60 protein-coding genes (2 of these 60 cut by a window edge) are annotated in these 57,671 nt (G+C 48.0%); 50 read left to right on the forward strand and 10 right to left on the reverse strand.

The genetic code is table 11. The features are described 5' to 3' along the window. The 10 genes from BQ7367_RS14250 to BQ7367_RS08555 all read left to right on the forward strand — a co-directional run. Positions 1-190 carry the 3' end of a phage tail tape measure protein gene (locus BQ7367_RS14250; protein ID WP_083588908.1) on the forward strand. The gene continues 2,969 nt to the left of window position 1, outside the view, so only the last 190 of its 3,159 coding nucleotides appear in the window; its start codon lies off the left edge, out of view; the stop codon is at positions 188-190. A 3-nt stretch (positions 191-193) separates the two neighbouring features. Further along, a complete protein-coding gene (locus tag BQ7367_RS08515; protein ID WP_072525049.1) occupies positions 194-556 on the forward strand; it encodes a hypothetical protein in 363 nt (120 codons plus the stop codon). 60 nt (positions 557-616) lie between these two features. Further along, positions 617-967 carry an SdpI family protein gene (locus BQ7367_RS08520; protein WP_159431645.1) on the forward strand — a complete coding sequence of 117 codons (351 nt, stop codon included), beginning with the start codon at positions 617-619 and terminating at the stop codon, positions 965-967. A 147-nt stretch (positions 968-1,114) separates the two neighbouring features. Next, positions 1,115-3,013: a hypothetical protein gene (locus tag BQ7367_RS08525; RefSeq protein ID WP_072525051.1), complete on the forward strand. Its 1,899-nt coding sequence runs from the start codon at positions 1,115-1,117 to the stop codon at positions 3,011-3,013. A gap of 15 nt (positions 3,014-3,028) precedes the next feature. Next, positions 3,029-4,435, forward strand: coding sequence for a hypothetical protein (locus BQ7367_RS08530; RefSeq protein ID WP_072525052.1), 1,407 nt, complete (start codon positions 3,029-3,031; stop codon positions 4,433-4,435). A 108-nt stretch (positions 4,436-4,543) separates the two neighbouring features. Then, complete coding sequence (locus BQ7367_RS08535; protein WP_072525053.1) at positions 4,544-4,966, forward strand: phage holin family protein; 423 nt, start codon at positions 4,544-4,546, stop codon at positions 4,964-4,966. Between the two features lies 1 nt (position 4,967). Next, a complete protein-coding gene (locus BQ7367_RS08540; protein ID WP_072525054.1) occupies positions 4,968-5,939 on the forward strand; it encodes an N-acetylmuramoyl-L-alanine amidase in 972 nt (323 codons plus the stop codon). Between the two features lie 163 nt (positions 5,940-6,102). Beyond that, a complete protein-coding gene (locus BQ7367_RS08545; protein ID WP_072525055.1) occupies positions 6,103-6,288 on the forward strand; it encodes a hypothetical protein in 186 nt (61 codons plus the stop codon). Between the two features lie 145 nt (positions 6,289-6,433). Continuing rightward, positions 6,434-8,350: a recombinase family protein gene (locus tag BQ7367_RS08550; protein ID WP_072525056.1), complete on the forward strand. Its 1,917-nt coding sequence runs from the start codon at positions 6,434-6,436 to the stop codon at positions 8,348-8,350. Then, positions 8,347-10,038 (forward strand): recombinase family protein, encoded by a 1,692-nt coding sequence (locus BQ7367_RS08555; RefSeq protein WP_072525057.1) that lies wholly within the window; start codon positions 8,347-8,349, stop codon positions 10,036-10,038. The genes BQ7367_RS08550 and BQ7367_RS08555 overlap by 4 nt, the downstream gene beginning before the upstream one ends. Positions 10,039-10,155: 117 nt before the next feature. On the opposite strand, the gene BQ7367_RS08560 is transcribed toward BQ7367_RS08555, so the two are convergent. Both BQ7367_RS08560 and BQ7367_RS08565 read right to left on the reverse strand, forming a co-directional pair. Continuing rightward, entirely contained in the window at positions 10,156-10,683 is a 528-nt protein-coding gene (locus BQ7367_RS08560) for a flavodoxin domain-containing protein (protein ID WP_072525058.1), read from the reverse strand. Beyond that, on the reverse strand, positions 10,680-11,039 hold the full coding sequence (locus BQ7367_RS08565; protein ID WP_072525059.1) for a molecular chaperone Hsp90: 360 nt from the start codon (positions 11,037-11,039) through the stop codon (positions 10,680-10,682). Before BQ7367_RS08565 ends, BQ7367_RS08560 begins: the two co-directional genes overlap by 4 nt. Before the next feature lie 196 nt (positions 11,040-11,235). On the opposite strand from BQ7367_RS08565, the gene BQ7367_RS08570 reads away from it, so the two are divergent. The 3 genes from BQ7367_RS08570 to BQ7367_RS08580 are packed head-to-tail and all read left to right on the forward strand — an operon-like array spanning position 11,236 to position 14,032. Next, positions 11,236-11,463: a FeoA family protein gene (locus tag BQ7367_RS08570; RefSeq protein ID WP_072525060.1), complete on the forward strand. Its 228-nt coding sequence runs from the start codon at positions 11,236-11,238 to the stop codon at positions 11,461-11,463. Further along, entirely contained in the window at positions 11,460-13,517 is a 2,058-nt protein-coding gene (gene feoB / locus BQ7367_RS08575) for a ferrous iron transport protein B (protein WP_072525061.1), read from the forward strand. Before BQ7367_RS08570 ends, feoB begins: the two co-directional genes overlap by 4 nt. 38 nt (positions 13,518-13,555) lie before the next feature. Continuing rightward, positions 13,556-14,032 (forward strand): acyl-CoA thioesterase, encoded by a 477-nt coding sequence (locus BQ7367_RS08580; RefSeq protein WP_072526150.1) that lies wholly within the window; start codon positions 13,556-13,558, stop codon positions 14,030-14,032. Between the two features lie 13 nt (positions 14,033-14,045). On the opposite strand, the gene BQ7367_RS08585 is transcribed toward BQ7367_RS08580, so the two are convergent. Next, on the reverse strand, positions 14,046-14,429 hold the full coding sequence (locus BQ7367_RS08585) for a helix-turn-helix domain-containing protein (RefSeq protein ID WP_072525062.1): 384 nt from the start codon (positions 14,427-14,429) through the stop codon (positions 14,046-14,048). A gap of 196 nt (positions 14,430-14,625) precedes the next feature. Next, complete coding sequence (locus tag BQ7367_RS08590; RefSeq protein ID WP_072525063.1) at positions 14,626-15,081, reverse strand: CYTH domain-containing protein; 456 nt, start codon at positions 15,079-15,081, stop codon at positions 14,626-14,628. Positions 15,082-15,262: 181 nt separating this feature from the next. Here BQ7367_RS08590 and BQ7367_RS08595 point away from each other — a divergent pair, with 181 nt between their 5' ends. The 7 genes from BQ7367_RS08595 (at position 15,263) to ytvI (ending at position 23,473) form a co-directional block, all read left to right on the forward strand. Beyond that, positions 15,263-15,832 carry a DJ-1 family glyoxalase III gene (locus tag BQ7367_RS08595; protein WP_083588910.1) on the forward strand — a complete coding sequence of 190 codons (570 nt, stop codon included), beginning with the start codon at positions 15,263-15,265 and terminating at the stop codon, positions 15,830-15,832. Positions 15,833-15,980: 148 nt separating this feature from the next. Continuing rightward, on the forward strand, positions 15,981-17,270 hold the full coding sequence (gene tig, locus BQ7367_RS08600; protein WP_072525065.1) for a trigger factor: 1,290 nt from the start codon (positions 15,981-15,983) through the stop codon (positions 17,268-17,270). 109 nt (positions 17,271-17,379) lie between these two features. Then, entirely contained in the window at positions 17,380-17,961 is a 582-nt protein-coding gene (clpP, locus tag BQ7367_RS08605; protein ID WP_072525066.1) for an ATP-dependent Clp endopeptidase proteolytic subunit ClpP, read from the forward strand. Between the two features lie 25 nt (positions 17,962-17,986). Then, positions 17,987-19,258: an ATP-dependent Clp protease ATP-binding subunit ClpX gene (clpX, locus tag BQ7367_RS08610; protein WP_072525067.1), complete on the forward strand. Its 1,272-nt coding sequence runs from the start codon at positions 17,987-17,989 to the stop codon at positions 19,256-19,258. A gap of 136 nt (positions 19,259-19,394) precedes the next feature. Then, positions 19,395-21,713 (forward strand): endopeptidase La, encoded by a 2,319-nt coding sequence (lon, locus tag BQ7367_RS08615; RefSeq protein ID WP_072525068.1) that lies wholly within the window; start codon positions 19,395-19,397, stop codon positions 21,711-21,713. 10 nt (positions 21,714-21,723) lie between these two features. Then, positions 21,724-22,338: a ribosome biogenesis GTP-binding protein YihA/YsxC gene (yihA, locus tag BQ7367_RS08620; RefSeq protein ID WP_072525069.1), complete on the forward strand. Its 615-nt coding sequence runs from the start codon at positions 21,724-21,726 to the stop codon at positions 22,336-22,338. Further along, on the forward strand, positions 22,328-23,473 hold the full coding sequence (gene ytvI, locus BQ7367_RS08625) for a sporulation integral membrane protein YtvI (protein ID WP_072525070.1): 1,146 nt from the start codon (positions 22,328-22,330) through the stop codon (positions 23,471-23,473). The genes yihA and ytvI overlap by 11 nt, the downstream gene beginning before the upstream one ends. 177 nt (positions 23,474-23,650) lie before the next feature. Here ytvI and BQ7367_RS08630 read toward each other — a convergent pair whose 3' ends face one another. Then, positions 23,651-24,796 carry a transposase gene (locus BQ7367_RS08630; protein ID WP_235837530.1) on the reverse strand — a complete coding sequence of 382 codons (1,146 nt, stop codon included), beginning with the start codon at positions 24,794-24,796 and terminating at the stop codon, positions 23,651-23,653. A 387-nt stretch (positions 24,797-25,183) separates the two neighbouring features. Between BQ7367_RS08630 and rd the strand changes: the two genes are divergently transcribed. The 3 genes from rd (at position 25,184) to BQ7367_RS08645 (ending at position 27,674) form a co-directional block, all read left to right on the forward strand. Continuing rightward, on the forward strand, positions 25,184-25,345 hold the full coding sequence (gene rd, locus BQ7367_RS08635) for a rubredoxin (RefSeq protein WP_072525071.1): 162 nt from the start codon (positions 25,184-25,186) through the stop codon (positions 25,343-25,345). 98 nt (positions 25,346-25,443) lie between these two features. Next, positions 25,444-26,832, forward strand: coding sequence for an NAD(P)/FAD-dependent oxidoreductase (locus tag BQ7367_RS08640; RefSeq protein ID WP_072525072.1), 1,389 nt, complete (start codon positions 25,444-25,446; stop codon positions 26,830-26,832). Continuing rightward, positions 26,829-27,674 carry an HAD hydrolase family protein gene (locus BQ7367_RS08645; protein WP_072525073.1) on the forward strand — a complete coding sequence of 282 codons (846 nt, stop codon included), beginning with the start codon at positions 26,829-26,831 and terminating at the stop codon, positions 27,672-27,674. The genes BQ7367_RS08640 and BQ7367_RS08645 overlap by 4 nt, the downstream gene beginning before the upstream one ends. Positions 27,675-27,754: 80 nt before the next feature. Here BQ7367_RS08645 and BQ7367_RS08650 read toward each other — a convergent pair whose 3' ends face one another. From BQ7367_RS08650 to BQ7367_RS08660, 3 genes are all read right to left on the reverse strand, one after another. After that, positions 27,755-28,003: a spore coat protein gene (locus BQ7367_RS08650; RefSeq protein WP_072525074.1), complete on the reverse strand. Its 249-nt coding sequence runs from the start codon at positions 28,001-28,003 to the stop codon at positions 27,755-27,757. 108 nt (positions 28,004-28,111) lie between these two features. Then, entirely contained in the window at positions 28,112-28,294 is a 183-nt protein-coding gene (locus BQ7367_RS08655) for a hypothetical protein (RefSeq protein WP_072525075.1), read from the reverse strand. 28 nt (positions 28,295-28,322) lie between these two features. Further along, on the reverse strand, positions 28,323-29,054 hold the full coding sequence (locus BQ7367_RS08660) for a gamma-glutamyl-gamma-aminobutyrate hydrolase family protein (RefSeq protein ID WP_072525076.1): 732 nt from the start codon (positions 29,052-29,054) through the stop codon (positions 28,323-28,325). A gap of 140 nt (positions 29,055-29,194) precedes the next feature. Between BQ7367_RS08660 and BQ7367_RS08665 the strand changes: the two genes are divergently transcribed. The 25 genes from BQ7367_RS08665 (at position 29,195) to BQ7367_RS08790 (ending at position 53,455) form a co-directional block, all read left to right on the forward strand. Then, positions 29,195-30,157: a dipeptidase gene (locus BQ7367_RS08665; protein WP_072525077.1), complete on the forward strand. Its 963-nt coding sequence runs from the start codon at positions 29,195-29,197 to the stop codon at positions 30,155-30,157. A gap of 425 nt (positions 30,158-30,582) precedes the next feature. Then, complete coding sequence (locus tag BQ7367_RS08675) at positions 30,583-30,900, forward strand: TIGR04197 family type VII secretion effector (RefSeq protein ID WP_072525079.1); 318 nt, start codon at positions 30,583-30,585, stop codon at positions 30,898-30,900. A 13-nt stretch (positions 30,901-30,913) separates the two neighbouring features. Next, positions 30,914-31,348 (forward strand): hypothetical protein, encoded by a 435-nt coding sequence (locus BQ7367_RS08680; RefSeq protein WP_072525080.1) that lies wholly within the window; start codon positions 30,914-30,916, stop codon positions 31,346-31,348. Further along, positions 31,339-33,450, forward strand: coding sequence for a hypothetical protein (locus tag BQ7367_RS08685; protein WP_072525081.1), 2,112 nt, complete (start codon positions 31,339-31,341; stop codon positions 33,448-33,450). Before BQ7367_RS08680 ends, BQ7367_RS08685 begins: the two co-directional genes overlap by 10 nt. Continuing rightward, positions 33,447-34,520 (forward strand): hypothetical protein, encoded by a 1,074-nt coding sequence (locus BQ7367_RS08690; RefSeq protein ID WP_143142976.1) that lies wholly within the window; start codon positions 33,447-33,449, stop codon positions 34,518-34,520. The genes BQ7367_RS08685 and BQ7367_RS08690 overlap by 4 nt, the downstream gene beginning before the upstream one ends. An 87-nt stretch (positions 34,521-34,607) precedes the next feature. Beyond that, entirely contained in the window at positions 34,608-35,549 is a 942-nt protein-coding gene (locus BQ7367_RS08695; protein WP_072525083.1) for a hypothetical protein, read from the forward strand. 108 nt (positions 35,550-35,657) lie between these two features. Continuing rightward, positions 35,658-36,638: a hypothetical protein gene (locus BQ7367_RS08700; RefSeq protein ID WP_072525084.1), complete on the forward strand. Its 981-nt coding sequence runs from the start codon at positions 35,658-35,660 to the stop codon at positions 36,636-36,638. A 396-nt stretch (positions 36,639-37,034) separates the two neighbouring features. Then, on the forward strand, positions 37,035-37,691 hold the full coding sequence (locus tag BQ7367_RS08705; protein ID WP_159431646.1) for a hypothetical protein: 657 nt from the start codon (positions 37,035-37,037) through the stop codon (positions 37,689-37,691). Positions 37,692-37,766: 75 nt separating this feature from the next. After that, a complete protein-coding gene (locus tag BQ7367_RS08710; RefSeq protein ID WP_072525086.1) occupies positions 37,767-38,792 on the forward strand; it encodes a hypothetical protein in 1,026 nt (341 codons plus the stop codon). Positions 38,793-39,031: 239 nt separating this feature from the next. After that, entirely contained in the window at positions 39,032-39,964 is a 933-nt protein-coding gene (locus BQ7367_RS08715) for a hypothetical protein (protein WP_072525087.1), read from the forward strand. Between the two features lie 260 nt (positions 39,965-40,224). Beyond that, positions 40,225-41,304, forward strand: coding sequence for a hypothetical protein (locus tag BQ7367_RS08720; protein ID WP_072525088.1), 1,080 nt, complete (start codon positions 40,225-40,227; stop codon positions 41,302-41,304). A gap of 94 nt (positions 41,305-41,398) precedes the next feature. Then, positions 41,399-41,623, forward strand: coding sequence for a hypothetical protein (locus BQ7367_RS14495; protein WP_072525089.1), 225 nt, complete (start codon positions 41,399-41,401; stop codon positions 41,621-41,623). 177 nt (positions 41,624-41,800) lie between these two features. Further along, on the forward strand, positions 41,801-42,748 hold the full coding sequence (locus BQ7367_RS08730; protein WP_072525090.1) for an L-lactate dehydrogenase: 948 nt from the start codon (positions 41,801-41,803) through the stop codon (positions 42,746-42,748). Positions 42,749-42,834: 86 nt separating this feature from the next. Next, positions 42,835-43,632: a CoB--CoM heterodisulfide reductase iron-sulfur subunit B family protein gene (locus BQ7367_RS08735; RefSeq protein WP_072525091.1), complete on the forward strand. Its 798-nt coding sequence runs from the start codon at positions 42,835-42,837 to the stop codon at positions 43,630-43,632. Then, a complete protein-coding gene (locus BQ7367_RS08740; protein ID WP_072525092.1) occupies positions 43,629-44,018 on the forward strand; it encodes a 4Fe-4S dicluster domain-containing protein in 390 nt (129 codons plus the stop codon). Before BQ7367_RS08735 ends, BQ7367_RS08740 begins: the two co-directional genes overlap by 4 nt. 6 nt (positions 44,019-44,024) lie before the next feature. After that, positions 44,025-46,013 carry a CoB--CoM heterodisulfide reductase iron-sulfur subunit A family protein gene (locus BQ7367_RS08745; RefSeq protein WP_072525093.1) on the forward strand — a complete coding sequence of 663 codons (1,989 nt, stop codon included), beginning with the start codon at positions 44,025-44,027 and terminating at the stop codon, positions 46,011-46,013. Then, a complete protein-coding gene (locus BQ7367_RS08750) occupies positions 46,004-46,447 on the forward strand; it encodes a hydrogenase iron-sulfur subunit (protein WP_072525094.1) in 444 nt (147 codons plus the stop codon). The genes BQ7367_RS08745 and BQ7367_RS08750 overlap by 10 nt, the downstream gene beginning before the upstream one ends. Then, a complete protein-coding gene (locus BQ7367_RS08755) occupies positions 46,435-47,409 on the forward strand; it encodes a 4Fe-4S dicluster domain-containing protein (RefSeq protein WP_072525095.1) in 975 nt (324 codons plus the stop codon). Before BQ7367_RS08750 ends, BQ7367_RS08755 begins: the two co-directional genes overlap by 13 nt. 3 nt (positions 47,410-47,412) lie before the next feature. Beyond that, positions 47,413-48,456 carry a 4Fe-4S dicluster domain-containing protein gene (locus BQ7367_RS08760; RefSeq protein ID WP_072525096.1) on the forward strand — a complete coding sequence of 348 codons (1,044 nt, stop codon included), beginning with the start codon at positions 47,413-47,415 and terminating at the stop codon, positions 48,454-48,456. Then, complete coding sequence (locus BQ7367_RS08765) at positions 48,456-49,310, forward strand: FAD/NAD(P)-binding protein (protein WP_072525097.1); 855 nt, start codon at positions 48,456-48,458, stop codon at positions 49,308-49,310. The genes BQ7367_RS08760 and BQ7367_RS08765 overlap by 1 nt, the downstream gene beginning before the upstream one ends. A 17-nt stretch (positions 49,311-49,327) precedes the next feature. After that, on the forward strand, positions 49,328-50,002 hold the full coding sequence (locus BQ7367_RS08770) for a 2Fe-2S iron-sulfur cluster binding domain-containing protein (protein WP_072525098.1): 675 nt from the start codon (positions 49,328-49,330) through the stop codon (positions 50,000-50,002). Positions 50,003-50,014: 12 nt separating this feature from the next. Further along, positions 50,015-51,616, forward strand: coding sequence for an FAD-dependent oxidoreductase (locus tag BQ7367_RS08775; RefSeq protein WP_072525099.1), 1,602 nt, complete (start codon positions 50,015-50,017; stop codon positions 51,614-51,616). Positions 51,617-51,638: 22 nt separating this feature from the next. After that, positions 51,639-52,481 (forward strand): fumarate hydratase, encoded by an 843-nt coding sequence (locus BQ7367_RS08780; RefSeq protein WP_072525100.1) that lies wholly within the window; start codon positions 51,639-51,641, stop codon positions 52,479-52,481. Further along, the gene (locus BQ7367_RS08785) at positions 52,482-53,042 is read left to right on the forward strand and encodes a Fe-S-containing hydro-lyase (RefSeq protein WP_072525101.1); all 561 of its coding nucleotides are present in this window, start codon (positions 52,482-52,484) and stop codon (positions 53,040-53,042) included. Between the two features lie 101 nt (positions 53,043-53,143). Continuing rightward, positions 53,144-53,455, forward strand: coding sequence for a hypothetical protein (locus tag BQ7367_RS08790; RefSeq protein ID WP_072525102.1), 312 nt, complete (start codon positions 53,144-53,146; stop codon positions 53,453-53,455). 75 nt (positions 53,456-53,530) lie between these two features. On the opposite strand, the gene BQ7367_RS08795 is transcribed toward BQ7367_RS08790, so the two are convergent. Beyond that, positions 53,531-54,760 (reverse strand): argininosuccinate synthase, encoded by a 1,230-nt coding sequence (locus BQ7367_RS08795; protein WP_072525103.1) that lies wholly within the window; start codon positions 54,758-54,760, stop codon positions 53,531-53,533. 288 nt (positions 54,761-55,048) lie between these two features. Here BQ7367_RS08795 and BQ7367_RS08800 point away from each other — a divergent pair, with 288 nt between their 5' ends. Continuing rightward, positions 55,049-56,125 carry a tetratricopeptide repeat-containing glycosyltransferase family 2 protein gene (locus tag BQ7367_RS08800; protein WP_072525104.1) on the forward strand — a complete coding sequence of 359 codons (1,077 nt, stop codon included), beginning with the start codon at positions 55,049-55,051 and terminating at the stop codon, positions 56,123-56,125. 88 nt (positions 56,126-56,213) lie between these two features. Further along, on the forward strand, positions 56,214-57,428 hold the full coding sequence (locus tag BQ7367_RS14255) for a collagen-like domain-containing protein (protein ID WP_083588911.1): 1,215 nt from the start codon (positions 56,214-56,216) through the stop codon (positions 57,426-57,428). A 153-nt stretch (positions 57,429-57,581) separates the two neighbouring features. Here BQ7367_RS14255 and BQ7367_RS08810 read toward each other — a convergent pair whose 3' ends face one another. Continuing rightward, positions 57,582-57,671, reverse strand: the 3' portion of a protein-coding gene (locus tag BQ7367_RS08810) for an MFS transporter (protein ID WP_072525105.1). Its footprint extends 1,080 nt past the window's final position; 90 of the gene's 1,170 nt are visible here — the last part of the coding sequence; its start codon lies off the right edge, out of view — the gene reads right to left on this strand; its stop codon occupies positions 57,582-57,584.

The following is a 57,671-nucleotide window of genomic DNA, read 5'->3' on the forward strand; positions in this document are numbered from 1 at the left end:
TGGCGCTTTATCCGGCGGGAACATATCCGACCTGATCTCCGGGATCTCTTCTGCGGTGTCAGAAGCATTGGCAGGCTTTTCCGGCTCGCAGGGGAATATTGTGATCCCGGTGTATGTCGGCGGGACGCTTCTGGATGAACTGGTAGTGACAGCGCAGGCAAGACAGAACCTGCGGTCAGGAGGGAGGTAAACCATGGCATTTATACAATATCTGACCTTTGACGGGATAGCCCTCCCTTTGCCGGATTCCTATGAAGTACAGATGGATGATGTGGAGGCGGATTCCGGCGGGGAGACGGAAGCTGGTACAATGCAGCGAGATGTGGTGCGCGCAGGCGTGGTGAGCATCCCGGTGACATTTTCTGTTTCGGCAAAGTGGCTGAAGATCCTGACGGAGTTTAAGCAGCAGGAAAAGATTACCGTGGGGTATTTTGATACAGAGACGCTGGCTTTGAATACGGCGGAGATGTATGTGGAAGGATATAAGGCTTCTCTGGTAAAGGATACTTCTCGGAAAGGTCTGTGGACGGTGAGTTTTACGCTGAGGGAGTTTTGAATGTGTATTCTTTTTTGGGGGAAATTGTGGTATATTTGAGAAAAACGAATTGGAAATTGTGTGGGAGGTAGAGTATTCATGGGAAAATTCTTTTTGTTCATGCTCTATATTGTTTTTGCATTTATTTTAGGGATTTTATCAGTTGTATTAAAGAAAAAGCATACTCAATTTCCTGATTTTAGGGTAGGATACCACAATAAAAAGATAATGGAAAATAAAGAAAAGTGGGACTATGCAAATAATGTTGCAGGAAATTTATGTGCTTTGTTTGCGGTTATCGGTATAATTGTTTCCGCAATTTTATATCTGCTTAAAGCAAATATGAATATAACAATAATAATATTCTTTATATACAGTATAGCTACAATATTAGCCATTTTGGTGTTGCCAGTAAAATTAATAAAGAAATAACTACCATTCTCTGCAATAAAATTAAAGTCAAATCGGTCAATCCTAAGTTGTTGAGTTAGATGATTCTGATATTTTATATTGCCAAGAGCATCAGTCAGAAATGATTGGTGCTTTTTTGATGCCTGGAAACGGAAGGAGGGATGTCCGATGTACCCGGTGAGCGAGGCGTTCCTGCAGGCGGTGCAGGGGAACACCCGGAAATATTACTGGACAGGGAAGATCACCACAGCAGGCGGCGTGGAGTATCCCTTTGATCAGGAGGATATTGTGAAAGGCAGCGGTTATATCACGGCCCAGTGCTGCGGCAATTCGGAGATCGAGCTTGGGGCGGTGTATGCGGCAGAGATGGGGATCAGCCTGTTTCTTGATATTGACCGGTATACGCTGGAGGATGCGGAGGTGGAATTATCCTATCATCTCCGGCTTGCCAGCGGCACTTATGAGACTGTTCCTATGGGGATCTTTGAAGTGAGTGAAGCCAACCGATCAGTCCATGTGCTGGAACTGAAGGCTTATGATCGGATGCTCCGCTTTGACCGGACTTTCAATGGTTTTGAAACCATCGGCACCGCTTATGGGATGATGGCGCTGTGCAGTACGGCCTGCGGGGTGGAACTGGCGCAGACCCAGGCGGAGATTGAGGCGCTCCCGAATGGATCAGAGCTGCTCTCCATTTATCCGGAGAATGACATTGAGACCTACCGGGATGTGCTGTATTTTACGGCACAGGTGCTGGGCGGATTTTTCTGCATCAATAGAGCCGGGAAGCTGGAATTCCGCCAGTACGGGGAGACGCCGGTGATGGAGATTCTGCAGAAGCATCGGTTTTCCAGCAGCTTCTCTGATTTTGTGACCCGGTACACGGCAGTCAGTTCCACCAACCTGCGGACGCAGGCTGCTGAGTATTACGCCCTGGAAACAGACGATGGTCTGACTATGAACCTGGGAGTCAACCCGTTACTGCAGTTTGGTCTGGAAGAGACCAGGGCAGAACTGTGTGGGAACATCCTGGATGCCCTTTCCAAAGTGAACTATGTGCCTTTTGATTCAGATACCATCGGAAATCCGGCATTGGATCTGGGGGATGTGCTGACTTTCTCCGGCGGGCAGGCGGATGACCAGCAGATCACCTGTGTGACGTCTTTTACGGTTAAGATCGGCGGACGGCAGAGCCTGAAATGCGTGGGGAAGAATCCAAGACTTTCCCAGGCAAAGTCCAAGAACGATAAAAATATTTCCGGTCTGCTGAACCAGATTGAGGCGGGAAAGATCGGCATCCACACCTTTACCAATGCCTCTGAATATATCATCGGAGAGACAAGCGTGCGGATCATCAGCATTGAGTTCGCTTCCAAAGAGGAAAACCATGCCCAGTTCTTCGGGCAGGTGGTGGTGGACGTAGCGGCTGATCCGGCTGTAAGGTCAGCCAATGCCAGCGGCACAATTGTGATTCCATTTCCTTCCGGGAATACAGGAGACAGCGGAGGGACATCCGGTGGAGCAACGGATACAGAAAATGGTTCTGAGGATGGTGCTGCCGGGGAAGAGACCACGGATATTTCCGTAGATGTAAGCCTGCCGGTGACCTGGACGGAGGACGGGAAGGCGGTCTGCCATGTGACCTTTGAACTGAACAACGCGGAGATCCTGCTCCATCATCCGGTGGAGACCTGGCACAGCGGGAAGCACATCTTGTCTTTGTATTACCCGATTGAAAATATCGTGCCGAATATCACAAACACTTTCAATGTGTACCTGCGTATGGAGGACGGCTCCGGAAGCGTGGGGGTCGGGGACTGCATTGCGTCCATCAGCGGCCAGGCCATGGCGGCTGCGGCAGCATGGGACGGCAGGATCGATATTGAGGAAACTGCGGCTCTGTTTTCTGTAGGCGGCGGCCTGCAGGGAAAGGGCTTTACAGATGTGATGGCAGTGGAAACGATGGAACTGGTGCAGAAAAGCTATTCGGATACCCTGACTGTGAAGCCGAAGATCGGGGCGTTCTGCCGCCCGGTGACGCTGCCGGTATCCAGTGATTCAGAATGATGGGAGGAAACAGACATGACTTTAAAAGGCGTGATGACAATCGAACTGACGGATGAAAATACCGGGGTGGTAGAAACGGTCACGGAAGAGAACATAATCACAGAGTCCGTCAATAATATCCTGGGGTTAAACCCTATGGGTATCTTTTACGCGGCAACCGGCGAGTATGACGATGCGGTCCTATGGAATGGGAACCTTCTTCCCATCTGCCCCAACATGATCGGCGGCATCCTGCTCTTTTCCGAAGCGCTGACGGAGGATGAGGAACTGCTGTATGAAAGCTCCGACAACCTGCCGGTGGCTTACGCTTCCAACAATGTCAATTCTACGGCGAACCTGGCCAGGGGGAGTCTGAACCTGACGGAGAGCATGGCTCTTTCCAACGGCTATAAATTTGTGTGGGAGTTTACGCCCAACCAGGGCAACGGGACGATCGCGGCGGTGGCGCTGACCAGCGCCCTGGGCGGACAGAATGGTTTTGGAAGCCTTGTGGGGGATGCCAGCACTTTCCTTCAGTTAAAGGCGGCGGATATCGGGTCAATCCCGGACGCCAATAAGATGGTGCTGTTTGAGGCGGTGGAGATGGATTTCGAGAACGGCCTGCTGTATTCCATCACCTTTGAGAACGCAGCCGTCCGGATCCGGAAACTGCGGATCCCGGTGTTTTCCATCGGGCTGAATGAGAAGCTGGATGATTCCACTTATACCGTCCTGGATGATGAGGTGCTGACGCCGGAAACCTTTGAGTTCCTGGGAAGCTATACCAAGTATGGGGAATTCATGGACGGGCAGGACGGATACTGGTACGGGTTCTCCAATGAGGGAAATTCTTCCGGGGATGCAACAATGCTCTGGATCAAGATTTCCAAAACGGATTATTCCTTTACCGAAGGGCAGTGGACGCTGTCCAATGCCAAGCTGATGGATGTGGGGAACCGGGAGAACGGCACCTTTGCGGAACGTGTGGTTAAATGCTGCGTCCGGGGCGGGTATCTGTATGTGCCAGCTTATGACAAGACGGGGATCTATAAGATCAGCCTTTCCAATTCCACGGATGTGACGCTGATCGAGTTCGGCTTTACGTCCAAGTGGAAGCCCTTGTGCGAGACCGGCTCCTGCGAGCTGTACCTGACGCTCATCGGGGATCTGATCATCGGCGGGGATTTCCAGATCACGGCGGAGGATACGGTGGTCCATACCCAGGGAAACGTCCGGCTCAACAACGCCGCGACGCCCCTGTTCCAGTATAAGAACTTCCTGATCGGCTGGGGCGGAAGCTACGGAAATGAGTACCGGACGGCTTATCTCCTGACGCCGTACCTGGCGTCCATCAACAACCTTTCCTCAGCGGTGGTGAAGACCGTGGATAAGACCATGAAGATCACCTACACGCTGACGGAACAACCCGATCCCGTGCCGTAAGGGAAAGAGCTGCCCTGGAAAGGGCAGGCGGCACTTTATATAGAGAAACTGACTGGCAGGCGCTCTTTTGGGGCGTCTTTTCTTATGGGAAAGCGAGGAATAAAAGCAATGAAAGAATTTTGGAACATGATCCAGATGGTATTTGCCGCGGTGGGCGGCTGGCTGGGGTATTACCTGGGCGGCTGTGACGGCCTGCTGCTGGCTCTGGTGGCTTTCGCGGCGGCGGATTATCTGACCGGTGTGATGTGCGCGATCAGTGACCGGAACCTGTCCAGCAATGTAGGTTTTAAGGGTATCTGCCGGAAGGTGCTGATCTTCCTTCTGGTGGGGATCGCCAACATCCTGGATGTCCATGTCATCGGCACCGGATCGGTGCTGCGGACGGCAGTGATCTTTTTCTATATTTCCAATGAGGGCGTGAGCCTTTTGGAGAACGCAGCGCACCTGGGGCTTCCGGTGCCGGAGAAGATCAAGGCGGTGCTGGAGCAGCTCCATGACCGGGCAGAGAAAATAGAAACGGAGGAAAAATGAGATGAAGTTAGTACAGAGCATTTTAACGAAGAATCCCTGTTATACGGCGGGAAGGAAGATCACGGTGAAGGGGCTGATGCTCCATTCGGTGGGCTGTCCCCAGCCCAAGGCGTCTGTGTTCATCAGTTCCTGGAACAGCCCGTCCTATGATAATGCCTGTGTGCATGGGTTTATTGACGGGAATGACGGGACGGTGTACCAGACCCTGCCCTGGAATCACCGGGGCTGGCACTGCGGATCCGGAAGCAAAGGCAGCGGGAACAATACCCATATCGGGGTGGAGATGTGCGAGCCTGCCTGTATCCGGTACACGTCCGGGTCGCACTTTACCTGTTCTGACCTGACGGCGGCAAGGGCAGTGGCGAAGAGAACCTATGAGGCGGCGGTGGAATTATTTGCTTACCTGTGCAAACAGTACAATCTGAACCCGGCCGCGGATGGCGTGATCATCAGCCACCGGAAAGGACACAGCCGGGGGATCGCTTCCAACCATGGGGACCCGGAGCATTTGTGGAAGGGGCTTGGCCTGGGCTATACCATGGACGGGTTCCGGAAAGATGTTAAGGCGGCTATGGGAGGAGCTGGGACAACGGAGCCGGAGAACGGCGGATGGTTTCGGGTCAGGAAGTCCTGGACAGACGCAAAGTCCCAGAAAGGGGCGTTCAAAGTGCTTGCCAATGCCAGAAAGTGCGCGGATGAGAATCCGGGGTATTCGGTATACGATGAGTCTGGGAAAGCTGTCTATGGAAGCCAGGGATCCGGAGGCGGATTTTCCCCGTATCTGGTGCAGGTGTCCATCACGGATCTGAATATCCGGAAAGGGCCGGGGACGAATTACGGGAAGACCGGGAAGTATACCGGGAAAGGCGTTTTTACCATTGTGGAGGAAACGGACGGACAGGGGGCTTCCCGTTGGGGCAAGCTGAAATCCGGCGCAGGGTGGATCTCGCTGGATTACGCCCGCAGGATTTAATATCTTCTCTGATAGCTTGCTGACAAGTGAATAGGAAAGGTTAGAATATGGCCTGTCGTTATCTGCTGAAGTATACGCAGATGGCGGCAGGCCTTTTCTTTTTTCGGAAATCAAAAAATCGGGCAGGAAAACTCCTTTGAGCAGAAGAAGGAGGTGTCTGCCTTTGAAAAAAGTAGAAGTGGTGGATACGGGCCGCCTGACGGAGAAAGAGGCGAGGATGAATATGGAAAAATGCGCGGAATTTCTGGCGCGGATGATCCAGAAATACGGAAATGAGATCCTGGCGGAACTGGGAGCCGCAAAAGGGCAGGAAAACAGGGGACATGACGGGGATGCCGGCGCCTATTAGGGATGCCGGCTCTTTTTTGGGAGTCCCGCATAAAAAAGAGGGCGGATCCCTATGAATTTTGTGCGCTGACAGAAATGAAGGAACACGATACATTATAGGTACAGGCAGCCGTGTGACAACGGGAATACGAAAAGGGGGAGAGAATTTGAAGCAAAAAAAATGTTATATTTACACCCGTGTTTCCACTGCCGCCCAGACAGAAGGATACAGCCTGGACGCCCAGCAGAAGCGGCTGAAAGATTTTGCTGAATATAAAGGGCTGGAAATTGCCGGAGAGTATTGTGACGCTGGAAAATCTGGACACAGCATCAAGGGCAGGCCTGCATTTATGGAGATGATGGATGATATTACCAGTGGGAAGGATGATATTTCCTTTGTCCTGGTATTTAAATTTTCCAGGTTTGGGCGTAATGCGGCGGATGTGCTGAAATCAATGCAGACGCTGATGGATTATGATATCGACCTGATCTGTGTGGAGGACAGCATTGACAGTTCCACCCAGGGTGGTAGGCTGACCTTGGCGATCCTTTCAGCTGTGGCGGAGATTGAGCGGGAGAATATCCGGATCCAGTTCATGTCCGGGAAGATGCAGAAGGTGCTGCAGGGCGGATGGGCAGGCGGGCCGATTCCGTATGGATACCGGAGCAGGGAGGGAGAATTGGTGATAGAGCCTTCAGAAGCAGAGGTCATCCGTCTGATCTATGAAAAGTATCTGGAACCGCCGATGAAGCTGAACGGTGTTGTCCGCTGGCTGAATAGCCATGGATACCAGCGTATTTCCCAGGAAACTATCCGTCCCTTCAATAGTGATTTTGTATCCCGTATCTTGAACAATCCTTTTTATTGCGGGAAGATCGTTTATTACCGCAGAGCGAATAAGGGAAGCTCGGATCCAAAGCAGGAGATTGTGGTCCAGGGGAAACATGAGGCTATTGTGACAGAGAAGATTTGGGAACAGGCTCAGGAAAAACGGGGACAGTTGGCCAGGGTAAAAGGGAAACGGGATGAAGAGGATCGGATTAGCTTGCTGTCAGGATTGGTAAAATGTCCAGTCTGCGGGGGCGGGCTTATCAGTAAGAAGAATAAAAGTTTGAACCATAACTATGGGGGATATTATAAAACCGTTTATTCCTATGGGTGCAGAAATTACAGGACATCGGAAGGGCGTGTGTGCAGCTTTTGCCATACCTATAACCAGGAAAGGCTGGATGCGGCCGTGATGGAAGTTATCCAGAAGGTTACCGGGACGGAAGAATTCCGGACGGCTTTTGCCAGGACAGTCGGGAATCAGATGTCTGAGGAAGCGGTGGAAACACAGCTGAAGATGCTCCGGAAAGAGATGCATCACCAGGAGCATGTGAAATATAAATTGGGGATGGAGCTGGACCATCTGGACGTGCTGGCAGAAAGTTATGATCAGCAATATGAAAAATTACAGGCAGAGGTGGACGCGGCATATGACAGGATCGGTCGGATCGAGGATAAGATAGAGAAGCTAAAGCATAAACTGCTGAGGATGAAGCAGGGCATCCATTCCTCTGATAATATCTGCCTGATCCTGAATCATTTTGACAGACTGTATGAAAAAATGAACTATGAAGAGCGCCGGACGCTGTGCCGGCAGTTTATCCAGAGGATTGAAGTATTTCCGGAAAAAGGGGATGACAAGAGGATCCTGAAAAGTATTACTTTCCGTTTCCCCGTTTATTTTGATCTGGGCGGGAATCAGGAAGAGGATGATGAGGATACCCCGGATGAGATGGTAGTCTTTACGCTGGACTGTTCCCGTCTTCCGGTAACGGCGGCAGAGTCCAAAGCCACTTATGCGGAGATAAAAGCCCACGTTCTGAGGATACATGGATTAAAGGTTTCCAGTTTGTATATTGCCCAGGTAAAGCGGAAATATGGCATCGAGATGGGGACAGCTTACAATAAGCCGGAGAAAAATAAGAATCATATCCCGAGATGTCCGAAGGAAAAAGAACTGGCAATCCTGGACGCATTGAAAACTTACCGGATGATACCGGAATCAACAGAATATTTTGAGGAGGCGGCAGAGTGAGAAAACAGAAATGTTATATTTATATGAGGGTGTCCACGGCCATGCAGGTAGAGGGTTATAGCCTTGAGGCACAGAAAGACCGGCTGACGAAATTTGCCCAGTTCCAGGATATGGAGATTGTCCGGGAATACTGTGACGCCGGAAAATCTGGAAAGAATATCACCGGCAGGCCGGAATTTTCCCGGATGCTCCAGGATGTGGCGGAGGAGAAGGACGGCGTTTCCTATATTCTGGTCTTTAAACTCTCACGGTTTGGGCGCAATGCGGCGGATGTGCTCAACTCACTCCAATATATCCAGGATTACGGAGTGAATCTGATCTGCGTGGAGGATGGCATTGACTCTTCCAAAGATTCCGGCAAGCTGACCATTACAGTCCTGTCAGCGGTGGCGGAGATTGAAAGAGAGAATATCCTGGTTCAGACTATGGAAGGCCGGAAACAGAAGGCCAGGGATGGAAAGTGGAATGGCGGGCAGGCGCCTTTTGGATATGAACTGGATTCAAAAAACAGTACGTTGATTGTGAACCCGGAGGAAGCGGAGATTGTCCGGATCATCTTTGACCAGTTTACCCGGACGGAGGCCGGAGCTGATTCCATCTGTAAATATCTGAACCAGCATGGATATACAAAGAAGCGGCTCCGGGATCAGGAGGTCAGTTACTTTTCCAGAAGCACGATTCTGAAGATACTGGATAATCCGGTTTATGTAGGGAAGATTGCTTACGGGAAAAATAAGACGGAAAAGGTGAAGGGAACAAGGGATCAATATTGCCGGGTGAAGCAGGATGAGTATCTTTTGGCGGATGGATTGCACGATGCGATCATCGATGAGGAAACTTGGGAAGCCGCCAAAGAGAAACGGAAGCGGACGGGTGTCAGATGGGTTAAGACTCACAGCCTGGATCATGAGCATATCTTATCGGGGCTGATTAAATGTCCGCTCTGCGGGGGTGGCATGAGCGGTACCGTGCAGAGAAGGAAAAATAAAAAGACTGGGGAATATAAAGATACATTTTACTACCGCTGCCATCACCGGAAACGAGTTGACGGGCATATCTGTGATTATAAGCCTATGCTTAATCAGAAAGTCTTCAATGCAGAGATTGAGGAATTTATCCGGTATATGGCGGGAGGGGAGAAGTTCAAGGAATTCCTGATGGAAAAACTGGAAGAAAAGGTGGATGTTTCTTCTTTGGAGGAAGAAAAAAAGCAGCTTGCCGGTCAGCTCCAACAGGCTCAGGGATCCAGAAAGAAACTGGTACAGATGCTGGAACGTCTGGATCCGGGCGATAAGCATTATGACAGGAAGTACCAGGATATGCAGGAGCGGATGGATAATCTTTATGACCGAATTGCAGAACTGGAAGAAGCAATTACTGATGTGGAGACAAAGATCGGGGCTTCATATGGAAAACAAGTCACAGGGAAAAAGATATACCAATTTCTTCTGGATTTTGATATATTATATGGTAAAATGACGGATCTGGAAAAAAAGGAGTTCATGAGGACATTTATTGAATCCATTGAACTGGATCCGGATGAAAAAGATATGGGACGCATTATCAAGCATATTGATCTGACGTTTCCAGTATACTACGATGGACAGGAAGGCGACCGAATTCGTATGCCCAAAGAAAACACAGTCGAGACCATCGCGCTGATAACTCGAATCGAGGAAGCGGGATAAATATCAGAGAAAACTTACAGCAGGGGAAGTTATGGAAATGAAAATTCTGCCGGATTTTGGTGTCAGAAGAGGGAGGTGAGTATGTCTCTTCTGACACCGGTATAAGATACAGGGACTTTATTTTGTGATGTATTCAATCAGCGGGATCAGATATTTTCTGTCTGTCCAGTCGCATTTCTGCCCCACTGCGGACAGCAGAGCCTTCATCCATGGCTCACAGGATTCGGGATCCTGTTTCGATACCATTTTCTGCAACATTTTACATAAAGTGCGGTCTTTGAACGTCATGTTTTCTTCGTCCCACGCGCCTCTGCCATAAAAAAGAGGAATATTCTTCAGCTCTCCTTTTAAATTATGTTCTTTAATCTCTAAGAGAGCCTTTTCATCGAACGGGGATGCTCCGACGCAGAAAACCGCGTTTTTTTTATCCCGGAGGTCTTTATAATTCTGACGCAGAAAATTCAGCCCCGAGATCCCGCTGGCGTAAATTGCTCCGGCAAATATGATCCGGTCATAATTTTTAAGATCGGATTTCCGGAAATCTTTTACATCAAAAACATCACAGGCTATTTCTTCTTTCAGCAGTTCTGCATATTTTTTTGTCGCTCCGTATTTTGATCGGTAAAGGATTAAAATCTGGTTCATTTGAGCATATCATCCTTTTTTTCCAGGATCGCGGCCACGGTAAGGCAGGCCGGACAATCGCAGTATTTACCGCCTGCGGCTTTGATTTCTTCTGCGTGGGATACAATTTTTCTGGCAGTATCTTCGCCAAAGTATTTTGCTCCCGCGTCAGATCCGGCAAAAGCGATCAGATTGTCGATCGGCATAATATCGGCTTCCAGTTCTTCAATATATTTCTTTGTCTCTTCTGCCTCTTTGTCTGTGCCGGCAGCATTCAGCCAGCGTTGTGCGGCCTCTTTCGCCTCGGCGCTACAGGAAGGCGCCGCGATCAGTTCTTGTGTCTTTTCAGTCACATAATTTAAAGTTTCTGTGTTCATAGCAAATGCTCCTTTCTTTTTGTCAGATTATTACAAAGACAGGGGTACCTGTGCCTGTTTCAAGTTTATCATAAGAACAGGAACTGTGTAAATTGACTTATGGCAATTGAGTGTATATAATGACAGATGAGAAATATTATCAACAGTGATATATTAAAAGTTATCAACAGATGTATACAAAGGAAGAGATGAGATCATGAAACTAAAAGAAGGGAAAAATCATCATACCTATGTAGTGGAAAAAATAGAGATCGAGCTGAATCTGGAAAGAAGGCTGGAAGCTCTTGGCCTGACAGAAGGATCCAGGATCACGATCCTGAACAATGATAAAAAAGGAGCCATGACCGTGAAATTCCGCGGGACCCGGTTCGCTCTGGGCCGCCGGATCGCTGACAACATCTTTGTAAAGGAGGAGGCGGCATGAGCGAAAATGTGATCAATGTGGGCTTTATAGGAAACCCGAACTGTGGAAAAACTACCCTTTTCAACGCATACACAGGGGCAAATCTGAAGGTGGCCAACTGGCCGGGCGTTACGGTGGAGAAGAAGGAAGGAAAGACAGTATATAAAGGGCAGGAGTTTAAACTGATCGATCTTCCGGGAATCTACAGCCTGACCTCCTATACGATGGAAGAGAAGGTGTCAAGAGAGTGTATTATGAGCGATGAGGTGGATGTCATTGTTGACGTGGCAGACGCGTCCTGCCTGGAGAGAAATCTTTATCTGACCCTGCAGTTGATCGAGCTGGGGAAGCCTGTGGTGCTGGCGCTCAATATGATGGATGTGGTGGAAGAGCGGGGGATGGAGATCGATCTGCACCGACTGCCGGAAATGCTGGGGATCCCCGCCATTCCCGTATCGGCAAGGAAAAGGACAGGACTGGAGATCCTGATGCACGCTGTGGCCCACCACAATGAATATGCACAGCAGGGCCCGTTTATCCATCATCATCCGGACAGCACCGGACACCGGCATGACCATCACAGCGAGTATGCCATGGTGTATCAGGACGCGATTGAAGACAAGATCGACGCGGTGATAGAACAATTCCATAACAAATATCCGGATATGAAAAATATGCGCTGGCACGCGATCAAAATGCTGGAGCAGGATGAAACCGTAATGAAAAAATATCCGGTTGACCTGACAAACATTGTGGATCATAGTTATGAGAAGGAGATTATCAACGAAAAATATGATTTTATAGAAGAAATTATAGAGGAGATCCTTGTCAATAAAAGCGAAAAAGAGGAACGGACGGAGAGAGTGGACCGCTTTATGACCGGAAAATGGCTGGGACTCCCAATCTTTCTCTTGATTATGGGCCTGGTCTTTTTCTTAACCTTTGCGGTGGGTGACTGGCTGAAAGGGTATTTCGAGACCGGCCTTGAGCTGTTTACCGGATTTGTAAGCTCCGGTCTTGAGGCGGCAGGGACATCGCCCATGCTGAATTCGCTGATCGTGGACGGCATCATTTCGGGGGTTGGCGGGATTCTTACGTTCCTTCCGAATATTTTTATCCTCTTTCTTGCACTGGCGTTTCTGGAGGACAGCGGATATATGGCCAGGGTGGCCTATGTAATGGATGACATTATGGGACACCTGGGGCTTTCCGGCCGGGCATTTCTGCCCATGCTCCTGGGATTCGGATGTTCGGTGCCTGCGATCATGGCTTCCCGGGCGCTGGAACACAGAAAGGACAGACTAAAAACAATCCTTGTGACGCCTTTTATGTCATGCAGTGCGAGACTGCCGATCTATGTGCTGTTTTCTTCTATGTTTTTCGGCAGACATGCGATGATCGCCTGCTATTCCATGTATCTTCTCGGGATCGTGGTGGCCATACTGACTGCGTACATTTTGTCAAAGATTGACGGAAGCAAGGCAGAACATGCGCTTTTGATCGAACTGCCGGAATATAAGACGCCTAACGCACGGACGATCGCAGTTTATGTGTGGGAAAAGATCAAGGACTATCTGACAAAGGCCGGGACGGTGATTTTCCTGGCATCTATCGTTATGTGGCTGCTGCTGAATTTCGGCCCGTCAGGATATGTAACGGATATTTCCACCAGTTTTGGCGCTTTGGTGGGGAAGGTGGCGGTTCCCTTCTTCAAACCGCTGGGGCTGGGATACTGGCAGATCATAGTTGCTCTGATCGCGGGGATTGCCGCGAAGGAGGTAGTGGTGTCAAGCTGCAGCGTGCTCTTCGGAATACAGAATATTACCACATCCCACGGCATGGACAGCTTTGTATCGACCCTCACAGCCATGGGATTTGGAGCGGCAAATGCGTACAGTCTTATGGTATTCTGCCTGCTGTATGTACCTTGTACGGCTACGATCGCGACGATCCGAAGAGAAGTGGGAAGCACAAAGATCACGCTTAAGATCGTGTTGTTCCAGCTGGCCGTAGCATGGGTGGTAAGTTTTCTCATTTTCCATCTGGCGCAGCTGTGCGGGATGATTTTTGGCTGATGCCGGCAGAGATTAAAACAAAGACTGGAGAAATTTTTATGACTGAGGAGAGAAAAGTAGCAGACTCACTGGTAGAGACAGTGCACATGGTCAGACCAAATCATCTGAACGCCGCGGGACGGCTTTTCGGAGGCATTCTGATGCAGTGGCTGGATGAAGTGGCAGGTCTGGTGGCAAAACGGCATACCAGATGCAATGTGATCACCGCGTCGGTGGACAATCTCCGTTTTATCCACGGAGCCTATAAGGGCGAGATGGTAGTTATCATCGGAAAAATGACTTATGTGGGAAATACGTCGATGGAAGTGCGTGTAGATACCTATGTAGAAAATATGGAGGACGGTACGCGACATCCGATTAACCGGGCATATTTTACGATGGTGGCTCTGGATGAAAATGACCGGCCGAGGCGTGTGCCCGGACTGGTACTTGAGACCGAGACAGAGAGAGAAGAGTGGAAAGGGGCAGAGAAACGCCGGCAGATCAGGATGAGAAGAAAAGAGGAAGGATTCTGATCTTCGCGCTGGATCAGCTTCCTTCCATTTTCAGTACTTTTTTGGTTAATTTTCTATCATCTTCCGAGGCGCTTCGAAAATGGGTAAGAAGTTCTACTTCTTCCCTGGTCAGATAGATCATATCTGCGCTTTCGATTTCCATCCCGGTAAAATAGGGACCTGAAATCTCATTAATAACGCCGTCCTTTGTACAGGTCTGAGAGACGAGCTGTTCAAGAGTTACATGATAAATGTCGGCGATCCGTATAAGCATGTCAATATCCGGGATTCGCTTGCCGGTTTCATAATTGGAGTATGCCTGGCGCGAGATGTTCAGTTTCCGGCCGATCTGCATCTGTGTGTAATTGTGATCATTCCGAAGTCTGCGCAGGTTCGCCGCAAGCTGGATATTGGACACGAAGGTACCTCCCATCTACATGGAAAATTTAAACAGAACTAACAATGAAACGAAAATACAAAATTTTACATCATTATAACAATTTTTCCCATAAATAAATCGGTATGCAACAGAACGGGGAATAAAAGAAAAAAGCAACAAAATGTTGCTTTTCAAAAAACTGTTTAAATTATTGATCATAGGAGAACGGGAAAAATCAGACCTGTTTTCTGCTCAGAGTGCTGTTGTGATACTGGGCAGAATGTGTCACTTCTTTCCCAAGCCATTCAGGCGGCACATAAGACCGGGCGGAAGATTCATCGGGAAATTCGATTTCCGCAAGGACAAGAGGAGCCAGATCGCCCTTAAAGACGTCCAGTTCCAGAAAAAGTCCATTTTCCAGAGGGATCACATATCTGTTTTTTACGATGATCCGGCCGTCAGCCTTGGCTTTAAGGTGTTCATAACTCTTTTGGTCCAGTGGCAGGTTATATTCTTCACGGACCATAAGCCCTTTTGATTTATATGTGAGAAAATAGTCATCATTGTCTCTTCGGATCCGGACGACAGGTTCTGTGCAGAGATATCCCTGTTCGATATGCCGGCAGGGAAAATCCTGCGGATGAAAGGGCAGCCGGTCCGGATCGGGAAGAAATTTGCGTTCAATCTCCATGAGAAATTCCTCCTGTAAATAAAAAGCTGCTGCTTTTAAACTTATTATATCATAAATATATGGCGGCTGATGCGGATTTTTTTGGCCGACTATGTTGTTTGGTTTTGGGTTTGCTTGCATTTGCTGATTACGTTTGATACACTGGACAAAGAAATGGCAGCAGGCAGGAGGTTATGGATCAATGAAAAAAGTTTGTGTTTTTCTTGCGGATGGCTTTGAGGAGATCGAGGGCCTGACAGTAGTGGATATTCTGCGCAGGGCAGGGATAGAAACAGAAACAATATCCATTACGGATAACAGGAGAATAAACGGAGCGCACGGGATAGTGGTAGAGGCAGACAGCCTGTTCGCGCAGGCAAGTCCGGAGACGGCGGACATGCTGGTACTTCCGGGGGGAATGCCGGGGACACTGAATTTGAAAGCTCACAGTGGGCTCAGGGATCTGATCCTTCAGTTTGACCGGGAGGAAAAGTATATTGCGGCTATATGCGCGGCCCCAAGTATCCTGAGCGAGCTGGGTATACTTAGAGGACGGAAAGCATGCGCTTATCCTTCTTTTGAAGATTCACTGGAATGTGCCGAAGTGGTGCAGGATCCCAAAGTGGTCGACGGACATGTCATAACCGGGCGCGGGATGGGAGCGGCGATCCCATTTGCGCTCACTCTGACAGCTTTGCTGTCAGGCCGGGAAAAAGCGGATGAGATCGGACAATCGATTGTATACAACGGTTCATTGGGAGATAAAAGATAAAATTTCAGATACAGGGCAAAATTCATCGAAAATAAGGGATGAAAATACAGTCAAAACATCGAAAAAGCACTGGAAATATGCGGACCTGTGTGGTATACTATTTTAATGACTGCAAAAGTGTAATTTTGCGCATTCAAGGAGGAAGAAAATGAGTTTACAGGTAGAAAAGTTAGAACATAATATGGCAAAGCTGACTATCGAGGTATCAGCGGAAGATGTGGAGAAGGCGCTTCAGGCTGCGTATCTGAAAGAACGCAAAAAGATCAGCATCCCCGGATTCCGTAAGGGAAAAGTACCCCGCCAGATGATAGAGAAAATGTACGGACCGGAGGTGTTCTATGATGAGGCCGCGAATCATATGATATCAGAGGCGTATGGGAAAGCCTATGATGAATGTGAGCTTGAGATCGTGTCCCAGCCGGAGATCGACATTACACAGCTGGAGAAGGGCAAGCCATTTATCTTTACAGCAGAGGTGGCAGTGAAGCCGGAAGTGACCCTGGGTGAATATAAAGGACTGAAAGTGGATAAAGTTTCTACAAGAGTCACTCAGAAAGAGGTGGATGAGGAGATCGAAAAAGAGCGTGACAGGAACGCGAGGACCGTAGAGATCACGGATCGCCCGGTTCAGGATAAAGATCAGATCATGCTTGATTTTGAGGGATTTGTGGACGGTGAAGCGTTTGAGGGCGGAAAAGGTGAAAAATATCCGCTGACGATCGGTTCCGGTTCTTTTATCCCCGGATTTGAAGATCAGCTCATTGGCGCCGAGATCGGAAAGGAACTGGAGGTCAATGTAACATTTCCGGAAGATTATCAGGCGGAGGATCTGGCCGGGAAAGCGGCTGTATTCAAGTGTACAGTACATGAGATCAAAGCAAAAGAACTGCCGGAACTGGATGATGAGTTTGTCTCTGATGTATCTGAGACAAGCAGCACGGTAGATGAATATAAGGCCGAGGTAAAGGCAAAGATCAAAGAGCGCAAGGAGCGGGAAGGAAAACAGAAGAAGGAAGATCAGGCTGTGGAGCAGGCTGTCGCAAATGCGCAGATCGATATTCCGGAACCGATGATCGAACTCCAGACAAAACAGATGGCAGATGACTTCGCGCGCCGACTGATGCAGCAGGGACTGAACATGGAGCAGTATTTCCAGTTTACAGGGCTTTCCGAGGAAAAATTCATGGAAGAGATGCGGCCCCAGGCAGAGAAGCGTATCCGGACAAGGCTGGTGCTGGAGGCAGTGGCTGCGGCAGAGAAGATTGAAGTATCGGATGAACGTCTGGATGAGGAATTGAAAAAGATGGCCGATTCATATCAGATGGAAGTAGATAAACTGAAAGAATTTATGGGGGAGAATGAGAAGAAGGAAATGAGAGAGGACATCGCGGTCCAGGAGGCAGTGACCCTGATCGCGGATGCGGCGGCAGAAGGCTGAGAATAATTTTGAAAAGGTGTGCCCTGCGGCACACCTTTTGTGAGAGCGATAAATAAAATAATATGTTTCATATATCGGACAGTTTTGACCGGGAAGGAAGGATAGAAAAATGAGTTTAGTACCTTATGTAGTTGAGCAGACAAGCCGCGGTGAACGTTCCTATGATATTTATTCAAGACTGCTGAAAGAGAGGATCATCTTCCTTGGAGAAGAGGTGAATGATGTATCAGCCAGTGTGGTTGTGGCGCAGCTGCTGTTTCTCGAGGCGGATGACCCGGACAAGGACATCCAGCTGTATATCAACAGCCCGGGAGGTTCTGTGACTGCAGGCATGGCAATCTATGACACGATGCAGTACATCAAATGTGACGTCTCTACCGTTTGTATCGGCATGGCGGCAAGTATGGGGGCATTTCTGCTCTCCGGCGGAAAGAAAGGAAAGAGATTCGCTCTTCCGAACGCGGAGATCATGATCCACCAGCCATCAGGAGGCGCACAGGGGCAGGCGACAGAGATTCAGATCGCGGCAGAGCATATCCTGCGCACAAAGCAGAAATTAAATGAGATCCTGGCGGCGAATACCGGACAGTCTCTTGAGACGATCAAGGCGGATACGGAGAGAGATAACTTTATGTCCGCGGATGAGGCAAAGGCATACGGCCTGATCGACGAAGTGATCGTAAATCACTGAAATTAATTATGAGGTGACAAACTATATGGCGAGGAAAATAACGGACAATGTTGAGAGATGCTCTTTCTGTAATAAGACAGAGGCTCAGGTCAGAAAGCTGATCGCGGGACCCAACGGGACATTTATCTGTGATGAATGTATCGGGATCTGTTCCGAGATTATAGAGGAGGAGCTGGACTACGATGACAGGAGTGTATTTGATGATATTAATCTTCTGACACCGGAAGAGATCAAGGCATTTCTGGACGATTATGTGATCGGACAGGATGAGGCAAAGAAAGTACTCTCTGTGGCAGTGTATAACCATTATAAAAGGATCATGGCAGAGCAGGACCTGGGAGTGGAACTTCAGAAGAGCAATATTCTTATGCTGGGGCCTACGGGATGCGGAAAAACGCTCCTTGCGCAGACTCTTGCGAAAATTCTGAATGTGCCGTTTGCCATTGCGGACGCTACTGCCCTTACTGAGGCCGGATACGTGGGCGAGGATGTGGAAAATATCCTCTTGAAAGTTATCCAGGCAGCAGATGGAGATATCGAGAGAGCTGAGCACGGGATCATTTATATCGATGAGATCGATAAGATCACGAGAAAGTCAGAAAACCCGTCTATTACCCGTGATGTTTCCGGAGAGGGTGTTCAGCAGGCCTTGCTGAAGATCATCGAAGGAACCGTGGCGTCTGTGCCTCCTCAGGGCGGACGAAAACACCCGCACCAGGAGCTGATCCAGATCGATACGACCAATATCCTGTTTATCTGTGGCGGGGCATTTGAAGGAATCGATAAGATCATCGAGACCCGGCTGGACAGAAAATCTATTGGTTTTAACGCGGAGATCGCGGCAAAGCATGAATATGATATGGATGTACTTCTCCATGAGGTGCTGCCCCAGGATCTTGTCAAATATGGGCTGATCCCGGAACTGGTGGGACGACTTCCGGTCACTGTCTCACTGGACCTCCTTGATAAAGAAGCTTTGATCCGGATCCTGACAGAACCAAGAAGCGCTATTGTAAAACAGTACCAGAAGCTCCTGGAACTGGACGGCGTGAAACTGGAGTTTGACAGAGACGCACTGACAGCCATTGCGGAGACCACCCTTGCAAGAAAGACAGGTGCGAGGGGACTTCGGGCGATCATGGAAAATATCATGATGGATACCATGTATAGGGTTCCGTCCGATGAGACGATCAAAGAGTGCCGGATCACGAAAGAGACAGTGCTTGGGACCGGAAGCCCCCTGTATCTGCGTGACGGAGAAGAGAGAAGATCATTTTTGACATCAGAGAGTGCGTAGACAGTACCATGAATCAAAACGGTACTCGAAGACACAGTGATGAGGCGGGTGCAGTGGATGTTGCCATATGTGCCCGCTTTTCTCTTACAGAGAGAGAACTGTTGGCTGTTAAGAGTAACCGCGTGGAGGAGATCAGATGAACAATGAGATAAAGAGTCTTCCGATGGTAGCTCTTAGAGGAATGACGATCCTGCCTGAGATGGTAGTTCATTTTGATGTGAGCAGAGAACGTTCCATCGCTGCTATCCAGGAGGCAATGACAGAAGAACAGAAAATATTCCTGACTGCCCAGAAGTCTATAGAGACAGAAAATCCGGGTATCGGGGATGTATATGAAACAGGGACCGTGGGTACGATCAAGCAGATTATAAAGCTTCCCAAACATATCATCAGAGTGCTGGTTGCCGGCGAGATGAGAGGACGTCTTAAGGAAATTGAATTTGACGAGCCTTATCTGCGGGCAAAAGTTGAGGTTATCGATGAATCTGATCTGGAAATGCCAAAAGATCTGGACCGCGAGGCCATGGAACGGGGCCTCAAAGATATGTTCGTGGATTATGCCGCAAAGAACGGCAAGATGTCAAAGGAATCTGTGGCGAGGATCACGGAGATAAAAGATCTTAAGAAACTTGTCGATGAGATCGCCGCGAACATTCCCCTTTACTATACAGATCAGCAGGAGATACTCAATGAGACAGATTTCTGGAAACGGTATGAAAAACTGGCTTTTAAGCTGGTCAATGAAGTACAGATCATGGATATCAAGGAAGAGATCCAGAGAAAAGTAAAGGAACGGGTGGACAAACATCAGAGAGAGTATATTCTCAGAGAACAGCTGAAGCTGATCCGGGAAGAACTGGGAGAAGAAAGTACGGTCTCAGATGCGGAAGAATTTGAAAAAGCCGCGCAGAAGCTGAAAGCTCCGGCGGAGGTAAAGGAGAAACTTAAAAAAGAGATAAGCCGCTTTAAAAGTTCCGTCAATTCACCGTCCGAGAATGGAGTAATACGGACTTATATTGAGACGCTTTTGGAAATGCCGTGGGACAAAGCCGTTAAGGACAGCAATGACATTAAATACGCAAAAAAGGTACTGGATGAGGATCATTATGGACTGGAACAGGTTAAGGAGCGGATTCTGGAATTTCTTGCAGTCCGCGCGTTGACGAAAAAGGGGGAAAGTCCGATCCTTTGTCTTGTGGGACCGCCGGGAACTGGAAAAACATCGATTGCGAAATCACTGGCCAGGGCGCTGAAAAAGCCCTATGTCCGGATTTCTCTCGGCGGAGTCCGGGATGAAGCTGAGATACGGGGACACAGAAAGACCTACGTAGGAGCTATGCCGGGGCGGATCGCCAGCGGGATCCGTACGGCCGGGGTGAAAAATCCTGTCATGCTGCTGGATGAGATCGACAAGGTGAGCACAGACTATAAGGGGGATACTTTTTCTGCCCTTCTGGAAGTTCTGGACAGTGAGCAGAACAGCAGATTCCGGGATAATTACCTGGAAGTGCCGCTGGATCTTTCCGAGGTCATGTTCATCACGACAGCAAATACGCTGCAGACAATACCCAGGCCGCTTCTTGACCGTATGGAGGTGATCGAGATCACCAGCTATACGGAGAATGAGAAGCTGCATATTGCCGAAGAACATCTGATTCCCAAACAGCTTGAGAAGCACGGCCTGGCACCGGAACAGCTGACATTCAGCAGACACGCGGTCTGGAAGATGGCGCGCGGCTATACGAAAGAGGCCGGTGTAAGACAGCTTGAGCGTGAGATTGGAAATGTCTGCCGGAAGGCGGCAAAAGAGATCCTGACCACAGACCGGAGAAAGATCTCTGTGACGGACAGGAATATCCATAAATTTCTCGGTAAGGAAAAATATACGTATCAGATGGCGAATCCTTCTCCGGAGATCGGCATCGTACGGGGACTGGCCTGGACCAGTGTAGGAGGAGACACCCTGCAGATCGAGGTAAATGTTATGCCCGGGAAAGGAGAACTGATGCTGACCGGCCAGCTGGGAGATGTGATGAAGGAATCTGCCCGTGCCGGGATCAGCTATATCCGGTCTGTCAGCCGGAAATATGGCATTGAAGACGACTTTTTTGAAAAAAATGATATCCATATCCACATTCCGGAGGGCGCGGTGCCCAAAGACGGGCCGTCAGCCGGGATAACGATGGCGGCGGCGATGTTTTCCGCTATCACGGGGAAAAAGGTAAGGGCGGACCTGGCCATGACCGGAGAGATTACGCTCAGAGGCAGAGTGCTTCCCATCGGGGGACTGAAGGAGAAGCTGCTGGCAGCCAAGAGTGCCGGGATAAAGACCGTGCTGATCCCTGCGGGAAACCGGGCTGACGTAGAGGAATTATCCTCAGAGATCACAAGAGGGCTGGAGATCCTGCCTGTGGAGAATATGGAAGAAGTGCTTGAAACGGCGCTGGCGGTATAAGGAGATAGATATGGTAATACGAAGCATCAATCTTGAGACTGTATGCGGGATTACAAGTCCGCTCCCGGAAAACCATTTGCCGGAAGTGGCTTTCGCGGGGAAATCCAATGTAGGGAAATCTTCTCTGATCAATGCCCTGATGAACAGGAAGTCCTACGCCCGTATTTCTGCTGTTCCGGGTAAGACTCAGACGATCAATTTCTACAATATTAACGGAGAACTGTTTCTGGTGGATCTGCCGGGCTACGGGTATGCCAGAGTTTCTGAGCAAGAAAAGATCCAGTGGGGGAAGATGATAGAACGGTATCTGCACGGATCCGCTCAGCTGAGGGCGGTTTTCCTGTTGATCGATATCCGCCATGAGCCTTCCGCCAATGACAGGATGATGTACAGGTGGATAGAAGAGCAGGGATTCCAGCCGGTACTGATCGCGACAAAGGTTGACAAGATCAAACGCAGCCAGGTACAGAAGCATCTCCGAATGTTGAGAGAAGGACTTTCCCCTGCCCCGGGGACCAGAGTAATCCCGTTTTCCTCCGTAACAAAACAGGGAAGGGACGAAATCTGGGAACTGATCGAGAAAGAATGCTTTGAGACAGACGGGGAGGTCCACGATGGAAAATAGGCGTCCATACTGGCAGGTAGGACTCAGGCTGTTATTCAGTCTACTGGCCACTGCCGCATTTGTGATCATAGGAGTAAAATTGATCGGATTTCTTATGCCCTTTGTCATCGGATGGATTATATCTGCTATAGCGGCGCCGCTGGTAAACTGGCTGGAAAAACGGCTCAGGATTGTGAAAAAACTGGGTTCCGCCCTGATCGTTATACTGGTGCTTGCCGTGATCGTCCTGGCTCTCTATTTCGGCATCAGCCGACTGATCTCTGAGATCAGCGGGCTGATCCGAAACTTTCCGGAAATGTACGCGCAGCTGGAAACAGGACTGGGGCAGATCGGGGAAACTCTTTCGGGGATCTTTGACCGGCTGCCGACGGGAATCCAGCACGGATGGAACACGGTGGCAGAAAATCTGGACAATTATATGGGAAATCTTGTTTCCGGCATCAGTGAGCCTACGGTTACTGCCGCGGGAAATATCGCGAAACGGGTCCCTTATTATCTGATCTCTTTTATTGTGGCAGTCATGTCGGCATACTTTTTTATCGTTCAAAGAGAAGAAGTATTGGGCTGGATGAGGAGGATAGCGCCGGAATCTGTACAGAAGAGGATGACCCTTGTCATGGACAATCTGAAATATGCCGTGGGTGGCTATTTCAAGGCACAGTTTAAGATCATGGCGATTGTGTTCCTGATCCTGGTGGTAGGACTTGGGTTCCTGGGAGTGGGCTATTTTGTTCTGATCGCCCTTTTGATCGCGTTTCTTGATTTTCTGCCGTTTTTCGGGACAGGGACGGCGATGATACCGTGGGCGGTCTATCAGTTCTTTATGGGAGATTATAAAATGACGGCTGCTCTTGTAGTGATCTATGTGGTGACGCAGGTCGTGAGACAGCTTCTTCAGCCGAAGCTGGTGGGTGACAGTGTGGGCCTGAATCCTCTCGTGACACTGATCCTGCTGTATGTGGGTTACCGTATGGGAGGGATTCTGTGGATGATCCTGGCTGTACCTATCGGCATGGTTCTGATCAATATGTGCCAGGCAGGAGCTTTTAACTATATTTTTGACGATGTCCGGATCCTGGTGGAAGGAATTCTGGGGCTGCAGGAAAAGGGAAATGAGGAAGACGATAAGTCATAAGAGTCCTTCGGATATTTCTCTTGAGTTTCCGCAGATTGTACTAAAAAGATGAGTATGTCTTTCTAAAGTACCAATCTGCCCATTTTTTGAGAGATTTAGAATGGCAGCACCGAGAGTAGAGGCACTTTTATAAGCCCCGCCGGAACCGGGCTTTGGGAGACATATACTTTTATCTATTCAGGCGGTCAGCTTAAGGCAGAGTTGACGGTATGTCGGACGCTTTGTCCTGTACCAGAGCCGGATGCCCTCTTTGGCATGTGACAGTATGCCGGAGATGCCTTTTGCCAGCCGGTAATAGCAGAAACTGACTTTTTCCTTGATCGGGTCTGCTTCCTGTATGATTGAAACTTTCAGGGCGTTTGTCTCAGGACTTAATTCTTCCTGAGCTAAAAATGCCATGGCTAAAGTAATATAAAAGTTAAGCGCATTAATGGCTTCCAGTTTTCTTACACGGAAATTTTCAAACTGATAGGTCTGCTTTTTACAACGGAAATATTCCTCGATCCGCCATCTGGAAAAATAAGTTCTGGCAATGCGGATCACATCATCCTTTGAACGGATCTCTTTGTTTGTAGCCAGCATCATGGGATGTTCCGTGATCCCATAGACCAGGACCAGATAAATATTTTTCCGGGAGGCAGTGATCTGAACTTTTACGTGGGAAAGATATGCGGTATGCTCTTTTCCCTTATAGAAAACATCCGCTTTTACTTTCCCTTTCCTCCGATTCTGCAGTTCCGTTGCCTTTGTCCATTTGTTGTGATAAAGAAGTTTCCGGTTGGATTTCAGGCGGATCACGTAATCCTGCTTCAGATGGTCGAGGATGAGAAAGATCTTATTGTCATCATAACCGCGGTCCATAACAAAGGTGGCCTTTCCGAAAAGAGCAGATGCCTGTTTGATCGCATCAAATGTGATGGTATTTACAGATTTATAGTCCTTCTCAACAGAAGAATGGATCATGGAAAAAACACTGACAGGATGCTTGTTGGCAGTCAGGACACAGGCCTCTGTTACATGGTATCCTTTTTTATAAACACTTTTCGTCTGTGTGCTTTCAGAACCATCGCGAACGATACCAAGAGCTTCAAACTGTTTTCCATCTGGTTTTACGATATCACTTTCATCAATGAGGACCACTGGTTCAGAGGGAACGAGTCTCTTTACGGTGTGGAGATAAGAAGCGGCAGCAGAAGCCGGCGTTCCTTCCGAAAGATGATTTGAAAGCCGTTTTACAGTATTCACCTTATGTACCGTTTCATGAAGCTGGTCGGAAATATCAGTGAGCAGACAGCTTCTGGATGCCAGAATGCCATAAACCATATCTGCTGTGAACTTCCGATCTGGTTTCGAAAGTCTGCGGGAGATTTTATTAGTAAAAGTCAAAATTTTTCTTTTCAAACGGTAGGTAATTGATGTAGAATTAGCCATAAGGAATCCCCTTTCTTTTTGTTTAGTAAGGTTTTTGTTTTGCAGCTTAATTTTACATCAAAAAGGGACAGGATTCCTTATATTTTGGCCATTTTTTGAAAGTTGTGGATAACAAAACGCAGCAGATTTGTCTGAGGGAATAATTCTGCGGAAACTCAAGGATATTTCTGCGTTGAAAAAAAAACAGGTGTATGATATTATGAGTGAGGAATACATGTCCTGTCAGCAGAATAAAAATATAAGGTTTACAGGATAATATGAATCAGGAGGTAAGATTTGATGAAGAAATATGTATGTGATGTCTGTGGATATATCTATGATGAGGAAATCGGCGATCCGGATAACGGGATCGAGCCGGGCACAAAGTGGGAAGACGTGCCGGACGATTTTGTCTGCCCGCTGTGCGGAGTGGGAAAAGACCAGTTTTCAGAAGCTGAATAATCTCCTTATAGCAGAAAGACCGGAAGCTGCCGCCCCACTGTAACAGATCGGGACGGCAGTTTTTCTATGGCGGAGAAAGCCGGAAAGGGTGAAAAATAGTGGGAAGGTATGATGTGATCATAATCGGGGCGGGACCCGGCGGGATATTCGCCGCGTATGAACTTATGCAGAAAGCTCCGGATATGAAAGTGGCTGTATTTGAGGCGGGAAATCCTCTGGAGAAAAGAAAGTGCCCCATTGACGGGAAGAAAGTAAAGAGCTGCATCGGCTGCAAAACATGTGCTATTATGAGCGGTTTTGGCGGAGCCGGAGCCTTTTCAGACGGAAAATATAATATTACCAATGATTTCGGAGGCACATTGTATGAGTATATCGGGAAGGACACAGCCATCGGGCTTATGAGGTATGTGGACGAGATCAATGTGCGCTATGGCGGGGAAGGAACAAGGATGTTTTCAACCGCGGGCACAAAGTTCAAGAAACTGTGCATGCAGAATAAGCTTAAGCTTCTGGACGCGTCTGTGCGACATCTTGGAACGGATATTAATTATGTGGTTCTGGGGAATCTGTACCGAGAGCTGAAGGATCGGGTGGAGTTCCGTTTTAACTGCCATGTGGATAATGTGGAACTTGCCGACGGAGGTTACAGGATCATCAGCGGGAGCGGACAGGATGAGTGCGACAGGTGTATCATCTCTGTGGGCAGGAGCGGCAGCAAATGGATGGAGAAGATCTGTGAAGGGCTGGAAATCCCGACTCGTTCAAACCGGGTAGATATCGGTGTCCGTGTAGAGCTGCCGGCAGAGATATTCTCCCATTTGACAGATGAACTGTATGAGAGCAAGATCGTGTACAGAACTGAAAAGTTTGAGGACAGAGTGCGGACATTCTGTATGAATCCCTGCGGGATTGTGGTCAATGAAAATACGAACGGGATCGTTACCGTGAATGGTCACAGCTATGAGGACCCTGCAAAACAGACTGAGAATACGAACTTTGCCCTTCTTGTAGAGAAACACTTTTCCGAGCCGTTCAAGGACAGCAACGGATATGGCGAGAGCATCGCGCGTCTGTCCAATATGCTGGGCGGCGGAGTGCTGGTCCAGCGGTTTGGGGATCTGATCCGCGGCAGGAGGAGTACCCAGAAGAGGATTGATGAGGGATTCGTGCGCCCGACTCTGTCAGCATCTCCGGGAGACTTAAGTCTTGTACTGCCGAAGAGGATCATGGACGGTATCATAGAAATGATTTACGCGCTGGATAAGATCGCGCCCGGCACGGCCAATGATGATACACTGCTGTACGGAGTGGAAGTGAAGTTTTATAATATGGAAGTCACTCTGGACGGGCATCTGGAGACGAAACACAAAGGACTCTATGTGATCGGTGACGGCAGCGGAGTAACCCATTCTCTGTCACACGCATCGGCCAGCGGGGTATATGTGGCCAGGGAGATCGCCGGAGAAAACAGGCAGGAGGCAGAATGATAAAATTACTTGCAGTGGATATGGACGGTACCTGTCTGGATGAAAGGAGCCGGATGACAGACGAGACACTGAACTCCCTCAGGCATGCGGCGGCAGAAGGCATCGTGGTGGTTCCTACTACAGGGAGGAATCTTTCCTGTATCCCCCACAGACTGGCAGCGGGGATACTCCGGATGGAAGGCACACCGGATGACTGGAAAAATCCGGGACTTTTTCGATACGTGATTTCTTCAAATGGCGCTGTGGCCACAGACATCCGCAAGAAGAAGACAATCTTTCAAGCCATGATCCCAAGGCCAGAAGCGCTGCGGCTTCTGGAAGCATGCAGGGGCAGCAGGCTGGGGACCGCTTCCCACATCTGTCATCGGTATTTTATACAGGGACGGCTTCTGACCGCGGCCGGACGCATTATTTATGGAAGAGACGCGGCAGGGGTATACTGTGTCCGGGATATGGAAAAGATTGTCCGGGAAAGCCGGCGTGAGGTGGAAGAGTTCCAGTTTTATTTTCTCTCGGCGAAAGCCAGAGGAAAGCTGATGAAATCTCTGGAAGAATTTCCGGAACTTGACGGGGCATGTACAAAGCTCTATGCGGAAGTCTACTCCAAAGAAGCTACAAAAGGGAATGCGCTGGCAGCGCTGGCAGAGCATCTGGGGATCAGGAAAGAAGAAATCGCCTGTATCGGGGACGGAGAAAATGATCTGTCCATGTTCCGGGTGTCAGGATTAAAGATTGCTATGGGGAACGGAGTTCCTGAGCTGAAAGAACAGGCGGATCATGTGACCGGGACAAACAGACACAAAGGCGCGGCTGAAGCGATAAAAAAATATATTCTGTCGTGATATAAAAATGCTCCCCTCCGGGCAGCCCTGATCTACAGGGCTGAGTCCGAAGGAGAGCATTTTGCGGTCTGCTGTTTGAATCAGCCGGCCTGTACGATGGATTTTACATGATCGATCTCTTCCTGAGTGGCCTTTGCAGCCGGGACGTAATAGCTTCTCTCTCTGGCCGCGTCGTACATTTTTTCCTGAGACATTTCGCATTGATTGCGCATCTGTTTCAGGCACTGTTTCAGCTCTTTGTTTTCTGTCTGGGCGATCATGTCTCCGAACATTTTGAGCTCACCGTTTATGCCGACAAGGGCGTCGGCTACCATTGTTTTCTCATCCATTGTTTTCACCTCGTCTGTTTTTGTCTCTCACGGAGACTGTGCTGTGTGTCAGTCCGCCGCAAAACCCCGTTTTACGGCGAATTCACATGTTACTGCAAAATCTGCGTTTTACAGAAATTTCATGAGTTCCTGTTTGTTTTTCATCGCAGAATCAGCCGCGTCCTGGAACAGTTTTTTGATTTCCGGATCGTCTGTTTTGGAAGCGTAGTCTGTCATCTTGCAGTGGGTAGTAGAATACCCTCCGATGAGATGACGCAGGTTCTGCAGATCGAGAACAGATATCTCTGCCATGGTCATAACCCTCCTTCAGAATGATTTTTCACAGAGTATTATGCCCGGCCTGTCCGCTGTTTATGAGCGAATGCGCGATAAATTCATGAAAAAGGGCTCGCATTTCTAAAGATGTGCGGTACATACATTCGGGATGCCACTGAACCCCTATGGCGAAGGGATGGGAGCTGATCTCCACTGCCTCGATGGTGCCGTCCTGTGCCCGGGCACTGACCGAAACTCCCCTGCCCAGCGTATTGACCGCCTGGTGATGAAAGCTGTTGACGTAGAGGCAGGATCCGGCATACTGTTTCAGGAGGCTTCCGGGTTCTATACGGATCCGGTGGCTGACCTCCCCGCGGGACGCGGACTGCTGCATATGATTTAAAATTTTTCCCGGAATCAGCGACAGATCCTGCCAGATCGAGCCTCCGCAGGCTACGTTCAGCACCTGCATGCCCCGGCAGATGGCAAATACCGGTTTTTGGGACGCCAGGACGCGCCGCATGAGGCGGATCTGGAACAGGTCCACGGTGATATCGGTGCTGCCGTTTCCTTCCCGGGGCTCCTCCCCGAAAAGGAGAGGCGTGATATCCCCGCCGCCGCAGAAGAGAAAACCGTCACAGAAACGGATATATTCTTCGATCACATGATCGCTTCGGACAACCGGGAGGATCAGGGGCAGCCCTTTCGCGTATCTTACAGACTGGATGTAGGGATTGGTGACAAACTGGCGGTTTTCCTGAAAACCGCAGACAACGATTCCGATCCGGGGTTCCATAGCTCCTCCTTATATTTATGAGAATGATCAACAAAAAACAATGATGTATGATAGAGTATGTAAAATGCTGGAAATTTATACATAGTATATAAAGATAAAAAGAGCCGGCCCGCGGCCGGATAGAAAGAAGAGGGAACGGTATGAAATGGATCGATATGCACTGTGATACACTGAGCATGCTTCGGGAAGGAACAGACGGCACTCTGGAGGAAAACCGCCTTTGCGTGGATATCAGGAGACTGAAGCAGGCAGGCGCGGCCGCACAGTTTTTCGCGTGTTTTGTTAATGTCGGAAAAGGAGCGGAAAAAGAGAAATGGAACCGGGGCTATGAAAAAGTCCTGTCGATGGTCTCCCGCGCCCGTGCCGCGGCCGGAAAAGATTTTTCCATCACGTTTTCTGCAGAGGAGCTGACACGGTCGGAGCAAAAAGGAAGCATGGCGGGGATCCTGACCGTGGAGGAAGGAGGCGTTCTGAATCAGAAGATGGAACGGCTTGGAGAACTGTATAACAGAGGGGTCCGGCTGATGACGCTTACATGGAATTATGAGAACTGTATCGGATGCCCCAACAGCAGAGACCGGAACATGATGGAAAAGGGACTGACTCCTTTTGGAAAGGAAGTGGCAGAGCAGATGAACGCGCTGGGAATGATCATTGACGTCTCCCACCTGTCTGACGGAGGCTTCTACGACTGTATCAGACAGAGCCAGGTTCCGGTCGTGGCGTCCCACTCCAATGCCCGGGAACTCTGTCCCCATCCCAGGAATCTCAGTGACGACATGCTCCGGCTGCTGGGGGAAAAAGGAGGCGTGGCCGGGGTGAATTTCTATTCTTCCTTCCTGACGGACAGAAGGAGAAGAGCAGATCTTGAGGATATCGTGAGACATATGGTATATATGATCGGCAGGGCCGGGGAGGACGCGGTGGCTCTGGGGACAGATTTTGACGGGTTTGACCGGCCGTCCCTTCCGGTGGGAATGGAGAGCGTCCTGGATATGGAAAAACTCTGGGATCAGATGGCCCGCGCCGGATTAAGCCCGCGGCAGATCGAAAAGATCGCGTATGGAAATGTTATGCGTGTCATTCGGGATGTGTGGAAATGAGGTTCCGGACAGATCACATGCAAAATTATCAGAAAAGAGCATCAATATCAAATATAATTTTGACAATATAAGTGCAGGAGCTTATAATACAGGTATGAGACGGGAATGGGGATACTTTATGAGATAAAACTATGTTTGGCAGGGGGAAGAGAAGGATGAGAGTTCTGAAAAACAATTCTGGCTTATCCGGCACATCGGCACAGTCATTTCAGGTAAAAACATCAGTACAGGCAGTTCAGCTGAAGGTCACAGAGTTATTGAAGAACACAGACTGGGGAAATACCGAGGAGGAAAAAAGATCCGGTACAGAACCCGGGAAAATAGCAGGAAGCAGGTTACTCTGCAGGTGAAAACCGCAGGGGATTTTCTGCTGTCCAAAAACAGACGCGGGAAAAGACCGGGGAATTAGGGAGTGAGGTGTCGAAATGGAAGGATTGATCACATTCAGCGAGGCGGCAGGGCAGCAGGCGGAGGCCGAGGTCAAAGGAGCGGCGGCCGGAATCGATGTCAGAACAGCGTCCGCGCCGGCAGAGACGAATATTGCGGCAATCAGCAGGGGAATGAGCTGCTGCAGTATCCAGAGGCAGAAGGTGCAGGAGTTCAAAACGAACCTGACAGCGGACGCAGAGAACATCGGCGCGCTGGCGGAGAAGTTTATGGCTATGGATCAGGAGCAGGGGCAAAACAACTTGAACTCCCTGCTTTCCGGTCCCGGACTCAATGGGAGTTTGATAAAAGACTGAAAGGAGCCTGCATATGAGGATCAACAGAAACTACAGGAGCAAAGATCCGTTCCGTCTGTCCGGCGCTCAACAGCAGCTTTCCGGGGAGGCGGCTGCCGCCTCGAAGAGCCGGTATCATGAGGAACAGGAAGAGCTTGAGAACCTGAGGAAAAAGTATGAACTGTACCGGGAGTCCGACCGGGAACTGCGGAAGATGGAGGAAGAACAGGAAGAATCCAGGTACAGGATCATGAGCCGGATGCGGGAATTAAGAGAAAAAGTATCCGAGCCAGAGCAGATTTATGAACTGGAGGAGATGGAGTCGGTCTTCCGCCGGCTGGAACGGGAGCGGGAAGAAGCAGGAGAAGAGCGCAACAAACAGAAAAGACTCCTTCTGGGAAAGATCGAGGACAGAGAAGCCCGGTGCCAGGAGTATGAAATCGGGAGGGGGAAGAAGGAATGGGATTAAAGTTATATCCATCGGAAGTGCAGAGTTTTGCGTCCGAGATCAGCGCGAATGTGTCGGCGTTAGCTGAACAGCTGGAGAATTCCTACTCGAAGATCGAAGACTTTGAAGGAGAAAAAGAACTGGACGGAGTGTCATGGGGCGGGACAAAACAGCAGCTGGCCAGCCACAAATATGTGATCCGGGGGATCCTGGCGGCCGGCGATATGATGAGTGAGGACGCCCGCAGGCTGGCGGCGGATGTGGGGGATGAGATCCTGGACGAGGATGTGATCCAGGACCAGCTGTATACGCAGCAGCTGCTGAAGGAAGAAGTGGAGCAGAGCCTGCAGTATTACCGTTACAGACATGGAAGGACGCTCCCGGACGGGACCGTGCTGAATTTCGGAAATATTATATCGTCTTATACGGATGTCTTAAACACATGCATCGCGTGGATCCAGACATACCATGAGAAGCTGGAGAGGCTGTACGCCATAAACAGCAGTACAGGCAGCCTGTTCCAGAGAGCGATCGATCTTTTCAACGCGGTGTCGGTGGTGAATGCGGCGGTGATCGGCTCGTGGAACGGAAAAGAGTTTACGGCCGCGGCGCCGGCGGAGGCGGTCGCGGTGATCATGGGAGGCTGGGCCAATACCCGGACAGGCAGGGAACTGCGGCGCGCCGGGATCACGATGGAACAGATCCAGAACATGGAAGCCCTGGGATATACGCCGGAAGGAATTGTGGCAATTGCATTATGCTGTGAAACAGAGGATGACAGGAAGTTCCTGGAAAACCTTATGGAGGAAGACTATATAAGGGCATTTGCAATACCGCCAGGCACATTGTCTGACAGTATGTCAATTGTAATGGCGGATTATGCTGCAAAGGTGGCCAAGTTGTCTGTCGTTGAGGATGGATGCAAGAAACTGCAGGAATTTAATAATGCAATTTATCAGTTTGAAAAAACGGGACACGACGTATTCAGGTACAGTTCCCATTCGGCAGGATATCTGTCACGCCTGTATTCGGGCAGTCAGATCCTCTTGGAAGTAAATACTCGGGATATCATACAAAACGGATCTAATGAGGAGAAAAAGAATAGAAGTTATATCTTAATGGCTGCATCGAGTCTGTGGGGATCACAATACAGTATTATAAATGGAACAAAATTTACGGGTGCAATCACGCATATTTTTTCTGATTTGGAAATGAAAAATTTGAAATATGATGAAAAGAATCATGCATTTTCATTTAGTTTGTCCTATGAAGCAGATTTAATTCAGCAGGGTGATGTATCGAATAATTACGGACCTGAAAGGGGCGAGCAGAGAAAAGGGACATGGGAAGTGGCGGCAGATGTTATTGAACTTGGAGTCGATGTGACTAAGGTACAGGTGTCAGACACGCTGCGTGAATTGAATGAGCAAAAAGATAAATTGGCAACGGAATGTTTTGTGAATGGAATTACCAATGCTACAATTGCGGCAATTTCTGTGTATAATCCGGCGATTGGACTTACATTAGGAATGATCAAATCTGTATTGAAAGAAGACTGGGGATCGATAGATAATCATATGGGAGATATAATGAGTGAAATTAATCAGTCAGAGGACACCAGAATTTCCAAGACGCTTTTAAACAGTGCGCTGGAAATGAGGGATTCATTCCAAGAATATCATGAAAAATTAGCAGCACTAGATGAGAACATAAAAAAAGTAAAAGATGACTATTGGCTTGGGGTCTTTGGCTCAGGCGGCTACTATATTTACAAAGAAGATGGCGCTGTGGAGTCGGAAACTCATTTGTTATATACTGGAGTATATAATCCGGATACACTGGAAAAGATGGTGGCTTGGGAGAAAAAAGGGTTAGCAGGACTGGATAGTAGGTTTGAAGATTATTCTTTTGATACATTATCAGCGAGAGTTGATGATAATTGGCAATTGGACACAGTGATAAAGGATAATGCAATAATACTTTTAAATGGCGGTGATATTATGAACATGGATCCAGAAGAGTTTACCCAAGCCGCCATGGAATTGCAGAACATAGTTAGAGGTGAGGGAGAAGAGTACGAGAATTGGACAATTGATTCATATTTTAACGGAGGAATTTCATGAGACAGAAAAGACAATATACGTCAGCAGTCTTGCTGATTATCTGCTTATTAGGAATAACTGCTTGTACTAATGAGGATATTGTATCACAATTGCCTGAAAAAATAATTGAAGAAACAGAAGAAATTAAGACTTATGAAGAAATAGAAGTGAACAGCGGATATTCAAAGGATGGGAAAGACAGGTATATTATTCAAAGGGCAAATGAAACAGCTGTATCACCAGTAAATGGAGAATTTTATGTATATCTTAATGGCGAAGGGATCCGTAGGACTATTCAATGGACAGATGAAGACGGCAGGGAAGTAACATATGAGGTTTACAAAAAAGTAACATTAAATTTCTATGCATATGGGGACAATAAACTGGTGAAATCGATTGATCTTTCAGAAGCATATAATGATCCGAATTTCCCGTATTATATAACGGATTTTAGTACCAAGCCTGTTTTATATCAGAATGCGTGGTGCCTGCATATGGGAGGATACCGGATACCGGAAGAAGAAAAAGATCTGCTGACAGAAGAAAAAGAAGACTTCTATTTGGATATAGAAACCTTAGATATTTATCCGGGAGAAGGAAATTATTGGAATCCTCCGGATCCAGAGAAAGTAGAAGAAGAGAAGAAAGAAATAGGCTGGAAGCTGAATTTTGTTATGCAAAAGAAAACAGAGCCTGATATATGGGAAAATAATGGACTGGATTATACTGGCTGTCTGCTTGATTACATGTATGATGGAAAAGAGGTAAAGACATACGGGTTAATACGATTTGAAAGCGAAGAGCTGCCGGAAAAAGGGGCTAAACTCTACGATGAATTTCCTGATCTCGAAAAATATTACGGAAAAGAAGGATATACAGTCCGTCTGATCATGTTTGATATCCCTACAAATGAGGAATATTTGAATTATTTTCTGGATGAAATTTCATTCGAAGGAATGAGGTTAAGTAAAGAGCATACGATAGACGGACAGGAACATGAGATTCACAGTATCGACGATTATTATATGTATCGTTATGGAGTACATGAAGGAGATGAAATGCCGAAAGGGTTTGAGCTTGAAGTTTATTGAACAGTGCCTTCAGGCGATAGAAACAGCATGTTTTTGGAACGATAGCAGTAATGTCAATTTACAGAGCGAATGGAGAAAGTACACCGAATGGAAGTAAGAAAAATAAAAAAAGGGAGGATAATTATATTTGGAATATTTATTATAATTATAGTTGTTGGAATATTAGCTTGGAGATATATGAGTGGAGATAAAATAAAAGTAGTTACGGAGGAAGTAAAAAACGGGCTATTATCTCCTCTCATAGAAGAAATTGGAGTCGGAAATGGAGATGTAAATGATACATTTTATGTTAAAAAAGACAGTTCTTCCGGCGAAGAGTTCATACCGGGTAAATATATACTTGATATAGAGTGGAAAAAAACGGTTGAAAAAATGACCAATAGCATTGATAACGAGACTTATGAAAGACATAAAAGACATTTTGACTATTTGAATTTGATAATTTATGTCATTAAAGAGCCAGAACAAATACAACGTATAGATGTTCAGAAATTAATATCGAAAAATTGTTTGGGTTTTCAAGATTCAGGAATATATTTGACTGGTTTGCAGGCTGGTGGCGATCTTTTTGTCGGATTTTTATTAGAAGATATTCCGAAAAAAGCAACTGATAAGCAAATTTACAGATGGCTTTTCTGGAATATGGAAACAGAAGAGACAATCGTATTAGATGGCGAGGATGCCGGAATTACGTTCATCGAAAATGGAAGGACAGAGGAAGAATCAGAATACTTAGAAAAATTTGAACAGGCTGACTGGGAAAGTTTCTATGCCCAAAATGGGTATAGGACAGAAGGACAGGACAGAACATTTTTTAATGCAGAAGGGTTATGGGCTGCAACGGGCGGAGTAAAAGTTACAGTGGACTGCGAAGTGCTTCCACAGGAAAACGATATTCTGTATACAAGGTTTCCTGAACTGGAAAAATGGAAAGGCGCAGAGGACAGGAAGGCAATTATCTGGGTAGGAGGATATCCGACAGTGGAAGAGATTATGGCAATGTTTGAAAGGCAGGAACTGCAAAATTAATATTGATATTAGAGAAGCGAGACTCATCAGGAAAGCGATAATAGCACTTTGAAAGACGGTAGTTATGGACGCAGGATGTAAGCAACTTTGCACAGGTAAGGTCGGCGGATGTGGGCAGCAGAGAGGGATGTGATCAATAACCTGGCAAAGATCAATATAGGTTCACCGGATGCCACCCTGTGTACGATCCAGGATTTGTCATTTGACAATTTATTTGATATACCAAAAGAAGGCAGGTTTAACTCGATATCATTCAGTTTTTCCTTAAGCCACCATTCAGATTATCACGGCGAGATCATTACGGAAAGCGTCAGAGGCGGGATCCTGGAGAATCAGGGAGAACTGGAAGAATATAAAGACAATATGGAGCTGAAAAAATTGGCAGAGGCGAACGAGAATGCCCTAAGGAATTTCCTGACAGGCATGATCGTGGACGGTGGGCTTCTGGCTTTAAATGCTTACTCCCCGGTTGTGGGGATGCTGACGTCTGTCGCGATAACTGCAGGGACAGGAGGAGTACCAGATCTGTCCGGGCTGTCCGCGGTGGCAGACAGCCCGGAAATGGAAGAAGCATTAAATGCGGCAGGCTCTATCATAGAAAGTTCGGTCAGCCATCTACAGGACTATGTAAATGTTGTAAATGAGTTAAATGGGAAGAGTAAGGACACCTTTGAAGAATGGTTCGGGATGGGAGCAGAATACAGGATGACAAGCTGGACGGAAATCACATCCGGGAAGCATATCAGCATGAGCGGGATATATGATCCGGATGTCGTCCGGACGATCAATGTGTGGGAGAAGGAAGGACTGGCCGGGTGGATGCCGGAGGAGGCTTTTTCAGGCATTGGCGGCAATGATTTGGAGAAAAAAGTCAAATCTGTGATGAAAAAGATAGAAGTTGATCCCGAATTGTCGAAAAATGTGAGGAATAACTGCAAAAAGTTATTATTGGGGAACGAAAATATGTTTCAGGAAAACACTATGGAAGAGTTTACCGATGCAGTGAGAGCAATTAATGGATATTTAGAGGAGGATATCAGAGGACATTTTATTGATTTAATTACAGAAAACAGTGGAAAAGGAGAGTGAGGATTAATGAAAGGGCTCAGAAAAAAACGATGGATTCTGTTAGCAAGTATCTTATTTATACTAATCATACTGGCGACGTCTGTAATGTATGTCAGGTATTTACTCCAAGAAAAAAAGGAAAACATAATAAAAACAATCACTTATAAAGATGATTTCAGAGACTTTTTATATGTGGAGGAAGGAAGTGTTAATCCGGGCAATACAGCTGTAGTAACAACAGCTGATACAAATTTTAATCTTAGGTATGGGAGAACTTTTACCGAAAAATGGACTTGTCTAGTTGATGCGGTATATTGCAGAGATACAGAGAAGGACATAATAACTGATATTGAAAAAGCGGAGTATTCAATTTATGACCTTGTGTCGGGAGAACGTATACGGACAATCGATATAAAAATGCTGGCTGAGCAAAAGGCTCCAAATCAGGTTATGGTCCACCCGGATAATGGACAGATCTTTTTGGATGAGAATGGAAGCCCATGGGTATGGTTTGCGCTGCAGGAAAAGGATAAACAGGATCTGTTATGGAACCTGAAGATCAATCTTGAGACTGAGGAAACAAGGCTTGAGAGCAGAGAGGTGCGGATAGAAAAAAGCCCGGAAGACCAGGAAGAGCCAAAAGAGGAAAAGGACGAAGAAGACGAAGAAGAAAACGATCAATGGGGGATTTTTGAGGATGATATCATTGGAATTTTAAAAGCAAATGGGTTTTTTTCATATTCTGACAAAGCTCAAGCTGACTTGCCGGGAATCGGGGTACAATATCCGGCAGATAACCAGATATATATTGAAACGTCAGTAAAAAATCTTCCAGAGAATAATGAGGCATTGTATAGAGAATTTCCAGAGCTTAAGGATTATGTGGGAAATGAGGATGATATTGTTTCCCTATATTTACAGGAAGAGCTGACAGATGAAGAAATAATGCGTCTGCTGATGGAAGACGGAGAGAAAATTTCATTTGAAGGATGCGTACTTCCGGCAGATGAGTCAAAGGACGGGGAAGAGCATGAGATCCACAGCTTTGAAGAGTTTTACCAGTGGAAGCGTTAGCTGCAGATATCCAGACAACATATAAACCGGAAAAGATACTCGGGGGATGAGAGAAAAGGGGGAGAGTGAAGATCAGTGAAAGAATGCAGAAAAAAACGGCGGATTCTGTTAGTAGGTATTTTATTAATATTGATCATACTGGCAGTGTTTACAATGTATGGCAAACATTTATTCCAAGAAAAAGAAAATATAATAAAAACAGTAACTTATAAAGATGATTTCAAAGACTTTTTATATGTAGAGGAAGAAAGTGTCGATCCAGGTAACACAGCTGTAGTAACAACGGCTGATACAACTTTTAATCTTAGGTATGGGAGAACTTTTACCGAAAAATGGACTTGTCTGATCGATGCGGTGTATTGCAGGGATACAGAGAAAGACATAATAACTGATATTGAAAAAGCGGAGTATTCAATATATGACCTTGTGTCAGGAGAACGTATACGGACAATCGATATAAAAACGCTGGCTGAGCAAAAGGCTCCAAATCAGGTTATGGCTAGACCGGCAGACGGACAGATCTTTTTGGATGAGAATGGAAGCCCATGGGTATGGTTTGCGCTGCAGGAAAAGGATAAACAGGACCTGTTATGGAACCTGGAGATTAATCTTGAGACCGGGGAAACGAAGCTTGAGAGCAGGGAGGTAAGTATAGAAAAAAGCCCGGAAGACCAGGAACAGCCAAAAGAAGATTCAGAAAATGATCACTGGGGGATTTTTCGCGACGATATTATTGGACTTCTAAAAATAAATGGATTTTTTCTATATTCTGATACGGGACGAGATGACATACCGGGAATCAGAGTACAATATCCAGCAAATGACCAAATCTATATTGAGACCTCAGTAAAAAATCTCCCAGAGAATAATGAGGTATTATATGGAGAATTTCCGGGCCTTAAGGATTATGAAGGAAGTGAAGATGATATTGTTTCCCTGTATTTACAGGAAGAGCTGACAGATGAAGAAGTTATGCGTCTGCTGATGGAAGACGGAGAGGAAATTTCATTTGAAGGATGCGTACTTCCGGCTGATGAGTCAAACGACGATAAAGAGCATGAAATCCATAGTTTTGAAGAGTTTTACCAGTGGAAGAAATAAAAGATAAGTATATTTTTTATATGATAGAGAGACATATATCACGAAAAACAAATTCTAAAGGTATTTCAGTACAATCCGGATAACATTCCAGGCTTTATGATGGCGATAACAGCGGATTATTCTACCCGCATCTTCTCGATCCCATGCAGACATCTGTAATCCGAAAGTGTATACCATTGGGGCGGTGAAGGATTTGATGGGGACATCAATATTCAGAGTGAATGGAGGAAATACACAGAATGGAATCAGGGAGAACAGGCAGGAAAGCAGTAATTATATTATCTATATTTATTTTGTTTCTGCTTATCGGAATATTAATCTGGAAATCTGTACATGGTGATAAAGTTGTATATACCGAAAAATTCAGTGAAGGACGGTTATCTTCATTGTTAGAGGAGACAGGAGTTGGAACGGTAGATGAAGCTGATACTTTTTATGTTAAAAGGGATGAGCCTGCCAGTGAAAAATTTGTACCTGGGAAATATTTGCTTGATATTGAAAGACAAGAGACAGATAAGGTGATGTCTAATACGATTGATGGAGAGGAGTATACACGGGGCAAAAGAGATTATGATTATTTGAATTTAAATATTTATAATGTTAATAATCCAATGCAAATAAAACGGATAAATATTTTAGAATTAATATCAACGAATTGTCCGGGATTCCAAGATTCTGTTTTTTATTATGTTAGTTTGCAAAATGATGGTGCACTTTATGTAGGCTTTTTATTGGAAGACATCCCACAGAAAGCCACAGACGATGTGGAAATTAAATGGCTTTTCTGGAATATGGAAACAGAAGAGACAATCGTATTAGATGGCGAGGATGCCGGAATTACGTTCATCGAAAATGGAAGAACAGAGGAAGAAACAGAGTACTTAGAAAAAATTGAACAGGCTGACTGGGAAAGTTTCTATGCCCAAAATGGGTATAGGACAGAAGGACAGGACAGAACATTTTTTAATGCAGAAGGGTTATGGGCTGCAACGGGCGGAGTAAAAGTTACAGTGGACTGCGAAGTGCTTCCACAGGAAAACGATATTCTGTATACAAGGTTTCCTGAACTGGAAAAATGGAAAGGCGCAGAGGGAAGGGAGGCAATCATCTGGGTAGGAGGATATCCGACAGTGGAAGAGATTATGGAAATGTTTGAGAAGCAGGAGCTGTAAAATCAAATTTACATTTGAGATGTCTTATGAAATAGATCTAGTACGTTTTGAAGGAAAGCAGGCTGGTTAAGGGAAATAATGGCAGAAAGGCTACTGTCGTAGATAATGTAATAGCAGAAGCGAAAGGTAATTCAGACTGGATATTGACCGCATATTTTAGAGGAAATACGAAATGAGGCATAAAGAAAAGATTGTTTGGGCGACTATCTATTCCTGGCTAATTTCCAAAACTAAGAGCTCTGCTCTGAAGGGGGCGCGGCATGCAGCGTAAAGAAAAAATTATCTGGGTAATAGTTATAGCTATATGTGTCGTAGTATTGGCAGTTATAGATCATAAAGAACTGCTATTATCATGGTTCGATAAAAGTGTGGAAGAGACGAAGGAAATTCGTTCTGTAAAACAGCTGGAAGTGGACAGTGGATATTCAAAAGATAGAGAAAACAGATATATTGTTCAGCTGGAAAATACGCAGTCTATAGGAATGGTAAATGAAAAATATTATGTATTTCCAGAAACAGAGGGAATTGCCAGAACAATTCAGTGGCGGGGGAAAGAGGGAGGCGAGGTGACGTATGGCATATACGATAAAGTACAATTAAATTTTTATTTATATGATAATGATAAATTGGCAAAAACAATCGATTTATCAGAAGTAGTTAGTGATCAGAAATTTCCATATTACATAACTAGCTATAGCAGCCAGCCCGTTTTATACGGAGAAAGATGGTGCTTCACAATGTCGGGATATTTGAAAACGGATGAGGAAAAAGATCTATTAGGAGAAGAACCCGTAGATTTCTATTTAGATTTAGACACCTTTGATATTTACGAATGGGACGGAGATTTTGATAAATTAGATATTCCGGAAGAAGCAAAAGAAGGAGAACGGGAAGTTGCTTGGAAGTTAGATTTTATTGAGCAGAACGAAACTGTACCCGATATATTTGAAATGAATGGATTAAATAATATTGGATTTATGCCAGATTATATGTTTGATGGAACAGAAATAAAAACATATGCATTGATATGGTTTGACTGCGAAGATCTTCCTAGAAAAGGATCAAAATTGTATAAAGAGTTCCCCGATCTTGAAAAATATTACGGGAAAGAAGGATATGAGGTCAATCTGATTTTATTCGATATCCCTACAAATGAAGAATTTTTGAGTTATTTTGTAGATGAAATTTCTTTTGAAGGGCTGACACTGGGAGCGGAATATACAATAGACGGGCAGGAACATGAGATTCATAGTATTGACGATTATTATATGTATCATTATGGAGTGCATGAATGGGATGAAAAGCCGGAGGGGTTTGAGTACAATATATGGAATTCCTGAGGAAAACAACAGGACAGAAAATTTGATGACTAATTTGTAAAGGCGGCGGGGAGTATAAAGCGGATCAAAGAAGAAGGATGCGTATTTCCGGCTGATGAGTCAAACGACGATAAAGAGCATGAGATCCACAGCTTTGAAGAGTTTTACCGGTGGAAGAGATAGGGGGAGCGCAGCGGTATTTGATAAAACATACCCCCTCAATATGCTCCGGACAATGAGGCCAATTTTTCCGGAAGGTAAAAAATATACAGAAACACGGGCAAATTCGATAGAAATACTGCAAAAAATGACAGGTACAAAAAGCTTGGCAAATTATTAACAATATGTTATGATACTAGGAAGGGAAATCTGATAGACCTTTCATGTAACGGAGGAGAAAGCGATGCGGAACTTTTTTAATGAACTTCTATTTTATTAGAAAGACTGCAGCAGTTTATCAGGCTCTCTTTTTTTGTTTCTCAAAAATAAATTTTAAGAACGAAAGGCAGAGGAAAAAATGAGCAGTAAAATTACTATCATCGGCGCCGGAAGCGTCGGAGCAACAATCGCGTACAAGCTTTCTTATGAGGATTTCGCGTCAGAGATCGTTCTGATCGATATCAACAGGGACAAGGTAGAAGGCGAGGTCATGGATATCAAGCAGGGGACCTGCTTCAGAAATCCGATCTCTATCGTTGCGGGAGAGTACAAGGATGCCGCAGGTTCTGATATCGTTATTATTACATCAGGGGTTGCCCGCAAGCCGGGCCAGACAAGGATCGAGCTTGTCAAGACGAACGTGAACATCCTGAAATCCATCACCCCGGAGATCGTAAAAGCAGCGCCGGACGCAAAGTATATCATCGTCAGCAACCCGGTAGATATCCTTACATATGTATTTACGAAGATCTCAGGACTTCCGGAGAATCAGGTGATCGGTTCCGGAACACTTCTCGACACGGCACGTCTGCGTTCCGGACTGTCAGAGCATTTTAATATCGCTCAGAAGAATATTCACGCCTATGTATTCGGAGAGCATGGCGACTCTTCTTTTGTACCGTGGTCCGGAGCGGATATCTCCAGTGTGAATATTGACGATTACTGCGAGTCCATGAGAGAGAGATTCCCGGATTTCAAAGAGCTGGATAAAGCGGCAATGGAAGAATACGTCCACAAATCCGGCGGTGAGGTCATCGCGAAGAAGGGAGCTACATTCTATGCCGTATCCATCGCTGTATGTCAGCTGTGTGACACTGTGCTGGCAGCTTCCAATTCTGTGGCGACTGTATCATCTATGATGCACGGAGAGTATGGGATCGAAGATGTCTGCTTAAGTGTTCTGACACTGGTAGGACCGGACGGCGTCCAGGGTAAGATCCCGATGCGCCTGACAGATGAAGAAGTCGCAAAACTTCAGGCAAGCGCGAACAAGCTGAAATCAGTGATCGCTGAGCTGGATATTTAAAAGCCTCCCCCTGGCGGGTTTCCGCAGGGGGTGTAATTAAGCAACGAGGCGGGGAGATCCCGTCTGACAGACAAGGAGGTAAAACTATGAAATACAGCTATTTTCCGGGCTGTACTCTGAAGAACAAGGCAGTGGATCTTGACCACTATGCCAGGATCTCCGCGGAAGCTCTGGGGTTTGAACTGGAAGAGATCAGTGAGTGGCAGTGCTGTGGCGGTGTGTATCCCCTGGGAACCGATGAGATCGCTACGAAGCTGGCCTCCGTCCGCGCATTGAACGATGCGAAAGAGAAGGGCCAGGATCTTGTCACTCTCTGTTCTGCCTGTCATCATGTGATCAAACGGGTAAATGACGACATGAAAAATGTCGATGACATCCGCACGAGAGCCAATAACTATATGGCGCTTGACGAGCCTTATGAGGGAGAGACAACAGTACTCCATTATCTGGAAGTACTCCGTGACCGTGTGGGATTTGATGAGCTGAAGAAAAAAGTAACCAATCCACTCACAGGAAAGAAGATCGGTGCCTACTATGGCTGCCTTCTTCTTCGCCCGGGTAAGCTTATGGCGTTTGACGATCCGGAGAATCCGAAGATCATGGAGGACTTTATCCGTGCCATCGGAGCAGAGCCGGTGATCTATCCGTACCGCAATGAATGCTGCGGAGGTTACATATCCCTCAAGGAAGAGGATCTTTCCAAAGAGATGTGCAGGAAGATTGAGGACAGCGCGGCGGGATTCGGCGCGGATATGCTGATCACGGCCTGTCCATTGTGCATGTATAACCTGAACAAGAACAACGGCGGCAATCTGCCGGTCTACTATTTCACAGAGCTCCTGGCGGAGGCGCTGGGACTGAAAGAGGAGGTGAAGGCACAGTGAAGAATGAGAAAAACCGCGCGGAGATGATCAAAGAGATCAGTGGCGTGAATCCCCTGAAATGTATGAAGTGTGGGAAATGTTCCGCTTCCTGTCCTTCCTATAATGAAATGGACATTAAACCTCACCAGTTTGTCTCTTATGTGATCAATGAGGACATTGAGGCTCTGGTGAAGTCAAAATCCCTCTGGAAATGTCTCTCCTGTTTCGCGTGTGTGGAGAGATGCCCCCGAGATGTAAAACCGGGCAAGCTGATCGACGCGGCGCGGCAGATCGTTGTGAGGGAGAGAGGCCAGGATTATCTGACACCCGATGAGATCCCGGAGCTGATCGATCCGGAGACGCCACAGCAGCTGCTTGTGAGTGCGTTCAGAAGATACAGGAGGTGATAAAAGGTGCAGAGGATCGGAGTATTTGTCTGTCATTGCGGCAGTAATATCGCGGCAACGGTAGACGTAAAGAAAGTTGCGGAGATGGCGCTCCATGAGCCGGGAGTCGTCCATGCGGAAGATTATGCATACATGTGTTCCGAGGCGGGCCAGGAGCTGATCCACAAAGCAATTAAAGAAAAACATCTGACAGGGCTTGTTGTCTGTTCCTGTTCTCCGCGTATGCACGAGACCACATTCAGGAACGCGGCGGAAAAAGCAGGCCTGAATCCATATATGGTAGAGATCGCCAATATCCGTGAGCACTGTTCCTGGATCCACAAGGACATGGAAGAGGCTACGGAGAAAGCGGTCATCCTGATGCGCGCGGCGGTGGCAAAAGTAAACCTTGACGCCCCGCTGAAACCCGGAGAGAGCAGGGTTACAAAGAGAGCTCTTGTCATCGGCGGCGGTATCGCCGGGATACAGACAGCGCTGGATATCGCGGAAGCCGGATACCCGGTGGACATCGTTGAGAAGACACCGAGTATCGGAGGAAGGATGTCACAGCTTGACAAGACATTCCCGACACTGGACTGTTCTTCCTGTATCCTGACACCGAAGATGGGAGAAGTGAACGCACATCCGCTCATCAACATCTATACATACAGTGAGGTGGAGAGTGTATCCGGTTTTGTGGGAGACTTCACCGTTGAGATCCGCAAGAAGGCAAGAAGCGTGGATATGGATAAATGTACGGGATGCGGCGTATGCCAGGAGAAATGTCCCAGCAGAAAGACCCCCAGCGAATTCAACCGGGGCCTGAGCACCAGAAGTGCGATCTATACACCGTTTGCCCAGGCGGTTCCCAATGTTCCTGTTATTGACCGTGACGCCTGTATCAAGTTTAAGACCGGTAAATGCGGGATCTGTTCCAAGGTCTGCCAGGCAGGTGCCATCGATTATGACCAGGTGGATGAGATCGTCACAGAGAAGTACGGAGCGATCGTTGTAGCTACCGGATTTGATATGATCAAGCTGGACAAATATGACGAGTATGCGTACAGCCAGAGCAAAGATGTGATCACATCCCTTGAACTGGAACGGATCATGAACGCGGCCGGTCCGACAGGAGGACATCTGGAGCGGCTTTCTGACGGAAAGGCTCCGAAAGAAATCGTGTTTATCCAGTGTGTGGGAAGCAGGTGCGCGGACGACAGAGGCAAGAGCTACTGTTCCAAGGTCTGCTGTATGTACACGGCAAAGCACGCGATGCTCATCCGCGACAAATATCCGGATACAAACGTGACGGTATTCTATATCGACGTCCGTACTCCGGGCAAGAACTTTGACGAATTCTACCGCAGAGCAGTGGAAGACTACGGTGTCAACTATATCAAGGGCCAGGTAGGGAAGGTGATTCCTCAGCCAAATGGGAAACTTCTCGTACAGGGCGCGGACCTGTTGGACAGCAAGCAGATCTTAAAAGAGGCAGATATGGTCGTCCTTGCGGCAGCCATCGAGCCGAATCCGGACGTGCGGAAGATTGCCACCATGCTGACCGCAAGTATCGATACGAACAATTTCCTGACGGAAGCACACGCAAAGCTGCGTCCGGTTGAGTCTCCGACAGCAGGAATCTTCCTCTCAGGCGTATGCCAGGGTCCGAAGGATATCCCGGAGACAGTGTCCCAGGCAGGTGCCGCGGCAGTCAAGGCCATCGGCCTGCTGGCGAAGGATAAACTGCTGACCAATCCATGTACGGCACACTCTGATGAGCTTCTGTGCAACGGATGTTCTCAGTGCGCGAATGTGTGTCCGTATGGCGCGATCTCTTATGAGGACAAAGAGGTGAATGATCACGGAATCCGCGAGACAAGGCGCATCGCTGTCGTGAACGACGCACTGTGCCAGGGATGCGGCGCATGTACCGTAACCTGTCCGTCCGGAGCAATGGACCTGCAGGGATTCTCGAACAGACAGATTCTAGCGGAGGTGGATGCGATATGTCGATAGAAAAGAATGAAGAATTCAGACCAAAGATTGTTGCGTTCTGCTGTAACTGGTGCAGTTATGCAGGCGCGGACCTGGCGGGAAGCAGCCGTATGTCCTATTCGGCGGACGTCAAGATCATCCGCGTTCCCTGTTCCTGCCGTGTCAATCCGATGTTTATCCTGAGGGCATTTGAGAGAGGAGCGGACGGAGTGATCATGTGCGGATGTCATCCCGGCGACTGCCATTACACATCCGGAAACTACTACGCGAGAAGACGTATGACGCTTCTTTTCTCCATGCTGGATTATATTGGCGTAGAGAATGGGCGTACCCGCGTGGAGTGGGTATCAGCGGCTGAGGGAGCGAAATTCTCCCAGACCATGCATGAGTTTGTGGACAAGATCACAGCCCTTGGCAAGAATGTAAGATTGGAGGATTTAAGATGCAGGAATTGATCAACCGTGCGAAGGAGCTTCTGGCTGACGGGACCGTGGCGAGAGTGCTCGGATGGAAAGCCGGGGACCTGCCTTATAATCCGGAGCCGGCTTACTTTGAGAAGGAAGAGGATTTCGCAGATTTCGTCTACAACGGGTTCTGCGGAGCGAATTTAAGCAAATATATGATCGAGGCTTCCAAACTGGAAGGGAAGACTCTGGTCTGTCTGAAACCCTGTGATACATACAGTTTCCAGGAGCTCATGAAAGAGCACCGTGTCGACCGTGAGAAAGCATATATCATTGGCGTGGGATGCAAGGGCAAGCTGGATATCGAGAAGATCAGGGCTATGGGCATCAAAGGAATCCAGAGCATCCAGGGCGCAGAGATCGAGGATGAGGCGGAGACGCTGACGATCCAGACCATCTATGGAGAAAAGACCTGCGCGTACAAGGATGCCATGCTGGAGAGATGTCATGTATGCAAAGGAAAAGAGCATATGATCTATGACGAGCTGATCGGCGAGTCAAAAGAGACGAAAGACGCGGAGCGTTTCGCGGAAGTGGAGAAGATCGAGGCTATGAGCCCGGAAGAAAAATTCGCGTTTTTCCAGAAGGAACTGAGCAAATGTATCCGCTGCAATGCCTGCAGAAATGTATGTCCTGCCTGCAGCTGCCGCAAGTGTGTGTTTGACAGCAACAAGTTCGACAGCGCTCAGAAAGCCAATGTGGATTCCTTTGAGGAGAAGATGTTCCACATCATCCGTGCTTTCCATGTGGCGGGAAGATGTACGGACTGCGGCGAGTGCAGCAGAGTATGTCCGCAGGGCATCCGTCTCCATCTGTTCAACCGGAAATTCATTAAGGATATCAATGAACTGTACGGAGAATATCAGGCAGGAGCGGATCTGGAACCGAGAACCCCTCTTACCGATTACCGGTTTGAGGATGCTGAGCCTGGGATCGTGGCAGAAAGGGGATAATGTATGTATAAGATCGCAAAAGAAAATCTGACGGCATTATTTCAGAAGATCGCCGCAGAACAGGAACTGTACCTGCCGGTCAGAAACGAGGGACAGGTGAACTTTGGTGTGTGGACAGAGGACGCAGAAGTGGATCTGGACGCGCTGAAGACCGTAAAATCTCCGAAAGACGCCTTCTTTCCGCAGAGTGAGACTCTTTACACCTGCGTCAGGGACGGGAAGAAGATCACGGTGGAACCGGAGGCATTAAAGGAACAGAATTTCGTTGTATTTGGTATGAAGGCCTGTGACGTAAAAGGTGTGGAAGTACTGGACAGAGTATTTCTTGTAGATCCTCTGGATACGTTCTATGCTGCCCGGAGAGAACACGGGACGATCGTTGCCCTTGCCTGCCATGAGCCGGAGGAGACTTGTTTCTGTAAGGTGTTTGGTGTGGATGCGGCCGATCCTTCCGCAGCCGATGTAGCGGCCTGGATGGTAGAGGATTCCCTTTACTGGAAACCGGTCACGGAGAAGGGCGAAGCGTTGACAGAGGCTGTGAAAGACCTTCTGGAGGAGGATGGCGCAGCAGAAGCGATGGTAGAAAAAGAGAAAGAAGCCATCCGCGGCATTGTGGAGAAGCTTCCATATACAAATCTTTCCCTGGAGGGATGGAACGGGGACGTTCTGATGGAGAAGTTCGAGGATCCGCTCTGGGACGAACTGTACAGGCCGTGTCTTGCATGCGGAACGTGTACGTTTGTATGTCCCACATGTCAGTGTTATGACATCAAGGACTATGACGCCGGAAAGAACGGAGTCCAGAGGTACCGCTGCTGGGATTCCTGTATGTACTCTGACTTTACCATGATGGCTCATGGTAATAACCGGAAATCACAGAAGGAAAGATTCCGCCAGAGATTTATGCACAAGCTGGTCTACTATCCGGCGAACAACGACGGGATGTATTCCTGTGTAGGATGCGGAAGATGCGTGGAGAAATGTCCTGCGTCACTGAATATCGTGAAAGTTATCAAAGCGTTTGAGAAACAGGGAGGTGAGCAGTAATGAGTGAATGTACCTGCCATAAGAATTATACTCTTGATACTTTGATCCCGCAGGTGGGCGTGATCACGGATATCCGTGAGGAGACTCCGGATGTGAAGACATTCCGCGTGAACGCGCCCGAGGGCGGCAAGCTTTTTGAGCATATGCCGGGACAGTGCGCGATGCTCTGTGCTCCGGGGATCAGCGAAGGCATGTTTTCCATCACCTCTTCGCCGACCAACAAGGAATATCAGGAATTCAGCATTAAGAAATGCGGTGTGCTGACAGATTATCTCCACAGCCTGGAAGTGGGAGATGAGATCACGGTCCGCGGACCCTACGGCAATCATTTTCCGGTGGAGGATAAGCTGAAGGGAAAAGACCTCCTGTTTATCGCCGGAGGAATCGGTCTTGCGCCGCTGCGTTCTGTGATCAATTATGTGCTGGATAACCGGGATGATTACGGTACAGTGGATATCGTATACGGATCCCGTTCCGCGGATGACCTGGTACAGCTCAAAGAGATCCAGGAAGTCTGGATGAAAGCAAAAGATGTACATGTTCATCTGACGATCGACCGGGAGCAGGAAGGCTGGGACGGTCATGTGGGTTTTGTGCCGAATTATGTGAAAGAGCTTGGTTTTGACGTAAACAAGACAGCTCTGATCTGCGGCCCGCCGATCATGATCAAGTTTACGCTCGCGGGACTTGAGGAGATCGGATTCTCCAGAGATCAGGTGTATACGACTCTGGAGCTCCGCATGAAATGCGGGATCGGAAAATGCGGAAGATGCAACATCGGATCCAAATACGTGTGCAAAGACGGTCCGGTATTTCGGTGCGATGAAATCGATGAGATGCCGAATGAATACTAGGGAAAGGAAGAAATATCATGGAAAAAATGGTAAATGTATATTTTTTCGGTAAGAAATACAGTGTGCCGGCTGACCTGACGATCATGACAGCTATGGAGTACGCGGGCTATACACTGAAAAGAGGATGCGGCTGCCGCCATGGTTTCTGCGGCGCCTGCGCGACGATCTACAGGATCAAAGGGAAAAATGAATTAAAAACATGCCTTGCCTGTCAGACTCAGGTGGAGGAAGGTATGTATGTAGCGAGTATCCCGTTCTTCCCGACAGACAAGAGAACCTATGATATCGACGAGATCCGCCCGGAGCAGAGGATCATGATGGATCTGTATCCGGAGATCTACAGCTGCATCGGCTGTAATGCGTGTACAAAGGCTTGTACGCAGGATCTGAATGTTATGCAGTATATCGCTTATGCACAGCGCGGTGATATTGAGAAATGCGCGGAAGAATCTTTTGACTGTATCGGCTGCGGATGCTGTTCCGTGAGATGTCCGGCCGGGATCTCCCATCCGATGGTGGGAGTCCTTGCGAGACGTCTGACCGGAAAATATATCGCGCCTGAGTCAAAGCATCTGACGAATCGGGTAGAAGAGATCCACCACGGCCAGTATGATGAGCTCATAGAGCAGATCATGGAAAAGCCGATCGAGGAAATGCAGGAACTCTATAACAACAGAGAGATCGAGGAATAAGGAGGGAAGACCATGTTTACACCGGAAATGATGGAATCCGTAAAGAAAGTGGAGGCCACCAGGGCAGAACGTATCGGAAAAGAACTGAGACGTATGACTGCGGAAGAGAAAGATGCTCTCCTTAAGGAGTTTCATCCTGATTACAGGGAAGAGGCATTTGCTGAGATCAAGGTAGGGCCGAATAAAGGGCAGAAGGCACCGAAGGAGCTGGTACACCTTCTTCATTCCAACAGCCGCCTGCTTACGGAGAAAGTTGATATCAACAAAATCGATTATGATGTAGACGTACTTGTCATCGGCGGCGGCGGCGCGGGAGCGTCGGCAGCTATCGAGGCTCACGAGGCGGGAGCAAATGTCATGATCGTTACAAAACTGCGCATCGGCGACGCCAATACTATGATGGCCGAGGGCGGAATCCAGGCAGCTGACAAGGAGAATGACTCTCCGGTACAGCATTATCTGGACGCGTTCGGAGGCGGACATTTCGCAGCGAGACCGGAACTTTTAAGACGTCTTGTCATGGAAGCTCCGGACGCGATCAAATGGCTCAACGAGCTGGGAGTTATGTTTGACAAGGATAAAGACGGAAGGATGATCACCACTCACGGCGGCGGGACATCCAGAAAGAGAATGCATGCCTGCAAGGACTACTCCGGTGCGGAGATCATGCGTACACTTCGTGATGAAGTGCTGAACCGCCAGATACCGGTGGTGGAATTTACTGTGGCGGTGGAGCTGATCCGGGACGACAGAGGTCAGGTGGCCGGCGCTGTTCTCCAGAATCTGGAGACAGAAGATTATCTTGTGGCAAGAGCCAAGACTGTCATCATCGCGACAGGAGGAGCGGGACGTATGCATTATCAGGGCTTCCCGACTTCCAATCACTACGGCGCGACAGCCGACGGGCTGATCCTCGGATACCGGATGGGCGCTCCGCTTCTGTACCAGGATACGATCCAGTATCATCCGACAGGAGTGGCCTATCCCTCACAGATCTTCGGGGCACTTGTCACAGAGAAGGTCCGTTCTGTAGGAGCGCAGCTGGTCAATGTGGACGGTGAAGCTTTCATGCATCCGCTGGAGACCCGCGACGTTGCCGCGGCATCGATCATCCGTGAGTGCACGGCGCGCGGCAAAGGGGTTACGACACCACTTGGAAGCGGCGTATGGCTCGATACACCGATGATCGAGGAGATCGGCGGACCGGGAACCATCGAGAAGCGGATCCCGGCAATGCTGCGTATGTATATGAATTATGACATTGATATGAGAAAGCTTCCGATCCTTGTATATCCGACCCTTCACTACCAGAACGGTGGACTGGAGATCGGCGGAGACGGATTTACGAAAGTCATCGACAATCTGCTTGTGGCAGGAGAGGCAGTGGGCGGTATCCACGGAAGAAACCGTCTGATGGGAAATTCTCTGCTGGATATCATCGTATTTGGCCGTAACGCAGGCAAGGCTGCGGCGGCGAAAGCGAAGAATGTGGAGATCGGAACGATGAACCTGGATCATGTAGAAGCATATGCCAAAGAGCTGAAGACAGCGGGAGTTGACACTGGCGACGTATCGCCGCTTCTTCTTCCGAAATATGCAAGACATGAGAGATAGAGAATGAAGGAGGCTGATTTTCATGCGTGAGATCAATGTATCGACTCTTACAGACGTGATCGAAAAGCTCTGTATCGAGGCCAATGAGCATCTTCCGGAAGATGTAAAATGTGCGATCCAGGACTGCAGGGCATGTGAGGACGGAGAGATCGCCAGGGGCGTGCTGGATAATATTATTGAGAATTATAAAATCGCGGACAGCGAGAATGTGCCGATCTGTCAGGATACAGGAATGGCCTGCGTATTTCTTGAGATCGGACAGGATGTACATCTGGTTGGAGGAGATCTGGCAGAGGCGGTGGACGAGGGCGTCCGCCGCGGGTATGACAAAGGATACCTGCGCAAATCTGTTGTGAAAGATCCGGTGCGTCGAGGAAATACAGGGGATAATACTCCTGCTATGCTTTATACAGAGATCGTGCCGGGCGAGAATATCAAGGTTACTGTGGGACCGAAAGGATTCGGCAGCGAGAACATGAGCCAGATCCGTATGTTTAAACCTTCCGCCGGACTTCAGGGGATCAAGGATTTTATTATCGAAGCGGTGGAGACTGCCGGACCGAATCCGTGTCCGCCAATGGTGGTTGGCGTAGGGATCGGAGGAACTTTCGATAAGTGCGCTCTTCTGGCGAAAAAGGCGCTCATGCGTCCTCTGGATTCTTCCAATCCGGATCCGTTCTACGCGGATCTGGAGAAGGAGATGCTGGAGAAGATCAATGAGCTGGGGATCGGTCCTCAGGGGTTTGGCGGTAGAACAACGGCCATCGGACTGAATATTGAGACGATGCCTACCCATATCGCGGGAATGCCATGTGCAGTCAATATTAACTGCCATGTGACACGCCACAAATCGGAGGTGATATAAATGGCAGCAAGAAAGATCACGTTACCACTTACAGCAGAACTGGCAAAGACACTTCATGCAGGTGATGAAGTGCTCCTTACGGGTACTATCTATACATCCCGTGATGCCGGACACAAGAGGATGTGTGAGGCCCTGGCAAAAGGAGAGAAGATTCCCTTTGATCCGACAGACGCGACGATTTATTATGTAGGACCTACTCCGGCGAAGCCGGGACAGGTCATCGGAAGCGCAGGCCCCACGACAAGCGGGCGTATGGATGCCTATGCTCCCACGATGATGTCTGTAGGAGCCAGAGGAATGATCGGCAAGGGCGCCAGACTCCCGGAAGTCGTGGAGGCCATGAAAAAATACAACGGAGTGTATTTTGGCGCTATCGGCGGAGCAGGAGCACTGCTGGCAAAATGCATCAAGAAGGCAGAACTGATCGCCTATGAAGATCTGGGAGCGGAGGCTCTGCGCAGACTGTATGTGGAGGATATGCCTCTGGTGGTCATTATCGACAGCGAAGGAAACAATCTGTATGAGGATGGCAGGAAGGCATACCTGGACAGCAGAAAATAAGAGAGACAAATGCAGGAAACAAATACATTTTGAGAGAAACATATTATTCGGCTGCGGCGTCCTGCCGCGGCCAATTCAATGAAAAGGAATGGAGATAAAAAATGGCAGATTTATTAGAAGCTTTAATGATATTTTGTTTTGGCCTTTCCTGGCCGATCTCAATCAGAAAATCCTGGGTATCCAGGACGGCAAAAGGAAAGAGCCTGTTTTTTGAAGTATTCCTGTGCATCGGGTACATCTTCGGGATCGTGAGAAAGATCCTCCTGTTCGCCGCGGCGTCAGAGCCGCTGGGATGGCTGTTCTATCTGGGATGGTTCTTCTATGTGCTGAACTTCTGTGAGATATCCATAGATATCGGGCTGTATTTCAGAAATGTAAAGCTGGACAGAGAGAGAGAAAAGGCTGCTGCATAATAAATTTTCAAAAAGGGACAGGCACTTTTTAAAAGGTGCCTGTCCCTTTTTTCTACTGTTTTCTGAATAGTTTTTCTATTTTTTCTGATTTTCGATTTCCTGCATTTTCATAGCGCGGACTTTCAGTGGGAGGCCAAACAGATTGATAAATCCGTCCGCGTCATGATGATCATAGAGTTCTCCGGTAGTGAAGCTGGCCAGAGACTCGCTGTACAGGGAGTATGGAGAGGTCTCGCCGGCTTTGATGATATTGCCTTTATAGAGCTTGAATTTTACTTCCCCGGTCACATACTGCTGTGTTACATCAATAAACGCCTGAATCGCTTCGCGCAGCGGAGTGAACCATTTGCCTTCATACACGATCTGAGCAAATTTATTTCCCAGGTCTTTCTTTACTTCATAAGTAGCCCGGTCAAGGACCAGTTCTTCCAGCTGTTCGTGGGCCGCCATAAGGATGGTTCCGCCGGGTGTCTCATAGACGCCGCGGGATTTCATGCCTACGACGCGGTTTTCCACGATATCAATGATGCCGATCCCGTGTTTGCCGCCCAGGGCATTTAGCTCGGTAATGATTTCGGAAACCTTCATCTCTTTCCCGTTCAGGCTCTTCGGGATGCCGGCCTCAAATGTCATAGTGACATATTCGTCCTCGTCCGGCGCCTTCTCAGGAGTGACCCCAAGGACGAGAAGATCGTCATAGTTGGGTTCATTTGCGGGATCTTCCAGCTCCAGTCCCTCATGGCTGATGTGCCAGAGGTTGCGGTCGCGGCTGTAGCTGTGCTTCGCGTCGAAGGGAAGGTCGATGCCGTGCTGCCTGCAGTACTCGATCTCGTCTTCACGGGACTGCATCGTCCAGATGTCTGTCATACGCCACGGAGCAATGATCTTGATATCCGGCGCCAGCGCCTTGATGCCAAGTTCAAAACGGATCTGGTCGTTTCCCTTTCCGGTAGCGCCGTGGCAGATCGCGACAGCTCCTTCCTTGCGGGCAACCTCTACCAGCTTCTTCGCGATTACCGGACGGGCCATAGATGTTCCCAGAAGATATTTGTTCTCATAAACGGCCCCGGCTTTCACGCAGGGTATGATGTAGTCATCACAGAATTCGTCGATGATATTTTCAATGTACAATTTGGAGGCCCCGGAGAGCTTTGCCCTTTCCTCCAGTCCGTCCAGCTCTTCGCCCTGTCCGCAGTCGATACAGCAGCAGATAACTTCATAGTCAAAGTTCTCTTTCAGCCATGGGATGATGGCGGTAGTGTCAAGACCGCCGGAATATGCCAGTACTACTTTCTCTTTACTCATTTTGATTGCCTCCTGAATGTATTTTTATTAATTTTGTCATCCTCTCCCGGAGAGAGACAACAGTGTTTTAAGATGCCGCCTTGATAAGCTAAAACCTACTATACACCAGAAATTATAATTATGCAACAAAAAAATTATAAAAAAAGATTTTATGCATATAGTGCATAAATAATGCATAAAAATACAGGTTTTATTCATAGAAATACATAACACAGAATCATATGTCGTAAGGGGAGAGAACAGATTTATTTCGGACACATAAACTGAAACCATGAAAGGAGGATGTCAATGATCACAATCAGCCTGTGTATGATCGTAAAAAATGAAGAAAAAGTGCTGGCACGTTGCCTGGAGAGTGTTAAGGATCTTGTGGACGAGATTATAATTGTCGATACAGGATCATCGGATCAGACAAAGGAGACAGCTGGCAGGTATACAGACAGGATTTATGAGTTCCCCTGGGAAAATGATTTTGCGGCGGCGCGGAACTATGCCTTTGAGAAAGGAGAAAAAGAGTATCTGATGTGGCTCGATGCAGACGATGTCCTGTCATCTGAAAGTCAGAAAAAATTTCGGGAGATGAAAAAAAATCTTTCTTCCGAGGTGGATGTGATTATGATGCCTTATGATACAGCTTTTGATGCGTCAGGAAGAACCATTTTCCGGTATGACCGGGAAAGAATCGTGAAAAATCACAAAGGTTTTCGGTTTATGGGCAGGGTTCATGAAGTGATCCCGCCGAAAGGAAAGATATACTTTTCGGATATTCCCGTGGAACACAGGAAGATAGCAGAAGGAGGTGCCGGAGACAGAAATTTAAACATTTACAGAGAGATGGAGGAAAAAGGAGAATTTTTTGAAAGCAGAGCCCTCTATTATTACGGCAGAGAACTGATGATTCACGGTCAATATGAAAAAGGAGCTGATATTCTGAGCAGATTTTTATCCAGACCTGACGGATGGATAGAAAACCGGATCGACGCGACACGTCAGCTGGCCGTCTGCTTTTATGGGATGGGTGAAGAAGACAAGGCGCTGGAGGCACTGTTGAAAGCACTGGAATATGATGTGCCAAGGGGGGAGACCTGCTGTGACCTGGGACGTCATTTTATGGACAGGGAACAGTATACCCAGGCAGTATTCTGGTATGAGCAGGCGCTGCATGCAAAAAAAGCATCACACTCAGGAGCGTTTATTTCTGAAGATTGTTATGGATTCCTGCCGGCAATCTCCCTGTGTGTCTGCTATGACAGGATCGGCGACAAAAAGCGGGCAGAAGCATATAATGACCTTGCCGGAAATTTTAAACCGGAGTCGCCGTATTATCTTCAAAATAAAAGATATTTTCAAAACAAAAACACTTAAGACGCAGAGAGAAAAGAAGAATTTGCTTTGTGATTAGGCACAAAAAAATATCTCAACATATATTAAATATGAAAGGAGGGAAGAAATTATGATATGGTTCAGGAAAAAAGACAAAAGTAAAGAAAATGAGATACAGGAGCAGTCCACAGGCTGTAATGACAGTAACGGGGAAGACAGGAGCGCAGAGCGGTGCTTTTGGCCGTTTTTCGGATGCCCGCGGCCTTGCCCTCCGCACCCATGTCCTCCGCGTCCATGTCCTACGGGGATAACCGGAGCAACGGGTCCGACGGGTCCGACAGGTCCAACCGGTCCGACGGGTCCGACCGGCCCCAGTGGAGCGACCGGTCCGACGGGTCCGACGGGCCCCAGTGGAGCAACAGGTCCCAGCGGAGCAACAGGTCCCAGCGGAGTGACCGGTCCGACGGGTCCGACGGGCCCCAGTGGAGCAACAGGTCCCAGTGGAGCGACCGGTCCAACGGGTCCGACGGGCCCCAGTGGAGCAACAGGCCCCAGCGGAGCAACAGGTCCCAGTGGAGCGACCGGTCCGACGGGTCCGACAGGCCCCAGCGGAGCAACAGGTCCCAGTGGAGCGACCGGTCCGACGGGTCCGACCGGCCCCAGTGGAGCAACAGGCCCCAGCGGAGCAACAGGTCCCAGCGGAGTGACCGGTCCGACGGGTCCGACGGGCCCCAGCGGAGCGACGGGTCCCAGCGGAGCAACAGGTCCGACGGGTCCGACCGGCCCCAGTGGAGCAACAGGCCCCAGCGGAGCAACAGGTCCGACGGGTCCGACCGGCCCCAGTGGAGCAACGGGTCCCAGCGGAGCAACAGGTCCAACGGGTCCAACCGGCCCTGCGGGCGAAGATGAGGAAGTCAGCTTTCTGTCCGCTTATTCAACACCTTCACAGACGGGAACAACAGGAACCTTATTGATCTTTGACAGAAACGCGTCATCCAACGGTACAGATGTTACTCATACTGTCAACACGCCGCAGGTGGTGATAAACAGAACAGGGATCTATGAGATTTCCTTCCATGGAACAGTCGGGCCTACCGGCAGCTCGAAATTGCCAGTTACGATCATCTTGTCTCTGCAGCAGCAGGGAACGACCGTGCCGGGAGCAACAGTCCAGCATACGTTCCACACATCATCAGATTCCGGCAGTCTGGCATTCTCCCAGATCATACAGGTGACGACAGTTCCGTCAACCCTGCAGGTGACGAGTCTGGGCGGCAATTTCTTCTATGGGGGAATTACGATGACAGTACAGCGGCTCGGAGACATCAGCGCGGACTCTGTATAAAATTTGGGAAGTGACGGGGAATGATCTCTGATATTTTCTGAAATTTAGAGAAAAGGAACGCCGGATCCCATCTGGTGATCAGGCGTTCCCTTCAGAAAAATATATGTATGATAGATATGGTCAATGGCGATTTCAGATGATAACAATTCCTCTTTAAGCGGTCTGTTTCAGCATTCTTTCATGCATGAAGATCATGAGCAGCAGGATCATGAGCAAATAAAATGGAAAGAGAAATACTCCGAT

The organism is Clostridium sp. Marseille-P3244, assembly GCF_900120155.1.
Classification (GTDB): domain Bacteria; phylum Bacillota; class Clostridia; order Lachnospirales; family Lachnospiraceae; genus Mediterraneibacter.

What these genes read in the sequence shown, in the direction of transcription:
- BQ7367_RS14495 (WP_072525089.1), top strand. Translation starts at nt 41,399, where the DNA reads ATGAGTCAAACGACGATAAAGAGCATGAGATCCACAGCTTTGAAGAGT.
- rd (WP_072525071.1), top strand. Translation starts at nt 25,184, where the DNA reads ATGAAGAAATATGTATGTGATGTCTGTGGATATATCTATGATGAGGAA.
- BQ7367_RS08680 (WP_072525080.1), top strand. Translation starts at nt 30,914, where the DNA reads ATGAGGATCAACAGAAACTACAGGAGCAAAGATCCGTTCCGTCTGTCC.
- BQ7367_RS08800 (WP_072525104.1), top strand. Translation starts at nt 55,049, where the DNA reads ATGATCACAATCAGCCTGTGTATGATCGTAAAAAATGAAGAAAAAGTG.
- BQ7367_RS08735 (WP_072525091.1), top strand. Translation starts at nt 42,835, where the DNA reads ATGAAATACAGCTATTTTCCGGGCTGTACTCTGAAGAACAAGGCAGTG.
- BQ7367_RS08580 (WP_072526150.1), top strand. Translation starts at nt 13,556, where the DNA reads ATGACTGAGGAGAGAAAAGTAGCAGACTCACTGGTAGAGACAGTGCAC.
- ytvI (WP_072525070.1), top strand. Translation starts at nt 22,328, where the DNA reads ATGGAAAATAGGCGTCCATACTGGCAGGTAGGACTCAGGCTGTTATTC.
- BQ7367_RS08730 (WP_072525090.1), top strand. Translation starts at nt 41,801, where the DNA reads ATGAGCAGTAAAATTACTATCATCGGCGCCGGAAGCGTCGGAGCAACA.
- BQ7367_RS08540 (WP_072525054.1), top strand. Translation starts at nt 4,968, where the DNA reads ATGAAGTTAGTACAGAGCATTTTAACGAAGAATCCCTGTTATACGGCG.
- BQ7367_RS08760 (WP_072525096.1), top strand. Translation starts at nt 47,413, where the DNA reads ATGTATAAGATCGCAAAAGAAAATCTGACGGCATTATTTCAGAAGATC.
- BQ7367_RS08715 (WP_072525087.1), top strand. Translation starts at nt 39,032, where the DNA reads ATGGAATCAGGGAGAACAGGCAGGAAAGCAGTAATTATATTATCTATA.
- clpX (WP_072525067.1), top strand. Translation starts at nt 17,987, where the DNA reads ATGGCGAGGAAAATAACGGACAATGTTGAGAGATGCTCTTTCTGTAAT.
- BQ7367_RS08560 (WP_072525058.1), bottom strand. Translation starts at nt 10,683, where the DNA reads ATGAACCAGATTTTAATCCTTTACCGATCAAAATACGGAGCGACAAAA.
- BQ7367_RS08525 (WP_072525051.1), top strand. Translation starts at nt 1,115, where the DNA reads ATGTACCCGGTGAGCGAGGCGTTCCTGCAGGCGGTGCAGGGGAACACC.
- feoB (WP_072525061.1), top strand. Translation starts at nt 11,460, where the DNA reads ATGAGCGAAAATGTGATCAATGTGGGCTTTATAGGAAACCCGAACTGT.
- BQ7367_RS08660 (WP_072525076.1), bottom strand. Translation starts at nt 29,054, where the DNA reads ATGGAACCCCGGATCGGAATCGTTGTCTGCGGTTTTCAGGAAAACCGC.
- lon (WP_072525068.1), top strand. Translation starts at nt 19,395, where the DNA reads ATGAACAATGAGATAAAGAGTCTTCCGATGGTAGCTCTTAGAGGAATG.
- BQ7367_RS08785 (WP_072525101.1), top strand. Translation starts at nt 52,482, where the DNA reads ATGGCAGCAAGAAAGATCACGTTACCACTTACAGCAGAACTGGCAAAG.
- BQ7367_RS08665 (WP_072525077.1), top strand. Translation starts at nt 29,195, where the DNA reads ATGAAATGGATCGATATGCACTGTGATACACTGAGCATGCTTCGGGAA.
- BQ7367_RS08590 (WP_072525063.1), bottom strand. Translation starts at nt 15,081, where the DNA reads ATGGAGATTGAACGCAAATTTCTTCCCGATCCGGACCGGCTGCCCTTT.
- BQ7367_RS08595 (WP_083588910.1), top strand. Translation starts at nt 15,263, where the DNA reads ATGAAAAAAGTTTGTGTTTTTCTTGCGGATGGCTTTGAGGAGATCGAG.
- BQ7367_RS08705 (WP_159431646.1), top strand. Translation starts at nt 37,035, where the DNA reads ATGCTGGCTGAGCAAAAGGCTCCAAATCAGGTTATGGTCCACCCGGAT.
- BQ7367_RS08790 (WP_072525102.1), top strand. Translation starts at nt 53,144, where the DNA reads ATGGCAGATTTATTAGAAGCTTTAATGATATTTTGTTTTGGCCTTTCC.
- BQ7367_RS08695 (WP_072525083.1), top strand. Translation starts at nt 34,608, where the DNA reads ATGGAAGTAAGAAAAATAAAAAAAGGGAGGATAATTATATTTGGAATA.
- BQ7367_RS08765 (WP_072525097.1), top strand. Translation starts at nt 48,456, where the DNA reads ATGAGTGAATGTACCTGCCATAAGAATTATACTCTTGATACTTTGATC.
- BQ7367_RS08535 (WP_072525053.1), top strand. Translation starts at nt 4,544, where the DNA reads ATGAAAGAATTTTGGAACATGATCCAGATGGTATTTGCCGCGGTGGGC.
- BQ7367_RS08515 (WP_072525049.1), top strand. Translation starts at nt 194, where the DNA reads ATGGCATTTATACAATATCTGACCTTTGACGGGATAGCCCTCCCTTTG.
- BQ7367_RS08570 (WP_072525060.1), top strand. Translation starts at nt 11,236, where the DNA reads ATGAAACTAAAAGAAGGGAAAAATCATCATACCTATGTAGTGGAAAAA.
- BQ7367_RS08530 (WP_072525052.1), top strand. Translation starts at nt 3,029, where the DNA reads ATGACTTTAAAAGGCGTGATGACAATCGAACTGACGGATGAAAATACC.
- BQ7367_RS08750 (WP_072525094.1), top strand. Translation starts at nt 46,004, where the DNA reads ATGTCGATAGAAAAGAATGAAGAATTCAGACCAAAGATTGTTGCGTTC.
- tig (WP_072525065.1), top strand. Translation starts at nt 15,981, where the DNA reads ATGAGTTTACAGGTAGAAAAGTTAGAACATAATATGGCAAAGCTGACT.
- BQ7367_RS08630 (WP_235837530.1), bottom strand. Translation starts at nt 24,796, where the DNA reads ATGGTTTATGGCATTCTGGCATCCAGAAGCTGTCTGCTCACTGATATT.
- clpP (WP_072525066.1), top strand. Translation starts at nt 17,380, where the DNA reads ATGAGTTTAGTACCTTATGTAGTTGAGCAGACAAGCCGCGGTGAACGT.
- BQ7367_RS08795 (WP_072525103.1), bottom strand. Translation starts at nt 54,760, where the DNA reads ATGAGTAAAGAGAAAGTAGTACTGGCATATTCCGGCGGTCTTGACACT.
- BQ7367_RS08780 (WP_072525100.1), top strand. Translation starts at nt 51,639, where the DNA reads ATGCGTGAGATCAATGTATCGACTCTTACAGACGTGATCGAAAAGCTC.
- BQ7367_RS08720 (WP_072525088.1), top strand. Translation starts at nt 40,225, where the DNA reads ATGCAGCGTAAAGAAAAAATTATCTGGGTAATAGTTATAGCTATATGT.
- BQ7367_RS08775 (WP_072525099.1), top strand. Translation starts at nt 50,015, where the DNA reads ATGTTTACACCGGAAATGATGGAATCCGTAAAGAAAGTGGAGGCCACC.
- BQ7367_RS08700 (WP_072525084.1), top strand. Translation starts at nt 35,658, where the DNA reads ATGTGGGCAGCAGAGAGGGATGTGATCAATAACCTGGCAAAGATCAAT.
- BQ7367_RS08685 (WP_072525081.1), top strand. Translation starts at nt 31,339, where the DNA reads ATGGGATTAAAGTTATATCCATCGGAAGTGCAGAGTTTTGCGTCCGAG.
- BQ7367_RS14255 (WP_083588911.1), top strand. Translation starts at nt 56,214, where the DNA reads ATGATATGGTTCAGGAAAAAAGACAAAAGTAAAGAAAATGAGATACAG.
- BQ7367_RS08650 (WP_072525074.1), bottom strand. Translation starts at nt 28,003, where the DNA reads ATGGATGAGAAAACAATGGTAGCCGACGCCCTTGTCGGCATAAACGGT.
- BQ7367_RS08675 (WP_072525079.1), top strand. Translation starts at nt 30,583, where the DNA reads ATGGAAGGATTGATCACATTCAGCGAGGCGGCAGGGCAGCAGGCGGAG.
- BQ7367_RS08755 (WP_072525095.1), top strand. Translation starts at nt 46,435, where the DNA reads ATGCAGGAATTGATCAACCGTGCGAAGGAGCTTCTGGCTGACGGGACC.
- BQ7367_RS08565 (WP_072525059.1), bottom strand. Translation starts at nt 11,039, where the DNA reads ATGAACACAGAAACTTTAAATTATGTGACTGAAAAGACACAAGAACTG.
- BQ7367_RS08655 (WP_072525075.1), bottom strand. Translation starts at nt 28,294, where the DNA reads ATGGCAGAGATATCTGTTCTCGATCTGCAGAACCTGCGTCATCTCATC.
- BQ7367_RS08645 (WP_072525073.1), top strand. Translation starts at nt 26,829, where the DNA reads ATGATAAAATTACTTGCAGTGGATATGGACGGTACCTGTCTGGATGAA.
- BQ7367_RS08690 (WP_143142976.1), top strand. Translation starts at nt 33,447, where the DNA reads ATGAGACAGAAAAGACAATATACGTCAGCAGTCTTGCTGATTATCTGC.
- yihA (WP_072525069.1), top strand. Translation starts at nt 21,724, where the DNA reads ATGGTAATACGAAGCATCAATCTTGAGACTGTATGCGGGATTACAAGT.
- BQ7367_RS08770 (WP_072525098.1), top strand. Translation starts at nt 49,328, where the DNA reads ATGGAAAAAATGGTAAATGTATATTTTTTCGGTAAGAAATACAGTGTG.